At 29.1% G+C, this 42,462-nt stretch carries 41 protein-coding genes and 2 pseudogenes; 16 read left to right on the plus strand and 27 right to left on the minus strand.

What is annotated here, in order from left to right:
- Nucleotides 1-273: 273 nt before the first annotated feature.
- The 8 genes from nadE to H612_RS0103665 all read right to left on the minus strand — a co-directional run bounded on the left by nadE (nucleotide 274) and on the right by H612_RS0103665 (nucleotide 9,625).
- Nucleotides 274-1,098, minus strand: coding sequence for an ammonia-dependent NAD(+) synthetase (gene nadE, locus H612_RS0103630; RefSeq protein ID WP_027130223.1), 825 nt, complete (start codon nucleotides 1,096-1,098; stop codon nucleotides 274-276).
- Between the two features lie 13 nt (nucleotides 1,099-1,111).
- On the minus strand, nucleotides 1,112-2,554 hold the full coding sequence (locus H612_RS0103635; protein WP_027130224.1) for a nicotinate phosphoribosyltransferase: 1,443 nt from the start codon (nucleotides 2,552-2,554) through the stop codon (nucleotides 1,112-1,114).
- A 123-nt stretch (nucleotides 2,555-2,677) separates the two neighbouring features.
- A complete protein-coding gene (locus H612_RS0103640; protein WP_027130225.1) occupies nucleotides 2,678-3,238 on the minus strand; it encodes an FtsB family cell division protein in 561 nt (186 codons plus the stop codon).
- Between the two features lies 1 nt (nucleotide 3,239).
- Complete coding sequence (locus tag H612_RS0103645) at nucleotides 3,240-3,500, minus strand: RNA-binding S4 domain-containing protein (protein WP_027130226.1); 261 nt, start codon at nucleotides 3,498-3,500, stop codon at nucleotides 3,240-3,242.
- A 226-nt stretch (nucleotides 3,501-3,726) separates the two neighbouring features.
- Nucleotides 3,727-4,956: an aminopeptidase gene (locus H612_RS0103650; protein ID WP_027130227.1), complete on the minus strand. Its 1,230-nt coding sequence runs from the start codon at nucleotides 4,954-4,956 to the stop codon at nucleotides 3,727-3,729.
- A gap of 152 nt (nucleotides 4,957-5,108) precedes the next feature.
- Nucleotides 5,109-6,902: an aminopeptidase P family N-terminal domain-containing protein gene (locus H612_RS0103655; RefSeq protein ID WP_027130228.1), complete on the minus strand. Its 1,794-nt coding sequence runs from the start codon at nucleotides 6,900-6,902 to the stop codon at nucleotides 5,109-5,111.
- Between the two features lie 54 nt (nucleotides 6,903-6,956).
- Nucleotides 6,957-7,919 (minus strand): prolyl aminopeptidase, encoded by a 963-nt coding sequence (pip, locus tag H612_RS0103660; RefSeq protein ID WP_027130229.1) that lies wholly within the window; start codon nucleotides 7,917-7,919, stop codon nucleotides 6,957-6,959.
- A 317-nt stretch (nucleotides 7,920-8,236) separates the two neighbouring features.
- On the minus strand, nucleotides 8,237-9,625 hold the full coding sequence (locus H612_RS0103665) for a peptide MFS transporter (RefSeq protein ID WP_027130230.1): 1,389 nt from the start codon (nucleotides 9,623-9,625) through the stop codon (nucleotides 8,237-8,239).
- Between the two features lie 194 nt (nucleotides 9,626-9,819).
- Between H612_RS0103665 and H612_RS0103670 the strand changes: the two genes are divergently transcribed.
- Nucleotides 9,820-10,902 carry a M24 family metallopeptidase gene (locus tag H612_RS0103670; RefSeq protein ID WP_027130231.1) on the plus strand — a complete coding sequence of 361 codons (1,083 nt, stop codon included), beginning with the start codon at nucleotides 9,820-9,822 and terminating at the stop codon, nucleotides 10,900-10,902.
- 120 nt (nucleotides 10,903-11,022) lie between these two features.
- Here H612_RS0103670 and H612_RS0103675 read toward each other — a convergent pair whose 3' ends face one another.
- The 7 genes from H612_RS0103675 to H612_RS0103705 form a co-directional block, all read right to left on the minus strand.
- Entirely contained in the window at nucleotides 11,023-11,952 is a 930-nt protein-coding gene (locus H612_RS0103675) for an alpha/beta hydrolase (RefSeq protein WP_027130232.1), read from the minus strand.
- 119 nt (nucleotides 11,953-12,071) lie between these two features.
- Nucleotides 12,072-12,989 carry an ABC transporter ATP-binding protein gene (locus H612_RS0103680; protein WP_027130233.1) on the minus strand — a complete coding sequence of 306 codons (918 nt, stop codon included), beginning with the start codon at nucleotides 12,987-12,989 and terminating at the stop codon, nucleotides 12,072-12,074.
- A 4-nt stretch (nucleotides 12,990-12,993) separates the two neighbouring features.
- Nucleotides 12,994-14,595: an ABC transporter permease gene (locus tag H612_RS0103685; RefSeq protein WP_027130234.1), complete on the minus strand. Its 1,602-nt coding sequence runs from the start codon at nucleotides 14,593-14,595 to the stop codon at nucleotides 12,994-12,996.
- Nucleotides 14,596-14,684: 89 nt separating this feature from the next.
- Entirely contained in the window at nucleotides 14,685-15,731 is a 1,047-nt protein-coding gene (locus H612_RS0103690) for an ABC transporter substrate-binding protein (RefSeq protein WP_027130235.1), read from the minus strand.
- A gap of 153 nt (nucleotides 15,732-15,884) precedes the next feature.
- Complete coding sequence (locus H612_RS0103695) at nucleotides 15,885-17,027, minus strand: BaiN/RdsA family NAD(P)/FAD-dependent oxidoreductase (protein WP_027130236.1); 1,143 nt, start codon at nucleotides 17,025-17,027, stop codon at nucleotides 15,885-15,887.
- Nucleotides 17,028-17,077: 50 nt separating this feature from the next.
- Entirely contained in the window at nucleotides 17,078-17,401 is a 324-nt protein-coding gene (locus H612_RS09055; protein WP_051210126.1) for an ArsR/SmtB family transcription factor, read from the minus strand.
- Nucleotides 17,402-17,813: 412 nt separating this feature from the next.
- Complete coding sequence (locus H612_RS0103705) at nucleotides 17,814-19,757, minus strand: heavy metal translocating P-type ATPase (protein WP_035500283.1); 1,944 nt, start codon at nucleotides 19,755-19,757, stop codon at nucleotides 17,814-17,816.
- A 337-nt stretch (nucleotides 19,758-20,094) separates the two neighbouring features.
- Here H612_RS0103705 and H612_RS0103710 point away from each other — a divergent pair, with 337 nt between their 5' ends.
- Both H612_RS0103710 and H612_RS0103715 read left to right on the plus strand, forming a co-directional pair.
- Nucleotides 20,095-21,294: a D-alanyl-D-alanine carboxypeptidase family protein gene (locus tag H612_RS0103710; protein WP_027130238.1), complete on the plus strand. Its 1,200-nt coding sequence runs from the start codon at nucleotides 20,095-20,097 to the stop codon at nucleotides 21,292-21,294.
- Between the two features lie 2 nt (nucleotides 21,295-21,296).
- Nucleotides 21,297-21,590 carry a YutD-like domain-containing protein gene (locus H612_RS0103715; RefSeq protein ID WP_245570445.1) on the plus strand — a complete coding sequence of 98 codons (294 nt, stop codon included), beginning with the start codon at nucleotides 21,297-21,299 and terminating at the stop codon, nucleotides 21,588-21,590.
- Nucleotides 21,591-21,658: 68 nt separating this feature from the next.
- Here H612_RS0103715 and H612_RS0103720 read toward each other — a convergent pair whose 3' ends face one another.
- Nucleotides 21,659-22,678 carry a lactonase family protein gene (locus H612_RS0103720; RefSeq protein ID WP_027130240.1) on the minus strand — a complete coding sequence of 340 codons (1,020 nt, stop codon included), beginning with the start codon at nucleotides 22,676-22,678 and terminating at the stop codon, nucleotides 21,659-21,661.
- A gap of 408 nt (nucleotides 22,679-23,086) precedes the next feature.
- Between H612_RS0103720 and guaA the strand changes: the two genes are divergently transcribed.
- The 3 genes from guaA to H612_RS0103735 all read left to right on the plus strand — a co-directional run bounded on the left by guaA (nucleotide 23,087) and on the right by H612_RS0103735 (nucleotide 27,164).
- A complete protein-coding gene (gene guaA, locus H612_RS0103725) occupies nucleotides 23,087-24,631 on the plus strand; it encodes a glutamine-hydrolyzing GMP synthase (protein WP_027130241.1) in 1,545 nt (514 codons plus the stop codon).
- Between the two features lie 335 nt (nucleotides 24,632-24,966).
- Entirely contained in the window at nucleotides 24,967-26,376 is a 1,410-nt protein-coding gene (locus H612_RS0103730; protein ID WP_027130242.1) for an ApeA N-terminal domain 1-containing protein, read from the plus strand.
- Nucleotides 26,377-26,564: 188 nt separating this feature from the next.
- Nucleotides 26,565-27,164 (plus strand): recombinase family protein, encoded by a 600-nt coding sequence (locus H612_RS0103735; RefSeq protein WP_027130243.1) that lies wholly within the window; start codon nucleotides 26,565-26,567, stop codon nucleotides 27,162-27,164.
- Between the two features lie 4 nt (nucleotides 27,165-27,168).
- On the opposite strand, the gene H612_RS09060 is transcribed toward H612_RS0103735, so the two are convergent.
- The 8 genes from H612_RS09060 to H612_RS10250 form a co-directional block, all read right to left on the minus strand.
- Nucleotides 27,169-27,534: a hypothetical protein gene (locus H612_RS09060; protein ID WP_051210129.1), complete on the minus strand. Its 366-nt coding sequence runs from the start codon at nucleotides 27,532-27,534 to the stop codon at nucleotides 27,169-27,171.
- A 547-nt stretch (nucleotides 27,535-28,081) separates the two neighbouring features.
- Entirely contained in the window at nucleotides 28,082-28,930 is an 849-nt protein-coding gene (locus tag H612_RS0103745; RefSeq protein WP_027130244.1) for a DUF4238 domain-containing protein, read from the minus strand.
- Nucleotides 28,931-29,136: 206 nt separating this feature from the next.
- A complete protein-coding gene (locus H612_RS10235) occupies nucleotides 29,137-29,529 on the minus strand; it encodes a tyrosine-type recombinase/integrase (protein WP_342663375.1) in 393 nt (130 codons plus the stop codon).
- Entirely contained in the window at nucleotides 29,490-29,762 is a 273-nt protein-coding gene (locus H612_RS10240) for a tyrosine-type recombinase/integrase (protein ID WP_027130246.1), read from the minus strand. The genes H612_RS10235 and H612_RS10240 overlap by 40 nt, the downstream gene beginning before the upstream one ends.
- 160 nt (nucleotides 29,763-29,922) lie before the next feature.
- Entirely contained in the window at nucleotides 29,923-30,246 is a 324-nt protein-coding gene (locus H612_RS10245) for an Arm DNA-binding domain-containing protein (protein ID WP_027130247.1), read from the minus strand.
- Nucleotides 30,230-30,448 carry a DUF3173 family protein gene (locus tag H612_RS0103765; protein ID WP_027130248.1) on the minus strand — a complete coding sequence of 73 codons (219 nt, stop codon included), beginning with the start codon at nucleotides 30,446-30,448 and terminating at the stop codon, nucleotides 30,230-30,232. The genes H612_RS10245 and H612_RS0103765 overlap by 17 nt, the downstream gene beginning before the upstream one ends.
- Before the next feature lie 328 nt (nucleotides 30,449-30,776).
- On the minus strand, nucleotides 30,777-31,007 hold the full coding sequence (locus H612_RS09880; protein WP_027130249.1) for a rolling circle replication-associated protein: 231 nt from the start codon (nucleotides 31,005-31,007) through the stop codon (nucleotides 30,777-30,779).
- A 545-nt stretch (nucleotides 31,008-31,552) separates the two neighbouring features.
- Nucleotides 31,553-31,732, minus strand: a complete 180-nt coding sequence (locus H612_RS10250; RefSeq protein ID WP_051210131.1) for a hypothetical protein — start codon at nucleotides 31,730-31,732, stop codon at nucleotides 31,553-31,555.
- A 307-nt stretch (nucleotides 31,733-32,039) separates the two neighbouring features.
- Here H612_RS10250 and H612_RS10475 point away from each other — a divergent pair.
- The 9 genes and pseudogenes from H612_RS10475 to H612_RS0103820 form a co-directional block, all read left to right on the plus strand.
- Nucleotides 32,040-32,204: pseudogene (locus tag H612_RS10475) on the plus strand (helix-turn-helix domain-containing protein); the annotation flags it as partial.
- 111 nt (nucleotides 32,205-32,315) lie between these two features.
- Complete coding sequence (locus H612_RS0103785; RefSeq protein ID WP_156882782.1) at nucleotides 32,316-32,528, plus strand: hypothetical protein; 213 nt, start codon at nucleotides 32,316-32,318, stop codon at nucleotides 32,526-32,528.
- 13 nt (nucleotides 32,529-32,541) lie between these two features.
- Nucleotides 32,542-33,036, plus strand: a complete 495-nt coding sequence (locus H612_RS0103790; RefSeq protein WP_156882783.1) for a hypothetical protein — start codon at nucleotides 32,542-32,544, stop codon at nucleotides 33,034-33,036.
- Nucleotides 33,037-33,211: 175 nt separating this feature from the next.
- Nucleotides 33,212-34,636: an AlwI family type II restriction endonuclease gene (locus H612_RS09080; RefSeq protein WP_211223596.1), complete on the plus strand. Its 1,425-nt coding sequence runs from the start codon at nucleotides 33,212-33,214 to the stop codon at nucleotides 34,634-34,636.
- A complete protein-coding gene (locus tag H612_RS10165) occupies nucleotides 34,602-35,051 on the plus strand; it encodes an AlwI family type II restriction endonuclease (protein ID WP_211223597.1) in 450 nt (149 codons plus the stop codon). The genes H612_RS09080 and H612_RS10165 overlap by 35 nt, the downstream gene beginning before the upstream one ends.
- A gap of 47 nt (nucleotides 35,052-35,098) precedes the next feature.
- Complete coding sequence (locus H612_RS09710) at nucleotides 35,099-36,523, plus strand: SEFIR domain-containing protein (RefSeq protein ID WP_156882784.1); 1,425 nt, start codon at nucleotides 35,099-35,101, stop codon at nucleotides 36,521-36,523.
- A gap of 433 nt (nucleotides 36,524-36,956) precedes the next feature.
- Nucleotides 36,957-38,930: an HsdM family class I SAM-dependent methyltransferase gene (locus tag H612_RS0103810; protein ID WP_027130252.1), complete on the plus strand. Its 1,974-nt coding sequence runs from the start codon at nucleotides 36,957-36,959 to the stop codon at nucleotides 38,928-38,930.
- Nucleotides 38,923-40,029 carry a restriction endonuclease subunit S gene (locus H612_RS0103815; RefSeq protein WP_027130253.1) on the plus strand — a complete coding sequence of 369 codons (1,107 nt, stop codon included), beginning with the start codon at nucleotides 38,923-38,925 and terminating at the stop codon, nucleotides 40,027-40,029. The genes H612_RS0103810 and H612_RS0103815 overlap by 8 nt, the downstream gene beginning before the upstream one ends.
- A 29-nt stretch (nucleotides 40,030-40,058) precedes the next feature.
- Nucleotides 40,059-40,562: a restriction endonuclease subunit S gene (locus H612_RS0103820; protein WP_027130254.1), complete on the plus strand. Its 504-nt coding sequence runs from the start codon at nucleotides 40,059-40,061 to the stop codon at nucleotides 40,560-40,562.
- Between the two features lie 113 nt (nucleotides 40,563-40,675).
- On the opposite strand, the gene H612_RS0103825 is transcribed toward H612_RS0103820, so the two are convergent.
- Nucleotides 40,676-40,864: a hypothetical protein gene (locus H612_RS0103825; RefSeq protein WP_027130255.1), complete on the minus strand. Its 189-nt coding sequence runs from the start codon at nucleotides 40,862-40,864 to the stop codon at nucleotides 40,676-40,678.
- A gap of 28 nt (nucleotides 40,865-40,892) precedes the next feature.
- A complete protein-coding gene (locus H612_RS0103830; protein ID WP_027130256.1) occupies nucleotides 40,893-41,201 on the minus strand; it encodes a hypothetical protein in 309 nt (102 codons plus the stop codon).
- A gap of 38 nt (nucleotides 41,202-41,239) precedes the next feature.
- Between H612_RS0103830 and H612_RS0103835 the strand changes: the two are divergent.
- Nucleotides 41,240-41,449 (plus strand): annotated as a pseudogene (locus H612_RS0103835) (tyrosine-type recombinase/integrase); the annotation flags it as partial.
- A gap of 268 nt (nucleotides 41,450-41,717) precedes the next feature.
- Here the strand turns inward: H612_RS0103835 and H612_RS09890 are convergent.
- Nucleotides 41,718-41,825, minus strand: a complete 108-nt coding sequence (locus H612_RS09890) for a putative holin-like toxin (RefSeq protein ID WP_156882785.1) — start codon at nucleotides 41,823-41,825, stop codon at nucleotides 41,718-41,720.
- Nucleotides 41,826-42,462: the final 637 nt, after the last annotated feature.

Below are 42,462 nucleotides of genomic sequence, written 5' to 3' on the forward strand. Positions count from 1 at the left end.
TAACATTTACTTCTCTTTTCTTCTCTATCGTTCGTCTCTTCTCTAAGACTTTTTTATTCTATCATCTTCTTCCCTCTATGTCAAGGCGATTTTTATTATTTTTTAAAAAAAATATTCCAAATTGACATATACTCAGAAAGTTGACTTAGAACTCTTATATTTTATCATATACTTTTCAACTATGTCAAGATGTTTTGAGAGTATAAAGAAAAAATATAGGATATAGAATTATTCTTTATTTTCAAATTCTACTCCTACATTTTTCTACATAATTTACATATTATAAAAATCAAAAATTGTTACTGGCAAATTCCTTTTATGCTCAGATCTTAAATAATGGTTTTCTATTACTTCTTTTATCTCAGTTGAAACTTTACGTCCTTCTAAATAATCATCTATGTCATTATATGTCACACCTAATGCCACCTCATCAGCCAATGCTGGTCTATCTTCTTCTAAATCAGCTGTTGGTTTTTTTAAATATAAATGTTCTGGACAATTTAGGTATTTAAGCAGTGATTTCCCCTGTCTTTTATTAAGTCGATACAATGGCACTATATCTACTCCACCATCTCCATGTTTTGTAAAAAAACCTGTAATCGCTTCTGCTGCATGATCGGTTCCTACTACAATTCCTTTATTCATAGTTGCAATAGAATATTGTACTTTCATTCTCTCACGTGCCTTTTCATTCCCCTTAGCAAAATCTGTAATCACAATTCCTGCTTTTTTTAATGATTCTACACTTGCATCCACTGATTCCTTTATATTAACTGTATATATTTTATCAGGTTTAATGAACTCTAATGCATCTTCACAATCTTTCTCATCAAATTGCTCACCATATGGTAACCGCACTGCAATAAATTTATAATCTTGTCTATTGGTTTCTTCCCTCAGCTCTGTTATTGCTATTTGACAAAGCTTACCACATAATGTTGAATCTTGTCCTCCTGAAATTCCTAGCACCAAACTTTCTATAAAATTATTCTTTTTCAAATAATCTTTTAAAAAATTTATAGTCAATCTGATTTCTTCATCCACATTTATTTCTGGCTTACATCGTAATCTTTTAATTATATCTTGTTGTAAAGTCATATATATCACCTAATTAATTAGTTTTTTTAGTTATGTCTCTCAATATGGTATTTCTATTTTCCCAACACACTGGACTTAAATCTACTGGATAGAACTCCGGATTAAGTAGTCGTTGGTACTCATTCCACAATAATTTTTTGCTATCCTTAAAATATTCTGCACTTTCCCACACACTAGGTATATCATAAACTTGTTTCCCATCTCTAAATGCATCTATATGTAAATCTCTTGCTTCAAAAGTTTTTACTTCTTTTGTTAAATAAGTATGTGTTGGGTGAAATAGCTTAATACTTTCCTCTGAATAGACATCTTCACTCTCTAGTGCAATATAGTCTCCTGCCGCCATTCCAGTGCTTGTATTGATTATTCTATATACATTTTTTACACCAGGAATAGTAAGTTTAGCAGGATTTTCTGATATTTTTAATCTATCAACCATAGCTCCATTCTCATCTTCCAAACATACTAGCTTGTAGACTGCTCCTAAAGCGGGATTATCATATGCTGTTATTAATTTAGTACCTACTCCCCAAGCATCTATTTTTGCTCCTTGTTGTTTTAAGTGAGTAATAGTATCTTCATCCAAATCATTAGAAGCCACCACTTTTGCATTAAAATACCCAGCATTATCCAACATTTTTCTCGCTTCTTTTGATAGATAGGCTATATCCCCTGAATCTAGACGTATCCCTAAAAAATTTATTTTACCTTTCAACTCATTTGCTACCTCTATAGCGTTAGGTATTCCTGAACGTAATGTATCATAAGTATCCACTAAAAAATAACAATCTTTGTGTGCAGCCGCATATTTTTTAAATGCTATTTTTTCATCTTGATATGCCTGAACAAAGGAATGTGCATGGGTTCCGCTGCATGGTATATTAAACAATTTAGCTGCCTTTACATTACTCGTAGAATCAAATCCACCAATTATCGCAGCCCTTGCACCCCAAATTGCTGCTTCAAATTCATGAGCTCTTCTAGTCCCAAATTCCATACACACCTCATCTGGACAAAGATGCTTAATTCTGGCAGCTTTAGTTGCAATTAAAATTTGATAATTTACTATATTTAAAATTGCAGTTTCCATAAGTTGAGCTTGTATAAGTGGGGCCTCCACTCTAATAAGCGGTTCATTACCAAAAATAATTTCACCTTCACGAACCGAACGAATATTTCCTGTAAATTTTATATTTCTTAAATACTCTAAATAGTCTTCTGCATAACCTAACTCCCTTAGATACTCAATATCCGAATCTAAAAATTTAAAAGAATTTACATACTCTATTATTTTAGCGAGCCCTGCAAACACAGCATAACCCCCTCCAAATGGTATCTTTCTAAAATACACATCAAAATAGGATTTTCTTTCATGTATTCCATCTTTAAAATAAGCATACCCCATATTGATTTGATAAAGATCAGTATGCAGTGCATCGCCTTCATATCTATTCATAATTTCCTCCAATAGAATCTTTCTAAAATTAGTTACTTATATATTAACATTTTAACACACTTTTCACAAATATTACTATTTGTGAAAAAAATAAAATAGAAACTAAAAATTTTAGTTTCTATTTTAATTCGTTTTTCTATCATTATTAGCCGATGATATTGCTGAAGATGTAGCATTTTCAGTTTTATTTTCTATTTCTTCATCATCACTTTTTTTATCACTTGATGTTTTAGTATCTTCCTTTTTATTTAAGTCTGGAATTTTGCTATCATCTATTCGTCCATTATTATCCTGAGTTTTTTCTAGATTCCCCTGCATTATAGATTTAATAGCCGTTTGTAAAAAACTCTCCTGTAAAGGCAAATTAAAAATAATCTCACCTTCATAACTCAAACCATATTCTTGTCTCACTAAATCAGTTATAAAGTACGGATCTTTTAATTTATCAATGACAAGTTCGTTAACCTTATTTTCTTTATTAAGATTATCAATAGTTTGATTTTGCTCTTTTAGTTGTGCATTTATTTCTTTTTTTTCACGGGTGTACAAAAAAGTTTGAATTAACGTTACTACTAAAACAAGGCTCATAATACTAAGTATTACAAATTTCCTACGTTTCCTGTACTTTGCTTTTGCCTTTAATACATCTTTACGAAATTGTTTATCTTCATTTTGTCCTATCATGTTAATCTTCTCTCAATTTCTCAGATAAAATTTTAAACATTTTAGTAGCACCCTCTTTCTTTGTGCTATCTCTCAATTCACAAACTTCATAAGTAATCTCCTTTTTTGCAAAGAAAATAGTAATCTCATCACCAACTTTTAAAGTACTAGAAGGTTTTGCTTTTTTTCCATTTATAGCAATATGTCCCTTAGAAGAAATTTCATTAGCTATTGTTCTTCTTTTTATTATTCTTGATACTTTTAAAAATTTATCCAAACGCATTTAATCACCCCTAAATAATATGTACTAACTATTATCACATATTATTTAATTTTTCGCAAATATTTATCTTTAAAATGCACCTTCTTGTTCATTAAGTCTATCTAAAATCCTAAATAAATTCTGCAAAAAATCATATATAATTTTATACTAACCATACTAAAAAGAGATAATTTGATGTATCAAACTATCTCTTCCTTATTATTTATGAAATTTCAATCTATCAATTCTATGCCCAATTCCCATTTTTGAAGATAGCTATTTCTTTACCATCTGCTGTAACACCTACAATATTAGTAGTTGCTTCTCCTATCATAAAGTCCACGTGAACTAGACTATCATTAGCCCCTACATCAGCCAGTTCTTTATCACTCATTTCACTTCCTCCCTTAACACAAGTTGGATACGCTTTTCCTAAAGCAATATGACATGCGGCATTTTCATCAAAAAGTGTTTCTAAAAATAATATTCCTGTATTAGAAATTGGAGAATCATATGGAACTAAGGCCATTTCACCTATTCTTCTTGAACCTTCATCCGTATCTAAAATATTTTTCAAAACATCGTAACCACGTTCTGCACCAAAATCCACTACTCTACCTTCTTCAAATTTTAACCAAAAATTGTCAATTAACACCCCACCATGATTTAATGGCTTAGCATTATACACTATACCGCTAGTTATATCTTTATGGGGCATAGTAAATACTTCTTCTGTTGGAATATTAGCAACAAAACGTTCTGCTTTTTTTGCATAACTTCCTGCACTTTGCCAAATATGCCCTTCAGGAAGTCCTACATATAAATCTGTTCCTAAATCATTGGTAATATGAAGTTTTACTAATTCATTCTCATGTAAAAATTTTGCTTTTTCGTCCAATGTTTTAATGTGTTCTTCCCAATCAGCAACGGGATTCTCCCCTTTAGAACGACATGCACTCAGTATTTCATCCCAAAGTTTTAAGTATGCTTCTTCATCATCCAACTCAGGGAACAAACGTTTTGCCCAACCCACAGTAGCAGCACTAACCACACACCATGGACACTCATCACTCATTATAGCTTTCATATAATTGCGAAGTGCTTTAGAACGCCCTACCATAGATGCCTTTAATTTATTACTATCCGCTTCTGCCAAACCGTCTGGATCTTCACCTATCACAGATAAAAATGCAGTCCCTTCTTCTAATGTTTCTTGATATCTGTCTACATACCACTGACCTATATTACTCAAAGTATCTTCAGTTTGATATCTCAAATGTAATTTTGTTAATTCTTGATCTCTCCACTCAACGTCAACTTTTTTTGCACCAAGCTCATAACAAGCCTCTGCTATTTTAGCAATAAAATCTCGAGTTTCTACACTAGCTCTAATTAATACTGGTTGATTTTCTTGGATATTTAACCCTACTTTTGCAATAAGTTTTGCATAATTTTTTAATTTTATATTTAAATCCATTTTATATCTCCTTATTCTTTAATCCTTATTCTTTAATAGTTATCATCTTAGTTTAAAATTCCTACTAGGTAATCATAACAAATATTATATCACTTTTTACAAAATATTAGTAGGAGGTTTCAAGAAAACTTGAAACCTCAAATACTTTTATTTTAAACTTCTCGAGTAGCTTCTTTTAACCAAGCTAACTCATCACCTTCAAAGTGAGGTGCAAGAATTTCATAGACTTTTTTATGATAATTATTCAACTCAAATATATCTTCACTAGTAAGCATAGATACATCTATAGCTTCCAAATCCCATGGTACAAAAGTCATAACTTCAAATTCCATGAACTGACCGTATTCATTTTTTACACTATTTCTAATAATAAGCTCATTTTCCAAACGAATACCATGTGAGCCTGAAATATATAAACCGGGTTCATTTGTCATAGTCATACCATCTCTGAAAGGCTCTGCTGAACGGTAAATCCCCCAGTGTATACCTGCTGGGCCTTCATGGATATTACCAAGATATCCTACCCCATGCCCTGTTCCATGATTGAAGTTTTCATAGTCATACCATAATGGAGCACGAGCAAACAAATCAACATTAGCTCCACAAATGCCCTCCATAAATTTAAGTCTTGATAAACGAAGATGACATTGAAGCACTTTAGTATAATCACGTTTTAATCTATCACTAACTTCGCCCATTGCCGTTGTTCTTGTAATATCTGTAGAACCTTCTTCGTAGTGTCCACCTGTATCTGTTAAAAAGAATGTTCCTGTGCGTAATGGAATAGAAGTTTCCTCTGATGATGAATAATGTACTATTGCTCCGTTTTCAGCATGACCACAAATTGGTGCAAAACTTGGGCAAATAAATCCACCTTGTTCTTTTCTGAATTCAACAAGTTTATCAGAAGCTGATAATTCATCCTCTTGCTCACTAATTCCATTTTTTACTAGTTGTTTTAACCAATAAATAAACTTAGTATGTGCAATACCATCTTTAATATGTGCTTGAATAGTATTTTTTAATTCTACTTCATTTTTTATTGCTTTCATAAGTACTGTAGGGTTACGTTTTTCTACTAAAGTTATTTCTTTTGGAATATTATTAAATACCGCGTAGTTAAGACGCTCAGGATCTACAAAAACAACATCATTTCCTGAGAATTTTTTAACATCTTCATAAATATTATTATATGGTTTAATATTAACATTGTCTTCTGCTAAATGTTTTTTTATTTCATCAGAAAGTTTTCTTTCATCTACATATAAATCTACGCTATTTTCATATACTACAGCATAACTTAGAAGTAATGGGAAGAAATCCACATCCATCCCTCGGATATTTAATAACCAACCAATATCATCAAGAGTAGTAATCACATGAATATTAGCTCCTGTTTCTTTCATTTCTTTTCGTACTCTTTCTAGCTTGCTAGCAACTGTTTCTCCTGCACGTTCTATTCCTAAATAAAATGCCTTAGCCTCTGATAACGCTGGTCTATCAGTCCAAATTTCATCTACTAAATCTACTTCATATTTTATAGTTGCATTCTTTCTTTTTAGTCTTGTTGCTAAATCTTTCCCCTCTCCAAAAGTTACAACACGACCATCAAATCCCAAAACACCATTTTCTGGAATACTTTCAACTATAAACTCCGCTATCGTAGGAACCCCTGGTTCACGCATTTTTTGTAATTCAATACCTGTTCCTGCTAATTGTTGCTCCCCTTGTAAAAAATATCTTCCATCAGTCCATAAACCTGCAAAATCTTTTGTCACAACTAATGTTCCTGCTGAACCAGTAAACCCACTCATAAAAGCACGTGCTTTAAAATGTTCTCCTACATACTCACTATTGTGAAAATCTGCTGTCGGCACCATATAAACATCAATATTATTTTTTGTCATCAACTCTCTTAATTTAGCAATTCTTTCTTTTACTTCCATTTCCTTATACTCCTTTTATTTTATTTTTTATAAACTTTTCTTTTTCTGTATATCCTATTTTAAAACTTCCTTAAATTTATCAGTAGCTCTTACTAATACATCAACTATTGCTGGTTCTCCTGATGAATGTCCAGAAACAACAATATTTAAATCACAATCATTTAATCTCTTACTTAGTTCATAAGCACCTATAGCACGGCAATCTACATCATATCTTCCATGCGCAATAACTGTCGGAATATCTTTAATAACATCAATATTATTTAAAATCCAATTATCATCATCCCAAAACATATTATTCATCCAAAAATGGCATTCAATAGTTGCCATAGAGATTGCATAATTAATTTCTCCAAAACTTTGCTCAAGATTTGGATCCGGATATAACGTCACTAAGCTGCCTTCCCACATACTCCACTCTTTAGCAGCTAACTCTCTATCTTTTTTATTTTCACTAGTTAAACGTTTATAGTATGCTTCTATTAAATTATTACGTTCGCCTTCAGGAATTATGCTAATATATCTATCAAACGCTTCAGGATGGATGTTACTCGCTCCACCTTTTTCATAAATCCATAAAATATCCTCACGTCGCCCTAAGAAAATTCCACGAAGAATTAATCCTAAAACACGTTCGGGATGCTTAATAGCATAACATAAAGATAAAGTAGAGCCCCAGCTACCCCCAAAGACTAACCATTTATCAATATTTAGCTCTTCTCTTACTTTTTCAATATCTTCAATAATGTGCCATGTATCATTATCTTTCAAGCATGCATGTGGCGTCGATTTTCCACTTCCTCGTTGATCCAACATAATAATTCTATAAGACTTAGGGTCAAAATATCGTCTACAAGTTGGCGAAGTCCCACAACCAGGTCCTCCATGTAAAAATATTACAGGGATCCCACTTGGATTCCCACTTTCTTCATAATATATTGTATGAGTATCATCCACCTTCATCATTTTAGAAAAATTGGCTTCTATTTCTGGATATAAAGTTCTTAATTCTCCCATATTAAAACCTCCTATATATTTTTATTCTACATCTTAATTTTAACACAAAATAAAACGTTTTTCATTACTAACTTTAGATAAAAGTTTTTATTTATTACTCCTAGCGAAAATTTTCTTTATAAATATATTCCTCTGTAAATTATAACAACTTAATTATCATACGTAATGCTAAAAAATTCTCCTTAAATATATTTAAACTTTTACTTTTTGTAAAATATATTTTATTTACTAAAATTATATTTAAATATTAAAAAGGGAGTGACTCAAAATCGTGATTTCTCAGAAATCATTTTTTTAAGTCAACCCCTTTATATTTATTATTCCTCTACTAAAGTTTCACCTTCACGTAGTTCTACTAAACCTGCTAATTTTTTCTCAAATGCAAATACTAAAATAGCAACTACTAAACACACTGCTCCGATACCAATTGATAATGTCACCACTGGTACATCAGCAATAAGTTTATATAATTCTCCATAACCCTTAGCAGCTGCAAATGTTGCAACAATCCAAACAGCCATCATAATTGATAAGATATGTTTAGGAGAATATTTAGATACGAATGAAGCACCAAGTGGAGAAAAGAACATTTCTGCAAAGCTAAGAACTACGAAGAATAAAATTACCCATAAAAGACTAGCTTTTTGAGTCTCAGGTGCTCCAACTCCACGTGAAAGTTCAGTTAATGCTAAAATACCAAATGTTGCTCCTAACAATATTAATGCAATTGATGCTTTTTTGTATAAGCTCCAATCTCCTTGTGGACGACGTGCAAGTTTATACCATAATGCTCCTAAAACTGGCCCTAAAACAATACAACATAAACCATTAATTGAATCTAACCATGAAGTAGGTACTGTAAAACTTCCTATGTTTGCATCAACAAAAGTAGGCATATAATCATACAAAATTACATAGGTTAAGTACCAGAATGTCCAGAAAACAATTGATAACAGTGAAATAATAATAATTGACCAAACACGACGCACTTCATATTTTTCTAATGAACGTTTAACTTTCGGTTTATCTTCATGACGTTCTTCACTTTCAGCGAATGGACGTTTCCCTACTTCACCTAAAGATTTATAACCAAGAACAAACCAAATTGCTCCTATAAAACAAATCAATCCAGCTAATTTAAAACATTGTAAATATCCATTTGAAGTTGCTGTAGCTAATTTAACATACAAAATTCCTACAAATGTAGTTCCGATAAATGAACCAATATTTATAAATGAATACATAGTTGAAAAAGCATCATCTTTACGTTTTTGGTCGTCTTTAAAGATTTGCCCTACTACCGCTTGTAGGTTTCCTTTGAAAAAACCAGTTCCTAAAGAAACTAGAACAATCATTACCCATAGTGCTGAATACGTTCCTACAAAACCTGCATAACCATATCCTAATGCCATTAATAATAATCCCACTGGAATTAAATATCTAGCTCCTATAAATCTATCAGCGATAAACCCAAATAACACAGGAGCAAGATAAGTAAATCCAACTAAGTTCGATTGCATCGCAGCACCTTCTACTTTCCCTAAACCAAGACCACTTTCACCAAAACCGTTTGATACTACAGCTAACGTTACATAAGTAAATAATAGCCAACGAGAAGAATAGTACGCACAACGTTCAAACATGAAAGTCATAGAACTCATATAAAAACTCCACGGTTTACTTTTTTTAACCGCTACTTCTGACATAATAAATCCCTTCTTTCCTTATGTACACATTTGTACACTTCTAATATTTTTATTATATTATATCACAATATATTTTATCATACAATATTTTTTTTGAAAGCGTTGAGAATATTTTTATTTCAACTATTGTATTTAGTTTTTCTAAGTGCTATAATTAAATTAAAGTTCAGAATATTTTAAAGGAGTTGTATAATATGAAACTTTCACGAACTAATAAAATTTTATCTAAAATGAAAGAACAAGGTATCAACCAGGCTATCATTAGCGATCCTTATTCCATCTTTTACTTAACCGGTCACCTTGAACATCCAGGAGAAAGATTTTACGCTGTTCTTCTTGACGAAAATGGAAATCATAAACTTTTTGTCAATGCATTATTCCCAATTGAAAGGGATTTAGGATTAGAAAAAGTTATCTTCACTGATACTGATAATCCTATTGAAACTCTCTCTAAATATGTTCCTAAGGGATCTACTATCGGTATTGATAAAATTCTTCCAGCGAGGTTTTTACTTCCTCTTATGAATTATTTACCAGAAAGCAAATTTGTTGATGTTTCACTTATTGTTGACCGTGTCCGTATGATTAAGGATGAAGAAGAAAAAGATCTTATGAGAAAAGCTTCCTTACTTAATGACGAAGCGTGTAAACGAGTTATCGCTAGTATAACTGCCGAAAAATCTGAAAAAGATATAGTTAAAGATTTGCTAGCTATTCACGAAGAACTTGGGGTTGAGGGATTATCATTTGATCCTATTATTGGGTACGGTGCAAACGGCGCTAATCCTCATGGGACTGTTGGGGATAGATATTTAAAACCTGGAGATTCTATTATTGTTGATATGGGTGGAATTAAAGATAACTACTGTTCTGATATGACACGCACAGTCTTTTGGAAAGAACCTAGCCCTAAGGCACGTGAAGTATTTGAAGTTGTTCTTGAAGCACAAAAACGTGGTGTAGCACTTGTTAAACCTGGTGTAAAATTCTGTGAAATAGATGCAGCTTGTCGTGATTATATTACTGAAAAAGGTTATGGAGAATTCTTTACTCATCGTACTGGTCATCACATTGGTCTTGAATGCCATGAATATGGAGATATATCCAGTATAAATGAAACCAAATGTGAGCCTGGTATGATATTTTCTATTGAACCTGGTATCTACCTTCCGGGAGAACTTGGAGTTCGTATTGAAGATTTGGTACTTGTAACTGAAGATGGTTGTGAAGTACTGAACAAATTAAATAAAGAATTAGTCGTTGTTGGCGAAGACTAATTCTTTTATAATCAAAACTTTTTATATTTAAATAGGATTCCTCTTTCAAAAAAATAGCGGTAAGAAGAAATTTGCACAAACTAAAATGTGTAAATTCTTCCTACCGTTTTTATTTATTATCTATTTCCCAAAATTTTTATTTAGAAATTCTGTTATTATTTTCCAATATTCTTCTCTATATTTTCTTTCAGCTTGAACATGTTTAGCCCCTGGAAAAGTATGCAACTCTTTAGAAGAATTTATTAATTCATATGCTTCTTTTCCATATTCAACAGGAACAAAACCATCATCTTCACCATGAAGTACCAAAGCTGGAAGTTTTGTATTCTTTAATCCATCTGTAGCATTAACATCACCAAATAAATATCCTGCTCTTAATTTCGTTACAGTATTAGCTGCTGGAATCACTGGAAAACTTGGTAAATTAAATAACTTCTTCAGTTGATAAGTAAACTCTTGTTTCAAATTTACATATCCACTATCTTCTATAAACGCTTTTATGTTACTAGGTAAATCTTTGTTTAATGAATTCATTACTGTTGCAGCGCCCATGCTTATTCCAAACAACAAAGTATCAGCATTATTATTTTCTGACGAGATTTTTTTTACCCAATTTACCAAATCATCTGAATCATATCCACCCATTGAAATAAACTTCCCTTCGCTTTTCCCATGAGCTATTAAATCGGGAGCAAAAACATTATATCCCATATCATGAAATTTTTTTATATAATTTACCATTTTTTTTGCACTGCTAGTATATCCATGAACAACAACTATCCACTTATCCGATTGTGAATTTTCAAATTTATATCCTACCAATTTATTTTTTGTTACTGAGTCCATAGTAACTTCTTCTTTGTTATTTTCAAACCATGATTCTAGTACTTTTTTATCTTCTTTTTCTCCATCACTGTCCTGATTGACTATCGCACTTTTATCAACTTTTGGATTCAATGCGAAATTATAAAAATAATTTCCTACTAAACCAAATGCTATTACCAAAAACACTAATACACTAACTAATATTTTTTTTAAATGTTTTTTCACAATTATACTTCCTTTCATTATATCAAAACATAATTTTCATTATACTATTTAACAAAAGAAAAGTAAACTATAAAATATACTAATAGAGATATTTAATATCCCTTTTAATTTGCAATTCACTAAAATTCTACATCTACTCTTTCATTTATACTTAATTCTTCTTCAGATGATAATCTTACACATTTTAATACTCTTCCCTCTTCAGATTTTACAATATATTCAGTATACATTCCCAAAAAGATTTTCCCTATTATCGTATATTTTCCTAGGTTATTCAAGTTTAATTTTATTTGTTCTGGCCGAACATACTCTTTAGCTTTAATTCTATTATTCTCCCCTATAAAATTTGCAACAAATTCAGTTTTAGGATTGAAATAAATCTCTTTAGGTCTTCCTATCTGTTCAACGATCCCATTATTTAATAGAATTATTTTATCTGCAATTCTGAATGCATCATCCTGATCATGCGTAACAACTATAGTTGTAATATTAAACTCCTTTTGAATTTTCTTCAATTCTGTTCTCATGTCCACTCTAAGATTTGCATCGAGATTTGAAAAAGGTTCATCAAGCAATAGTACCTTAGGATTTAGCACTAAACTTCTAGCGATGGCTACTCTCTGTTGCTCTCCGCCAGAAAGCTCATCTATCCTTTTTCTCTCATAACCATACAATCCTACTTTTTCCAAAACTTCTGAACTACGTCTCAAAATTTCTTTTTTAGGTAACTTTAAAAACTTCAACCCATATCCTACATTTTCTATAACATTTTTATGTGGAAATAATCCATATGACTGAAAAACTGTTGCTATTGGTCGTTTTTCAGGAACAACTTTGCTTATATTTTCATTAGACAGCACCACTTCCCCAAAGAAATCATCAATGAATCCTCCAATAATATTAAGTAATGTAGTTTTCCCACACCCAGATGGCCCTAATATACAAAAAAGCTTTCCTTCTTCTACTTCGAAACTTACATTCTTCAATACTTCCTTGTTTTTATATTCTTTTGTAACTTTTTTTATCTTTAAATACATTTTACTACCTCTTTTTACCAATAGTTAAGTAATACACCGCATTCACAATTAAACAAATCATAATAATATAAAACGCTATAACTGAACCTATATCATATTTTCCACTTTCTATTACATCAAACATTACTAATGTTGCAACTTTCTGACTTGGATATACCAAAAAGATTATTGAACCTATAGTCGTCATAGTTGATGTAAAACCGTTTATAAAACTTATGTATAATCCTTTTCTACTTGAAGGAAAAACTAAATCTTTAATTTCATAAAATCTACCTCCCCCCAAGTCACGTACAGATTTCAACTGAGAATGCGAAATTTGACTTATGGAACTATATCCCAATTTACTAGCAAATGGGAGTTGTTTAAATATTAAATTTAAAATAACTATTAATGCTGTTCCTGTTATCTTCATCGGATATGAATTGAATGCAAGAACATACCCCAACCCAAAAAATGTTCCTGGTAATATATAAGGGAGCGTTGCTATAAAATCAAATGCTTTTAAAAATTTAATCTCTCTAATATAAATATAATATTGTAGTAAATATCCCAAAATTGAAGATACAATTCCTGCTATCAACGAATATATTATGGTTCTTATAAACACACCTGATACATGTTCATTGGCTAAAATAAAATTTTCCAATGTGAAAACTAATTTCCCATATTCCATAGTTGTAAATGCTGATAATATTATGGCACCATATAAAAATATTAAAATGAAAACTACTAAAAGGGTCATAATAAACGAAATATAATAAATGATACCTTTATTCGCCATACTAAGATTAACCGATATAAGCCCCTTATTTTCCATTGATATATTTCTAAAATTTTTCGAATATAACAGAAAAATTATTATTGATGGAATTAAAATAATAAAATTTAAAATAACTGCTTTAGGCAAATTACCTTCTGATATAAATGCTAAATACCCTTCTGTTGCTAATACATTATATTTTCCACCAACTATTGCTGGTGTCGAAAAATCAGCCATACTCCTTATAAAAGTTAAAAGAGCAACCACCTTAATTGCAGGTTTCATTATGGGTAATAAAATATCCAAAATTACTCTGTTAGTATCAGCACCTAGTGATCTTGCAGAATTTACCATACTTTTATCTATTCCGTTCATAAATCCTATCAATAGTAATGCATTTATTGCAACATGCATAACACTTTGCATACTGATTATTCCAATATATCCATATGGATTAAAGTTTAATCCTAATATCCCATAAGTTATTAGTCCTCGTCTTCCGAATAAGTTTATGTATGAAAGTGAAGTCACAAAAGGAGGAGAAATCATAGCCACCATAAAAATTAATAGAATTATTTTTTTAAATTTCCCCTCACTAATAAAGTAATATAGTGCCACAAAAACCGAAAACATTACTGTTAAAATTGTTGTACCTACAGATACTTTTAGCGAATTACCTAATAGCTTATAATAATAACCTTTACTTTCATAAAAAATAGTTAATAAATCCCCTTGTCTTCCATAATTAAAGGCAGCAATAAAAGGGTAGAGTATAAATATAAAAAACGATACTATTATTGTTAAAATTAATATCTTATCAATCAATCCAGTTTTTTTAAATTTCATAATTCCTCCATAAATTATGCAAATAATTAAAAAGTGAGATAAAACCTAAAAAATTATTTTCAGTTAAGTATCCCACTTTCTAATTTAAATTATTTTTCGCCTACTAATTCTTTCCATTTTTTCAAAATAGACTCTCTTTCACTACCAAACGTTGCTAAATCCTCTTTTATTAATTTATCTTTCGGTAATCCTAATTCTGCTCCTTTAGCTCCATCTATCACCATTTGGGCTCCATCTTTTCCATCCAACTCTGCAATTAACTGTTGATTTTCTGGTTTTAAAATAAAATCCTCAAATGCTTTCGCAATATCTGTTGCATTAGAATTTTTAAATATTGCAACTCCTTCTGGAATCCAAGGAATACCATCTTCAGGATATACTACCGTCAAATTATTCTTTTTAGCTGCATCAAACGCAGATTTATCAACTGGGATAATTCCGATTCCAAATTCTCCTGCTACAGTTTTTTCTTGAGGGTCTTTCCCTCTTTTACTGTAAAAATCAACATTTTTATTAAAGTCAGTCCAATATTCCCAACCTTTTTCTGCACCTTTTTGATCTAAAATTCCTTTTACAGCTCCATAATTACTTCCCGAAATTGCTGGATTACTCATAATTATTTGGCCTTTATATTTTGGATCAACTAAATCTTCCCATTTTTTTGGAATTTCATATCCTTTTTCTTTAGCTACACTATCATTAACTAGAAATCCAACTACTGTTATACCTTTAGAAATCCAGTAATTATCTTTATCTTTAAATCCTTCCTTTATCTTTTCAGAACCTTTAGCTTCATATTGTTCCAATAATCCGTCATTTTTAGCAGCAATAAAAGCATCTATTCCTCCACCAAACCAAAGATCTGCCATAGGTTTTCCACCCTCTGCTTTAATTCTAGAAATTACTTCTCCGCTTGACATAGATAAAAATTCTACCTTACTATTTGTCTCTTCAGCAAATTTATCAAACAATTTTTTATATTTTTCTGAAGTGGCTACTACATTCATAGTTCTTCCGCCAAAATCAAGTTTTTTCTCCTCTTTTGAAGAATCTTGCTGAGTCTGTTTTTGACCACATCCGAATAAAATTAAAGATATTGCCAATAGAAAAGTTACTAATTTAAATATTTTTTTCATAATAAAAGTTCCTTTCTTTAATATATAACTTTATACAATAGATTATACTACGTCTGCTATTTTGTTTCAACTTTATATCAAAAACTGTTGTATAAAATCATTAATAAAAATAATTTTTTATTAATGCAAGCAATCCTTTCTCTATCTTCAAAGCTACTCTACTCCCATTTTTTCTTTGATTGCATCAGCAACAATCATACCCGTAAACCATGCAACCATTAAATTATACCCTCCTATCTCGCCATGAAGATCTAATATTTCTCCCGCAAAATAAAGGTTCCCTATTTTTTTATGAGAACATGTCTTAGGACTAACTACTTTCAAATCTACTCCTCCTGCTGTTGTAAAAGCATATTCAAGCGGCATAGTTTTTATATTTTCTAATTCGTATCTTTTTATTTTAGCAGCAAATTTTCTAAGTTCTTTTTTACTAACATTTTCCGGGAAATATTTTAACATAAAGTTATAAAAACTTTTAGGAAGTTTGCCATTTAAATATTTATTATTTTGCCAAAGTTTTTCAAACAATTCTTCTTCACTTAATTGTGGATAAAAATCTAAATAAAATTTATCCTCTGGATATTTAGCTACAAACTCACCCATTGAAATAGGTAGTGGTCCACTAAGCCCTTTGTGTGTAAATAGCAAATCACCCGTTCTCTCATTTTTTTTATGAAACATTCTGACACTCTGTAATGCCACTCCTGATAATTCTACAAAATCATCAAAAATTAATGACACCTCACTCGGATATATTTTTGTAAGCTTAACCCCATGTTTTTTTAAAATTCTGTGTAATGAACCATCACTACCACTTTGCGGATAACTCTTTCCTCCTGCACACACTACTATATTTTTCCCATAATAAGTTTCTACATTCGTTTTTACCCCAATTAATTTTTCATCCTCAAAAACCAATTCCTCTACCTTTTCTTTAAAATTAATTTTTATATGATCTATTTTAAATGCATTAACAACATCTCTAGATTTTTCACTAGCAGGATATAATCTTCTATTTTCTTGTTTTAATCTTAAATTATGTTTATCAAAAAATTTTTTAATATTATACTTATGATAAGCACTTCTTAAAAATTTTCCATTATGCACTGCGGTGACAAAATCTTCAGCATTATCGTCACTCATAACATTACATCTACCATTACCTGTCAAAAGCAGTTTTACTCCTGCTCGTCTATTTTGCTCTAAAACCAACACTCTTAACCCACTATCATTAAGTCTATCAGCAACCATTAGTCCAGCACTACCTAAACCTATTATTATTACATCATACTGCACAATAAATCTCCTATTCTTATACTTTTTTATTTGAATATATTATTTAAATTCTAACAATCTTCAGAAATATGGCTTATAGCCGCATCTATAATTGAGGTCACATGATTATCATAAATACTATAGTACCTCATTCTTTTTTCTTGACGATCTTTGACTAGTTTCATTTTTTTCAAAAGTGCCAGTTGATGTGAGATTGCTGATTGCGAACCTCCAGTTTCTCTCTCAAGTTCAGTTACATTTCTTTCCTTTTCTAACAACAAACATAAAATTTTAAATCTAGTCTTATTTCTCAAAACGTGAAAAAGTGCTAATATCTTTTCTAATTTTTCATCTGAAATATTAACCATCATACTTTTAAATTCTAAATTATCCATTTTTACCTCCGTATCTTATCATAGATTATTATAGCCATATTTTAAACTTAACGCAACAAAATACACTACTTCTAAAAGTCGATGATAAATAACTTAAATTAAAAAAGTGCAGACCGATTAAAAATCTTAACAAAATTTCACTAATTATAAATAAGTATGGTGATTTATTGATTTTCAAATTCACTTCAAAAAATTTTTTTAAACCTAGTAAACTCTGTAGAAATTTATCATCCATTTACTCTCAAAGTTGTACAGATTAGAGTTTTCTTAGTAATTTCTCTCTCAATTTTTGTACATATCTTTATTCCTTTATAGTTTAGTTTGATAATGTAAGATCATGCATAGAACCACTTAATGAAATATAATTGCAAGGAATTACGATTTTCAAATTCCCCCTCTTCCTTAATTATTTTTACTCAATTACTTTTAACATTCTTAAGGCGTTTAAAATTACCAGCAAAGTACTTCCTTCATGAAGTATTACACCAAATGACATGCTCATTTTTCCTAAAAAATTTAAAATTACTAAGGTTAAAACTACCAATATTGAAAACAATATATTTTGATATGTTATCTTGATCATTTTTTTACTTAATTTATGTGTATATACTAATTTTGATAAATCATTTTTCATCAAAACTAAATCTGCAATATCTATTGCAACATCAGTTCCGCTACCCATAGCGATACCAACATCTGCTATCGCTAAAGCTGGTGCATCATTAATTCCATCGCCTACCATTCCTACCTGTCCATATTTTTCTTTTTGTTTTTGTATGATTTTCCCTTTATCCTCTGGCATCACATCAGCGACAACTTCATCTATCTTAAGCATTCTACCTATACTTTTTCCAGTTAGCTTTGCATCACCAGTTATCATAGCTACATGTATATTTTTCTTTTTAAAATAATCAATAGCTTCCCTTGCATATTCATTAGGAAGATCCATTAATGCAATAAGTCCTATTACTCTTTTTTCTTCCGCAATAAAAATTACAGTTTTTCCTTCTTTCGTCAATTCCTGTTCTTTTATTTTAAACTCTTTTTTTACATTATCAAATGAGTTCGGTTTACCTATTTGATAATTTTTTCCATTGTAGTTTGTTATAACCCCAACACCTATTTTATTTTCTACTTCTAAATCAATTATTTTTGTTTTATCAAATTTATCAACAATAGCTCTAGCTATTGGATGATTAGATTTTTTCTCCATGGCAACAACTATATCTAATATGTTATTCTTAACTTTTTCTTCAAAAATATAATCAGTGACTTCTGCTTCACCTTTTGTCAATGTTCCTGTTTTATCAAAAGAGATGATTTTTAACTCATTAAATTTCGACAAATATACTCCACCTTTAACTAAAACACCTCTTTTTGCCAAATTAGATATAGTTGCAAGAGTTGTTGGTATCGCACTTACAGCAAACGAACATGGAGATACAGAAATCAAATAAACCATTCCTCTATACAAACTTAAATTCCAACCTAAATCAAAAACATAAAATTGAACTAACAACACTACTGGGAACAAAAATAATACAAATGTTACATATTTAGGTTCTAATTTTTGCAAAATGGTTGCTGTTTTAGTCAAATTTTTTTGTGATTCACTAACTAATCTTAAAATTTTAGAGAATACTGTTTCAGACACTTCCTTTGTAACCTTCATCAAAAAACTCCCTTCAGTATTTATAGTACCTCCAAAAACTTCATCACCTTCGAATTTTTCTTTTAATATACTCTCTCCATTCACAAGAGATTCATCAATCAAAGCACATCCACTCATAATTAGTCCATCTGTTGCTATTTGTTCCCCATTTAACACTTGTATCTTATCGCCAACTTCTATTTCATTGGCAGAAATTATTTTTGTAGAACCATCATCTTGAATAATTCTAGCAAAACTTGGTTTCATATCTAATAAACCCGTGATTTCTTTTCTACTCTTTCCATCAATATACTCTTCTAAAAAATGCACACTAGAAAAAATAATTACTAACATAGCAGCCTCCTCATAATGTTGTATAATTACTGCTCCTAATGTTGCAAATATCATCAAAAAGTGTACATTAGGTTGAAATTTTTTATGGTCAAGAAGATTTTTAAATGTGGTGGTTATACTTTCAAAAATTATATGATATCCAGCTATCAACACAGTAATTAAAAATAGTACATTTGCATAAATAAAATTAAATTTACTCGTAACATACCCTACAAGAAAAACTAATAACCCCAAAAAAAACATTATTATTTCCGTATTTTCATTATGGCTATGTAAACAATCTCTATGACCATCTTTATTCCTGTTGAAATGATTATTTTTTTCTTCAATAGTTCTTTGTGCTAATTTCATAATTTGCTCCTCCCTCTAATATTATGTGTAAAAATATTTATTTTTATTTACAATATAATTACCTTTTAAACATGAACAATCATTCATACTTTAATTATATATGAACATTAAATCATATGTCAAATTATTATTTCTTCTTGTTGGCATTTTTTAACATTTTATAATATACTATAGTATATATTTAGTAGGTTTAAGATAAAGAAAAAATTTTGTGAAATACGTGAAGGTTATTCAAAAATTTTTAACTAATAAAAACCAAGTTGAAAAACTTTAAACTTAACAAAAAATTTTTAAGTTCTACCTATTAAATAACTTTAATGCAAAGGATTTTTTTATAATGAGATTTAAAAAAATTAGTGTTTTAGTTATTCTTCTAGTATTTTTAGTTCCGAATTTTGTAAAAGCTGATAATCTATTTTTAGATAACAATGCAATATCTAATTTTAGCGATGTTAATACTAAACTAGTTATATCTGAATTAAATACTGGAAAAATTATTTCTAAACGTGGAGAAAATGAAAAAGTATCAGTAAGCAAACTGGCAAACTACTTAGCATTGTTTTTATTAACAGAAGATCTTAAAAATAATAAAGTTACTCTTGATACTAAAATAAATATTATTAAAAGCGATGATGTTCTAACTAAATATAATTTAAATTCTTCACTAACTGTTCGTGATGCACTGTTTTTATTGGAAAATGAAAATTCTAACGCCCTGTTAGAATCTATTTTTACTAATTATCAAATCACTTTAGATAAAGCCAAAAATGTTCTTAATTCAATGTCACTTAATGATTCAAATATAGAAACATTGGAAATCAGTGATAACAATATGAGTACAGCAAAAAACATTTCCTTTTTAACTAGTATAATTTTGAAAAATTATCCTGGACTAACAGAAATAACAAAAAATCCTGAATTTACTTTTTCTTCAGGAACTGTCGCAAATAACAATATTTCTTTCTTAGAATCCGAAAAATTTAGAGTTCTTGGACTTGATTATTCAGGAAAAAATAGTGTAACTTATGCTTATAGTGGAAATACAAAGTTAATTATCACCATTTTGAATCAAAATGATGATAAATCTACATTTTTTGATAAATTGCAAAAAACCTATGACTATTTATTCGCTAACTATAGTTATAAACTTGCTCTTAAGGCAGGAAGTTATAAAATAAATAATGAAAACATTACCTTTAACCAAGATATTTACGATTTATTTTATGAAAAACATTCTATCAGAGATGTTACTTACCTTCTTATGAATAAGCGAATTTTGCTTTTCCAAAAATATGAAACTATATCTGCTAATGAAGGGACTGTTTTTTCAGATTTCACATCTAATGATAGTTTTGGAACTTTTACCAAAGTAAAATCAACTTTCATTAATGATATAAATTTTAGCCAAAAAGGTAATTTAGAAAAAATTAATATTATTGTTGATAGAACTAAATATTTCGCAACTGGCATTCTTGCTATATATTCTCTAATTTTTATGGCATTTTATATTATGAAACAAGTTGTTAGAAAGGATTAATTATGGAAATTGAACAAAATAATTTAGTATTTGAAGTTGATGGTTCTATTTACGAACTTATCTACAACTTTAAGGATGCTTTTCAAAAAGAGTTATTCGAAGAGAAGTTGGTTGATGTTCTAAAGAACAAACCTTTTATCGTTGGAGATATTTCTCATGAAAAACTTCGACTAAGTGGTTTTATTCTCACAAAAGATAATAATAATCCGAAAAACATCAACAATCTTGAAGATTATATTTTAGAATATTGTAATTTTGGAGCTCCCTTTTTTGTAGTAAAAAAAAGAAATTCTTAATTCAAAAACTAGCTAGAAATAAAATTTTATTTCTAGCTAGTTTTTTCTAGTTCAAACTCCACTATTTTTTATTTAAACTGTACGCATACTGCTTCTGGCACTTTTATGCCTTTTTCTACTACGCTTAATTTTCCACTAGTTGTATCCACCTTATATACAGTTATTGTTCCACTAGTTTCATTGGTAGCTATTGCCAAATTGCCTTCCCTATCTAAACTAAAATCTCTCGGGTCTTTTCCATAAGTACTAATAGTTTGAGTTTTTATTAATACTCCATTATTATTTTCAAAAACTACTATAGCATCTTGTCCGCGATTTGATATATAAATAAATCTATTATCTTTAGAAATTTTAATTGCACTTCCTTTATTTTCTTCTTTAAAATCTTTTGGCAATGTGGAATAATATTCTGGATTACTCAATTTTCCCTTACCATTATAATCAAACGCTATTATTTCACTTGTAAGTTCAGTCATTACGAAAACTTTTGTTTCATCACTACTAAATACCATATGTCGAACCCCACTTCCCTCTTTTACTTTCACCGTGTAAAGCTTATTTAACACATTCCTTTCTAGTCTATATGTAGTAATTTCGTCAGTCCCTAAATCACATGTGAAGACATACTCACCAGTAGGGCTAAATCCTGAAAAATGAACATGCGGTTTTTCTTGACGCGAGTGAACTCCACTTCCACTATGTTTATCTGTTGAAACAAGTTTTGATAAAGCTCCTACATTATCAATCTCATAACTGTCTACTTCCCCCATGTGATAATTAGCAGAAAGCAAAGTTTTATCATCTTTACTAACTTCAACATAACATGGTGGATTCCCTTCTTTTGAAATAGAACTTAATTCTTTTAATTCTCCACTATCTAAAACTTCAAAACTTGTTACAGCCCCCTTTTCTCCAATTTTTGAAATACTATATAAATTTTTATTATTTTTTGAAAATGCTAAGTAAGTTGGGTTTTCTATTTGTGCTACATTTTTTACTTCTAAAACTTTTCCATTATTATTTAATTCAATTTTGTAAATTCCCAAACTCTCTTTTTTTGTGTACGTTCCAATATATGCTCTTACCATCTTTCTTCTCCTAAATTATTTATTCCTATCTATTATAACATTTAAATAACTATTTTTATAAAATTTATCATGTACGGATATGAAATTTTCAATATTTTGTTTGATAAGTATATACTTTATATCTATATTTAATAATATGATTTTATCATTTATTTAAAAATTAATATTTTAAAATACTATATTTAATATATTCTAAGCTAAAATATTATATGGAAACTATATTTATAAGTGCTAAAGTTCAAACATTTTTTATCAATATAACTAAATAATTCGGTATTAACTTAAAATAAAGTAAAATTCCTTAAAGAAGATAAAAATATTTTTCTATTTTCCGTATTAAAGTTTTACTTCTTTATTATTCCTTGGTATAATAGTATGTAATTAGAAATAAAAATTAGGAGGATAACTGTGAAACACGAATTTATATTAGTTCTTGACTTTGGTAGTCAGTATAATCAACTTATTACTCGTCGTGTACGTGAATTAGGGGTTTATTCTGAGCTTCATGATAATGAAATTTCTATTGAAGAAATAAAAAAAATGAACCCTAATGGGATTATTTTATCTGGAGGTCCAAATTCTGTTTATGAAGAAAATTCTTTAACTATAGATGATGAAATTTTCAATTTAGGAATCCCAGTCTTAGGGATTTGCTATGGAATGCAACTTATGCAGCATAAACTTGGCGGAAAAGTTGAATCTGCTACAAGTAGAGAATATGGAGCACACAATATTAATGTTACAAGTGATGCTAAACTTTTTGAAAATACACCTATCACTCAACAAGTTTTAATGAGCCACTCAGATAAGGTAGTTGCTCTTGCTGATGGTTTCAAGGTAGTCGCTACTAGTGAAAACTGTCCTATTGCTGCAGCTGAAAATACAGAAAAAGATTTTTACTGTTTCCAATTCCATCCAGAAGTTCGCCATTCTGAGTATGGGTATGATTTAATTAAAAATTTTATACGAAATGTATGTAAATGCAAGGATAACTGGACTATCCAGAATTTTATAGATGAAAAAATAACAGAAATTCGTGCTGAAGTTGGTAATAAAAAAGTTCTTTGTGCCTTATCAGGAGGTGTAGATTCTTCCGTTGTTGCAGCATTGTTGGATAAAGCCATTGGTAATCAATTGATATGTATGTTTATTGATCATGGCTTACTTAGAAAAGGTGAAGCTGAAGGCGTTATGTCCACTTTTAGCAAAGAAATCGAAGGTGGTTTCAATATGAACCTTATTAAAGTAGATGCTAAAGAAAGATTCCTTGGAAAACTTAAAGGTGTTAGTGATCCTGAACAAAAACGTAAAATTATTGGAAATGAGTTTGTTTATGTTTTTGATGAAGAATGTGCTAAATTACATGATGTGCCATTTTTAGCCCAAGGAACTCTTTACACAGATGTCATAGAATCTGGAACTAAAAATGCTCAAACTATTAAATCTCATCACAATGTTGGTGGTTTGCCAGAAGATATGCGCTTTTCTTTAATTGAACCGCTTAATACTTTATTCAAAGATGAGGTCCGTGCTTTAGGTGAAGCACTTGGTCTCCCACATGAAATAGTCTGGCGTCAACCTTTCCCTGGTCCAGGATTAGGTATTCGTGTCCTTGGTGAAGTTACTGAGGAAAAACTTCAAATCGTTAGAGATAGTGACTTTATTCTAAGAGACATTATTGCAAAACGTGGATTAGAAAATGAAATTTGGCAATATTTCACATGTCTTCCAGATATTCGCTCAGTAGGTGTTATGGGTGATGTTAGAACTTATGATTACACTGTGGCGGTTCGTGCGGTAACAAGTATCGATGGAATGACTGCAAGCTGGGCTCACATCCCATTTGAAGTGCTTGAAGAAATTTCAGCTAGAATCGTAAATGAAGTAGCACATGTTAACCGTGTAGTCTATGATATTACTAGCAAGCCACCGGCAACCATTGAGTGGGAATAAAAGAATAGCAAAATATATAGATAAAAGCCTTGATTTTTAAGGCTTTTTATTTCAAAAAAATTAACAAAAATAAACTTTTCGACATATTATTCCCTGCCGCAATCCCTGCCGAAGAGTAAAAATTTTAAAAATACATCTTATAATAAATAAAATTTCACGATAAGAACATTTTAATTAAATAATAAAGTTACAAAATATACAACTTTTATTTTGATTAAACCTATAAAAAAATCATATAATTCACAATAATAAAATTGAAGAATCTTTAAAATACCGAATACTATCCAGTATTTTAAAGAAAACTACAGATATAATGAAATAGGGGGGGCTCTAAAATGGAACTGTACTATAAAGGGAATGGAAAAATTTTCTATTCCGAAGAAGAATATGAATGTGATTTATATTGGAACAAAGATGAAGGAGGAATCCTTCTTAATATTATCTCCAAATCAAGGGAAACAGGAAACTTTTTTAAATTCCCATTAGAAGTTCCTTTTCTAATAGGAGAATTATCATCAGGTTTAAAATTCACTCTTCTTAACCTTAAACGAAAAGGTGTTCATGAATATTTTTCAAACGGATATACAGAGTTTAGCTTCTATGCAGATTATATTCTTTATGGCGTTGCTAACAGTAAATCAAATGAACAAACATTTCATAAGATACGATTTACTCTATCCAATATTGTTAATTGGGGAGAAATATCAATTTATGAAATAGGAGAGGATTTCACACTGATTAACAAAACCCAGGAAAAAACAAAGACTATATTTGAAAACAATATGTACACAGTAACTTACTCTGTCACTGGATCTATGCTTCCTACGATAGAATATGATATATTGAAAGAAAATATTTCTTTAGAACAATATGGCTCAATAGAAATTACATTTCAAGAAGAGCAAACTTTCAAGATATTTTTAAAAGTTTTTGAAAAAATTAAACATCTAATAGAAATTGCAATGATTAAAAAAATAAATGTTGAAAAGGTAATAGCATACTCAAGTAAAGTTTTATATAGTATTAATAACTTTAAAGCTGAAAAGTCTATTGAAATCTATGGTAAAAATATTAGAAAAGAAAAAAATAAAGAGATATCTACCATTGAAAAAATTAAATGGATATCATTAACTGATCTAATCAACAACCATTCATTTAATAACTACTTCGAAAAACATGAGAAATTGTCTCCTATTCTTGAACTTTTTTTAGAAATATTATACACTCCGTTTAACTCTCACATACGCATATTTTTAAATATAATTCAAGCCTTAGAAACCTATCACTCTCGTTTTATCGCAAGCAATATGACAGAATTCAAAAAACGAATTTATTTACTTAAAGAAAAAAAAATAATTAATAGTGAAGAATTAAAAAGCTTTTTAATGGCAAATAGTAAAAAATTTATAACGCTTGAAAGTCGTTTAGCTGATTTATTACTTGCAAATAGAAGTATTTTTTTTGATACAGGTGAATTAGAACAAACTAAATTCCCTTCTATTATTGCTCGATCACGAAATTACTATATTCATTATGATGAGGAAATCAAACAAAAGCATAAAGTCTTATCTGAAGAAGAATTACAATTTTATAATCGTTCACTATTAAAGATATTAGAATACTATATTCTATTAGAACTTGGTTTTCCTCTGAATAATATCAATATTACTGAAAAACTCTATAAAAGATGGGGAAATATATCTCAAGATATAGAATTTTATAATTTATTAAAACCTCAAAATTAATAATAATCTAAAAATATATACATAAATAAAAAGATAGTCGTAACCTTAAATTAAAGGTTACGACTATCTTTTTACCAAAATCGACTGATATGGGTATACCCATAACAGACAGAATAAAAACCTATAAAATCAACAAAAAAACTGACTGCTATACATGTCTAAAAACTAAAATCCAGGAGGTATACAAAATGAAAATCGGGTATATCAGAACTTCTACTGCAGACCAAAATCTAGATAGACAAAAGAAAATTATGCAAGACTACAAAGTAGATATGCTCTTTAGTGAACAAGAAAGTGGAAAAGACACCAATAGACCTGCACTTAATAAAATGCTGAAATCTATTCAACCTAACGATGAAATAGTAATCTCATCATTGGATAGACTTAGTAGGAACTATAAAGACTCTAAAGAAATCATTCAAATAATTAAAGATAAAGGAGCAACTCTCACAATAGTTGATGCTCCTTTTCTTAATTTTAATACTGGTAATTCTACACTAGACACCGCTATGTTTGATATTTTTCTTTCGCTACTTGGCTATATTGCTCAAAACGAACGTGAAAAAATACTTGAGAGACAACGTCAAGGTATTGAACAAGCCAAACTTAAAGGAGTCTATAATGGACGACCTATAAAATATCATGCATACGCTAAAAATCCACAAGATAAATTTATTTATGAGTGTGTAATTTCTATGCTGGAGAACAAGAAACCTATCCAATCGATAGCAAGACAAATTGGAATATCAAAATCTACGGTATATGAAATAAAAAAGAGGTCTACCTAAAAATCTACATTATATCAAAATCCGATAATCTAGCTATATCTTTTACTAGCGCTTCAAAATTTTCTCTAGTCCAAAGTATTGGATGAGTATCCCCATGATTAACACTATTTCTATTATCTCCCTTATCAAATATAGTTGAACTCTTAAAATATTTTTTATATTCTTCAAGTAAATCTACCAACTCTTTATTTTTACAATTTTCTTCTATAGCCAAGTTTATCAATCCCATACCAACCGTATATCTTTCATTATCCAGTAGTAGATTCAGTCTAAACTCAGTAGTTAATGAACGTATACATTCTTCTAAATAAGAATACATAAATGGAAATAAAACACCATAAGAATCTGGAATCTCCTTATATATCTTCATTGCTAACTCTACATCAGGCAACCAATAGAACAAAATAACTTATTAGCTTAAAAAAAGTAAAGGGCAAGAGTATTTTTTCGTAACCTCAAAAATCTTCCTTGCTGATCCTTTACTTTTTTTTACAACTTATCATTTTTCGCTTTGTTTTTCTTCTGCGAAGCAGACGGAAAAAATTATTTTATCTCGCACCAATCTTATGATATAATTACCCTGTTACTTTTCACTAAACTTGTAACAGAGGGAGGTGCGTTTATGTTTGATTTGTTTGATTTTATACTTTCTATCACGGCAAGTATAACTGCTTATTATATTTGCAAATGACTAGATAGAATTTTTAAAAAGTAACTAGCCTTGAAATAAAAAAGACAGGACTCGCACTCCTGTCTTTTTTATTTATGCTTAATCTGTTTGATTTTGCTTATGTTTTTATTTTAAACCAATACTTTATTTTTGTCAATTCCCTTGGAAAAAATTACAAAAAATAATCTCAAATCTCCACATAACTTTGAAAATAGCAATAATAAGAACTTATCTTAACTTTTCATTATTATTCAAAATGTCTAGATTTTTTGGACCAGTCAGGATCAGAAAATCTATTTTTTATATAAAACTTTGTGTATGAATCAAATTTGCATTTAGAAATCACGAAATAATTTGCTGTTTCAATTTGTGATTCATTAAGATATTTATTCTTTTCCTTTTCCATATTTATGATAATATTATCTGAGCAACTATACTCATCCGCTTGAAAACCCAAACAATAATCTTGAGAAATAGGCATATACATTTGTTTCCAATCATTCATTCCAATTACAGGATTATCACTTGTAATAAAATTACCTGTAACAATATGAAAATGCATACTTTTAGGTTTTTTAAATATTTTTAAAATTGCTTCTAGTTTACCTTCTTTTTTGAACTCATTATTAAATTCTAAAATTTCATTTTTACTATCCCTTATTTCCTGTAGGTCTATTGGATACTTTCTTGGAATATAATTTATATCTGCTGCCCTAATAAAATTAATTCGCCCTCTATCCGTCCTAAAGAACTGTACAATCATATATTTATATAAAAACTCTATCTCTTCATCATTTATATCTACAGTAGGCCGACAGCACCTAGTAATTTTAATAGTTTTTAGGATATTATCAACAATTGGTCCAAGTTTATCTTCAAGCGAACTCAATTCATCTTCCAATTTATTATCAACATCTAATCCACCATTTTCAGATGTTCCCTCATATGTATATCTAGCTGCACAAACTTTATCATATCTCATATATCCAAATTTATTTTTGCTAGCTAATCTAATATATACATAAAATTTATTGTCGGCGTTTGCAAAGTGCTTAAGCAACGTTCTAGGATAATAATGCTGTTTGTCCGTTCCCATATCAAAATATACCTCCCTCTTTTTTCTAATGAATACAAAAAAAGAATGATATACTGCAATTATATCATTCTTTTCTCAATTTTCCTACAAATTTAAGTATTAATCTACTTCTATTTTTCAAAATAACGCCCTTTAGAATCATTTTAAGATATCTTCACAGCGAGAATGAAATTCGACGTTTAAACACCCTTTATTTTATCTATTATTTAGTTTTCTTCGAATAGTCTATCAATTTTTTTAGCAACTTTTCTATTGTAATTAGGATATAAATGCCCATAAGTTCCCAAAGTCGTTTCAATATCCTCATGTCCCAAACGTTCCTTTATCACTAACGCATTTTCTTGCATAGATATCAACATAGACGCATGCGAGTGCCTTAAAGCATGTACCTTTATTCTATGAACACCAACTGCCCCATAATTATTATCAATGATGTGTTTAGGCATATACTTATTTATTGGTATCCCATTGTATGATAAAACATACTTCGAAGGACAATTTTTACCTTGAACATCTTTCCAATGTTTTAAATTACATATAGTCTTGTTATCTAGAACTATTATCCTGATGCACTTGTTTTTGTTTCTGTAACATAAAATTCTTGTGCATTTTTATAATACATAGACTTATTTATACATAACAAATTATCTGCGAAATCAATATCTCCCCATTCTAAAGCTTGTGCTTCCCCAATCCTCATACCAGTCATAAACAACAGCCAAATAACGATATACGAGTAATGTTCATAATAAAAATTTTTATCAAATTGATTTATAAACTTTTTAAATTCCTCTAATGTCCAAAAATCAACTTTTGTCTTTGCTTTCTTCACATTTCCTACTTGTTTAGCTATATTTTTCTGAAGCAGACCTAAAGTTACAGCTAAATCTAATGTTTTTTTAAAAGAACCGTATATAGAATGAGTATATTCACTTGTATATTCCTTTGTTAGAGTATTTTGCCATTTTTTATCATAGGGGCGTTAATATCTTTTAATTTTCTTTAAAAAAATACTTAAAATGTTTATTCATACTAACAACTCTATTTTCGTAGGTGCTATCTCTTACTTGTTGCTTATAATGTGGTAAATAATAAGTTTTATAAAACTCTTGATAACTCATTGTACTGTTCTTCTTTACAGCTGTTTTTGAGTAATCATTCATATATTCATCATAGGCTATTTTTGCTTCTTTTTGTGAAGAAAATCCTCTTTCCCAATGTCGTACCCTATTACCATTTTCATCATATCCTAAATTAGCAACGAAATACCAACGATTAGTTTTTTTGTCTAAATACACATTAGATATTTTTGGCATGATATTCTTTCAACTGAATTGTTAAATTATCAATCCCTAATATTTTTCCAACTATTTTGACCGGAACACGTCCTAATCGCCTATTATCATAATATCCATAGCCTTGGTTAACCATGTAACGTTTAGCTTTTCGTATAATATCTGATGATTGACTTACTCCATATCCTAAATTTTGTAAATCTTGTCGTGTCATTGTTAACATTCTCTATCATTCCTTTCTCATTTTTAAATATATCACTCTAGATTGCTTAAATTTCTTATTAGCTAATTCTTCATCATTTCTTATTACTTGCTTTTCAGGTATTAATCTTGTATACTCTTTACTGTAAATAACTTTAGGGTCTTTTATATTAACATCTACTACATCTGTTAATATCTTATAGACTTTAGGTTTTTTTTTATAATCTTTTTCGTCTACATTCTTTGAAAAATACTTCGATAGGTATCTCCCTCGGTTTTCCTTGCTATCTACTCAATCTTATTTATTTTTATATATCCATTCCCCAAAATTTTTTCTAACTGTTTCGCTTTTACAAAAGGGAAATCAAAAAAATTATACGATAATGAATGGCTCCACGTTTCTGTTTTTCCCATACTGCAATATACTTTAACATAGTTTTCTTTACCTCACGTAACTTATAATTTAATCGTTTTATGAAATTAGTAAATTCATTATTAGAGAAATCTGTATCCTGTATTTTAAATGTCAAAGTCATAAATTTAGTTTTATCATCGAGATTACAGTCTGTTAACTTTGACATTTCCCATCTCATATTTTCATAGTACCTTTGTACTCTTTTTAATTTTTCATAATGAGTTGAAGTTTTGATATCTTATTTTGAAATATTTTCTTTAGAATTATAATCAAAATTGTCTAATTTATCTTGATTATTTTTTTCTCCATGCTTACACATAATTCCATCATCAATATACAATCACATTTCTACAAAATCTACTGTTTCTATAACCTTGGTATTATAATATTCTTTGCCCAATTTTCAAGCCTGCAGGACAGATTTTTTATCTAATTTTTCGCATTATGTTGTCCTATATATTAAATTAAGTGTAGAAGTATTCGTTACACTCATACTTCTCAAAATCTGTTTTTCGTCTTTACCGCTTAACGCGTTACGACGTAACAGATTTTGACTTCTTAGGACACTATTACTGCACTTTTTGCATTAGCAGAAATACCAATTGTTACAAAACCATTATTAGCAGTAGCATATGGCTTAATTATTAAATTATCAAACGTCATATTTACTGTACCTTTAGTTTCAAGTTCTTCTTGTGTAATTATAGGAAGTTAAGATTCAATTTTAATCGAAAATTTTTCAAATCTTAATTTAGGTAATACTACTTCATATTTCCAACCTTTTTTTATAACCTCTTCTCCATTTCTTTCTGCCCATTCAGATACTTGAACTACTGAATATTGTTTTTCTAAAACTTTATCTGATAAAGATAAATTACTTATTTTAATCATATTTATTTTTCCTTTCTTGGGCAATAATCAAAATTTTATAGATTACCTTATATCACCCCTTTTTAGTATTATTTTATTTGATTATTGTGTATAATGTACTTAAAAGATTATTTAACCTTTTGAACACATTACACAGTGTTTAAATGTGTTCATCAAGTCTTTTCTTTTTATTATTTTTACACATTAAATACATTTAAGAGGTTACTTATGAACAAAAAAAAGAATTTATCGGATTTATATCCAGATTTAAGTTATAACATTAGAGAATTTAAGAAAAGAATTAAATTTAACATAAAAAGAACTTGCTGAAATTGCTAAAATATACTATAGAACTATTCAAAACTATGAAAATAGAATAACCCCTCCTTCATTAAATATAATTGAAAAAATAGCATTAGCACTTGGTGTCTCAGTAGAGAGACTTATCAGTAATTACATATTTGATAACAATACTACTGCAACTAAATTTTAGAAAAAATCAATAATGATAAAGTATATAATCAAAAAATTAATAACTTAATTTTAACTGATATAATTTTTGATATAGTTGACTTAGAAATGAGATATAAACATGAAACTTTAGATGAGAAAACACTTGATAACAGTATTGGAGGAAAAAAATAATACCTCTTATGATACAAAATACTATCTAATAAAATTAATGTTAGAGAAAAGGTTAAATAAAACTATTGAGGATTTAAAAAATGAAATGTCTAAAAATTATTTAGATATTCGAGAAATATATCGTTCAAAAGATAATGCTATGGGATATATTATTGATAAAAAAAGATATTAAAAGGTGTCAAATTATGAAATGTGATTTTATTAATTATGAATTTTTAAAAAGTATGATTGCAGTTATTATAGGAGCTATAATTCCTGTAGTTTCTAGTTACATACTAGAAAAAAAACGATTAACCAATAACAAAAGGAAAATAAGATTCGAACAAAATCTTAATACATTAAGAAAATTAAAAGTCAATCACTTAAATTTAACCCATTTAATTAATGATAATTACGTATTTTGTGAATATATGTCGAATGATAAAAAATCTATTATTGATCAATCTGATAAAATTTATATAAATTACTTAAAAAAGTTATATTACACTTCTCTTAAAAATATAAAATTAAATAATGAGCTATTAAATTTGGAAATAAAAAACATATCTGAATTACATAAGGAAATTATAAGTTTTATTGATAGTAGAAATAATAATACTGAATTCAACACTACTAATTTAGAAAAATACAGTAAATTAGTAGAAAATAATATTCTAAATACTATTAAGAAATATAGATAGATAATTTGCAATCATTTTACAACCAATAAATAAAAATTCTAACAAAATCATTTCTTTTCAATTATCTTAAACTATGCTAAAATAAGGAAAAACAATCAAAACATTATAGTAGTTGAGGCACAGTTATTGCTTCTTGATGAGTTTATAATGAAGTTGTAAAAGACTCAAGTTGGCAATGGAAGAATATATAGCTATACAAGAAAAATATTATGATTTCATGAAAAACAAAGCCTTCTTAACAGGTGATGCGAAAAGGAAGGACAAAGATGCCAGAGAAAAAACATCGGGTTTAGTTGATATTGGTCTAATTACAGAAGATAGATTGATTACAGAAGCAGGAAGAAAACTGCTTAAAATAACAAGCAGTGGGGATTTTGAAACCAATAATGTGTTTAACATTAACAGTGATAGCTTTATCTATCTAAAACAGCTTCTTAAAACAAGTATAGATGTAAGTGGTAGTATAGTTAGATCGTTTGTTGTGGTTATAAAGTATCTAACTGAACTTGAGTTTTTAAGTTATGATGAATTTACTTATTTCGTTCCATTAATTAGAGATGACGAAAGTGCAAAGCAAATTATATCGGATATCAAATTATATAGAGAAGGTAAAATTTCGCCAGAAGAAATAATTTATAAGAGGCTTATGCAAATGGATAACTATAAAGTTTCTAGGGAAGAATTTATAGCCTCTGATGTTGATGAAAATTTAATATGTTTAATCGGAATGAATCGTAAAATCAGAAGCTATGACAAGCCATATTATAAATTGTATCAGTCTATAAAGAATATATTCCTTGATGGCGAAAGTGATTATGAATCACTATTAAATTCTGCAAAGAATATAAATCAAAAAACTGGAATATTGTGGAGAATTTTACTATTTAAAACAACCAATATTGGTATTGTAAGAAAAAATGGGAAGTCTTCAATTCACAAACAATGCCCATTTATAAACTGTAAAAATGAAACAGAACTAAAAGAAGTGTTTTTCAAATATTTACATGTTTTTAAAGCAATGGCGACTTTATCTGATTATTTTGATTTAAATAGAAGATATTTTAATATTACAGATACTCTAATTTTTGAAGATCGTATGATTAAGTTGGATATGATTCCAAAGTATTATTTTAAAGAAATTATTGATGTTCTGTATACAGAAACTTTTAGTAAAGATAATAATCTCAGAGCTGATGCTTCACTTGAAACTATATCAGAAGCATTCAAGTTAGATATTAGCAAAGTATATACAGCTTTAAGTAAAGATTTAGGAATTACAATTAAGAGTCCGGAACAAGCTGCAACTTATGTAAATGATGAACAATACAGAAGATTTAACACTTTGATTGATAAGAAATTTAACGATTCTGTGCTTATAGAGTTACTAAATTGTTTTGAGAAACGTGATGATAAAAGGATTGAAGAACTGGTTACAGATGAGGCTGCAATACCAACTATCTTTGAATATATTTTGGGAATTATATGGTATAAAGTAAGTGAAAGACAAGGGAATATTTTGGACTTCATGAAATTATCACTAGAAGCTAATTTATTGCCTAAGACACATGCAGCCGGAGGTTATGCAGATTATTATATATGAATATGAAGCGTGTACTTCTTATCCTAAGCATTCGCTATTACTTGAAGCAACTCTTGCAGATGGAAATAATCAAAGAAGAATGGAAATGGAGCCTGTTTCAAGACATTTAGGAGATTATAGGATTAGATTTAATAATCCGTTTGATTACAGCCTATTTGTAAGCACATACTTAGATAAAAATGTAATCTCAGATTTTAGATATAGAAAGATAATTCCATATACCAGAGATGAAGAAACCATTACAGGCATGAAGATTATTTCAATGGACACAGATTCTCTTAAGAAGATAATTGAAAATAAAGTTAAGTATAAGCACCTGTATGAAGTATTTGATAAATATCATGAAATGCCATTAGAGACGATAGACTGGCATGATGGGATGATAAAAGAGGCTACTGGGGAGTATAAGTCATAGTGATAAAGAATACTTATTTTGAAAGGAATACATGGGAATTGATACAGATGAAGAATAGAATTGAACATCCTAAGATTTTTATTTCATATGCTTGGGGATCACAGGAACATGATGAGAAGGTTATTGCTTTAGCTGCAAATCTTAAAGGAGATGGTGTAGATGTCATTTTTGATAAATGGCAACTAAAAGAAGGCAATGATACCTTTAAATTCATGGAAAAAAGTGTTTTAGATGAGAGTATTACTAATGTACTGATTCTTATAGATCCTATTTATGCAAAGAAAGCAAATGAAAGAGCCGGTGGCGTAGGTACAGAAACACAGATTATATCATCGGAAGTATACAACAAGGTAGAACAGAGAAAATTTATACCGATTGTATTCGAGAGAGATAATGAAGGCAACGTGTGTAAGCCACAGTACTTAAAGGGGCTTTTGCACTTCGATTTATCGTTGCCAGATACTTATGATACTGAGTATCAGAGAATGGTGCGTACATTATATGGGATAGATACATATAAGGAGCCAGAATTAGGAAAACCGCCAATTTGGTTAGAGGAGATACCTAAAGTGTCATATAAGTCCAGAGTGACAAGCGATTTTTTTCGAGGATCGGCAAGTGAAACCTTAAAGAAAAATAAGTTTGCTGAGAATCTAGAAGAACTTAAAAAACAGATTTTGGAATATGATTATACTAAAAAAGATGTTATTACATGCTATCTTGAGCTAATACCCTTCAGAGACGAATTTCTTATTCTCGTTAAAAGTTCTGAATATGTTCAGGAGGGGTATAAATATATAGCGAAATTCCTAGAAGAATTAATGTATGAAATACGAAGACAGCAAATAAATTATGCCAACTTGAAAGTGACGTTTGTGCATGAGTGTTTCATATATTCGGTAGCGTATTATCTTAAAAAGAATGCAAATGAAGCTTTGAGATATCTTCTGAATAAAACATATTTTGCAGGCACCTCACATTTTAATCAGGACGCTGATAGTTATAACTGCTTTTATTGCTATAACGATGTTTTGGATAACGCAGTATGTAAAAGAGATGATAAGAATTATTATTGTGGAACTGCAGCACTATGGATTGAAAATATTAATGTAGAAATATGCAATAAAGATGAGTTTGTTTCGGGAGATTTGCTTTGTCACAGTGCGTCACTTTTGATTTCAAATTATGATAAAGGCTGGGCATGGTTTCCCTTAACATATGTTTATAATACCGATGAGTATAGGGGACTATTTGCAACTTATTCAAAAAGGTTGGTGTCAAAGGAATATTTGGAAAACATGTTGTTCATTCTTGATTTTGAATCAATTGATGCGTTTAAGAAACAATATAAGAGCGTGGAGGAAAAGTTCCATAATGGAGACTTGAAGGAGTATCGTTATAATAGTTGTTTTGAAACGGCAAAAAATTTCTGGAATTATATGAAGACCGAAGAGTTGGGAACAAGAAATTAGCCTTACTGTGTATAGTATATAGATAATACTAAACAAGACAGGTTATCGGGATGTTAAGTAATAGTTTCGTGCTTGCAATATGCTTGCAAAAAATCGGATAAACATAAATAAAATGGATAATAGAGCTAAAACCGATAACAAAAACATTGATTTTATGCCATTTATACAAAACGATATCAATGGACATATCGAGTGGGAATAGAGTACAAACTAAATTTGAAAGGAAAATCCTAATTTAACTGCGTTTTTAGTTGTTTGAAATGTGTAAAAACTCTATAAATCGATTAGGTTACCCACCAAAAAATAAACTCAAAATAAACCTACAAGAAAATAAAATTTCTTTCTTGTAGGTTTTGCTATATTTTATTAAAATATAGTTCAATTATGATATAATTAAAAAGTAATTATAAACTATAGTAAGGAATATATATTAATGGCAAAGAAAGAAGCAAATACAGACCTTTGGGTATATGACCTATTAAAAGAAGCAAAAATAAATGATAAATTTTCAGCACAAGGAAGTACAATTAAAGAAATTAATGATGCCTTAAAAAGTGCATCAAAAAAAGGAACTGGGAAAACAGGTTATCCAGAATATGTAGGTGTCGTAAAAGATTTTTTAATAGTAATAGAAGATAAAGCTGATACAAAAAAACATATTAAACTAACTGAACAAGAATTAGTTGCAGAAGATATACCTAGTGTAATTGATTATGCAGTTAATGGAGCTATATTTTATGGTAAACATTTATCAGCACATACAAGCTATACAAAAATCATTGCGATAGGTATAAGCGGAAATGAGAAAATACATAGAATAACGCCAGTCTATATAAATGAAAGACAAGAATATACTATTTTAGATACTATTGAAACACTCATATCATTTAGTGAAAATAATATCGATGAATACTATATTAAGGAAATATTAAAAGAGGATACAGATAAAGAAAAAGAAACGGCAGAAATATTAAAAGAAGCGAGTATTTTACATGAAGACTTAAGAAATTACGGTAATTTAGAAGAAAAAAATAAACCTCTAGTTGTTTCTGGAATATTACTAGCACTTAGAGAAATTGATTTTAAAAACTTTAGCATAGATAATTTAAGTGGAGATAGATTGCGAACGGATGGACAAAAAATATATGAGGCAATAAAGTCCAATTTAGATAAAGCAAATGTATCTCCGCAAGTAAAAAAAGATAAACTATTGAGTCAATTTTCTATTATACGAGATGATGTAAAAATAAATGAAGTTAATGACACATTAGGAAAAACGCCTTTAAAACATTTCACAGAATTTTTATACAATAGTATTTATCAAAGCATACGTTACAATAATTCAGCAGAAGATTATTTAGGTAGATTTTATGGTGAATTTATGTCTTATAGTGGAGGTGATGGTCAGAACCTTGGAATAGTTCTTACACCAAAACATATTACAGAGTTCTTCTGTGATTTATTAGAACTAAAAACAGATGATAAGATATTAGACCCTTGTTGTGGAACTGCGGGTTTTCTTATAACATCTATGCATAATATGATTAAGAAAACCGAAGATGAAAGTGAAATAAGAAATATTAAGAAAAATCAACTCTTCGGTATAGAAGAACAATCATATATGTTTACAATAGCTACTACAAATATGATACTTCGTGGAGATGGAAAAAGTAATCTTGAAAATAAAGACTTTTTAAAAGAAAACTCAGCTCAACTACAATTAAAAGGATGTACTGTGGGAATGATGAATCCTCCCTACTCTATGGGATCTAAAGCAAATCCAACTCTTTATGAAATTAATTTTATCAACCATCTATTAAATTCGTTAGTAGAAGATGGAAAAGCTGCAGTTATAGTTCCACAAAGTACTTTTACAGGTAAAACAAAAGACGAACAAAAACTTAAAGAAGAGATTTTAAAAAAACATACTTTAGAAGGTGTAATAACACTTAATAAAAATACATTTTATGGTGTAGGTACTAATCCATGTATAGCAATTTTTACAGCACATAATCCACACCCGAAAAATAAAGTATGTAAGTTTATTAATTTTGAAAATGATGGATATATAGTAAGTAAGCATATTGGACTAATAGATGACGGCTCACATAAAGATAAAAAACAACATTTACTTGATGTTTGGTCTGGGAAAAATGAAGCACCTACTAAATTCTGTGTAGAAACAACAGTCGAAGCAACAGACGAGTGGCTACATTCTTTCTATTATTTTAACGATGAAATACCTAGCGAAGAAGATTTTAAAAAGACAATCGCTGACTACTTAACATTTGAAGTAAACATGATAACTCATGGTAGAGGGTATTTATTTGGACTAGAAGATGATATTGAAGAAATAGAAGAGAAAAAAATATTAAAAGTAGCTGAAAGTGGTGAAAAATATGAGTAAATTAACACTAGATAGCGTGGAGTGGAAAGAGTTCAAATTAATAGATATTTTTGATATAAAAGATGGATACTATAATAAAAAGCCTCCTATAGATATTGACGGGGACATCCCTTTCCTTGGTGCAACCAAATATGATAATGGTATTACAGGATACTATAATTTTCAAACTATAAAAAAATGGGATAAGGTGGGAAATATTAACAGTACAAATTTTGAAAATAGACTATATGATGGAAATTGTTTAGCAATAACAAACAATGGTTCAATAGGTAATATTTACTATCAACTTCATCAATTTACATATAGTCATGATGTGACACCTGTTTATTTGAAAAATAAAAAATTGAATAAATTTTTAGCTCAATTTTTAGCAACTATGCTAAAAAAAACTTCAGAAAGTTTTGAGTATGCAAAAAAATGGAGACCTGAACGAATGAGAAAATCCAAATTATTACTTCCTATAACTTCTGACGGTTCTCCTAACTGGCAATTTATGGAAGATTATATTAAGCAAGAAATGAAAAAGCAAAGTCAAAAGATAGTAAATTACTATGAAGATAAACTTTTAAAACTAGGCTTTGAATTACTTGATTATGAAGTAGAATGGAAAGCATTTAAAGTAAAAGATTTATTTGATGTAAAATCAGTAAAAGGAAAAGCTATATCTCATTATAAGAGTGGGAACACTCCATATATTTCCACTTCTTCACTTGATAATGGATTAAATAATTTTGTTGATACTGAAGAAGGAATAAGTCTAGAAAAATGTATTTCAATAGATCCAATAGGTGGAAAAGCCTTCTTCCATAATTATAAGTTTATAGGACGTGGAGGAGCTGGTTCAGCAATAAACTTGCTTTATAATAAAAATATTAACGAAAACTCGAGTTTATTTATTTGTAAAATGTTAGAAAGTAGTTCTACGAATAAAGCTTCTTATGGTGTTCAATTAAATGGTAATAGATTAAAAAACTTAAAACTTATTCTTCCAATTGATAAAACTGGGAATCCTCATTGGAAATATATGAGTAATTTCGTAAAGAAACTTGAAAAAGAAAATATAGAGAAAACGCTTAAATATATATATATATATATTTAATTGCTAGAAAACTTGAAAATGAATATTTATTGAAAAATATTTCATGGAAAGAATTTTTCATTGAAGATATTTGTGAAATCAAGTCTGGAAAAGATATTTATGAACGTGAACGTATTAATGGAAATACTCCTTATATCACAGCTACAGCATCTAATAACGGCATAGGATATTTTATTTCAAACAGTAATACTACGTTACAAGAAAAATGTATTTCCGTTAATCGTAACGGCTCTGTTGGATATTCTTTTTATCATTCATATCCAGCACTCTTTGGAAATGATACAAGAAAACTTATTCCTAAATATAATAATGACCATGTCGCTAAATTCATTTCATTTATGATTTCTAGCCAAAAGGAAAAATATGGATATGGTTATAAAATGGGAACTGCACGGTTAAAACGTCAAAAAATATTACTTCCTATTAATAACGATGAATCAATAAACTATGAATTCATGAAAAAATATGTAATAATACAAGAAATAATTTCTATAACATCAATTCTTGATTATTATACTAGTAAACTAAGTTAACTATTCAAAACCAAAAAAAGCACTTTTCTAATTTATTAGAATAGTGCTCTTTTAATAATTCTAAACTAACATTAATGAAATTATTATTAGTTTGTTCCTTGCTTTGTTTATCTCTATATTTTTTGTTGTAAATTATTTTTTATTGCCTCTACTATTCTATTACATTCTCCTTGTAATTCATATGATTTTCTTTTGAATTTTTCTAAATTCTCATTATTCCTTATTTGTTTATTATACAGTTTTTTTGATATCCTCTTAACATAATCTTTATTATTTTCTTCTAGTATAGTTTTTATGTTCATTAATATATCATCTGTAGGAGCTTTATATTTAATTTTTTCTTTTACTACTAGCTGTTTTCAACTCTTTGTATCCTTCTAATTTTCTTAAAGTATTATCTTCTCTATATTTTTGTATTCTTTCTATTATACGCTTATTGCTTTCTATCTGGATATTATTATCGCTTATAATATTATTTATTCTCTCTAAATATTGATTTTGATTATCTAATGCTTTTAATATTTCTGATGAATAGTTTATTATTTCTTCATTTGGTAACTTACCTATTTTATCTTCTAATTCACTTAATGGATATTTATAATTTATATGTAGTATTCTACTTTCTAATTCGATTAACAAATTAATAATGATAAAATAAAAATATACAATGATGTGTAGTTGGGAGAATTATCAATAAACATTCTGCATTGGCAAATGTTCACAAAATACAGGCAAAAGGATTAAGACATAGCCACGCAAGTTATTTAATAAATGAACATAATGCAGATATATTAGTAATATCAAAAAGATTAGGACACTCAAGCCCAGAAATTACATTGAAACACTATTCACACTTATGGGGAAATAATGATAGAAGTATTGCTGAAATATAAAAATCAGCTTTAATGATACTATAAAAAGACAAACTTTATCGGTAATCAACACATTTCGAAAAAACTAATTAAAGAAGGTTAATAAAAATAGACTGCTTAAATATCTTCACTTGACATCTAAGTAGTCTATATAAAATTATTGCATTTAAAATCAATATATGCTAAAATGAAAATATGAAAGAGAGAACCGTTTTAAAGACGGTGGCTCTATTATATAGTTATTTTATAACCATCTTACAACAAAGCCAAAGTATAAAGATGGTTATTTTTTATTGTCTTTTAACGCAATGATAGCAACAACTAGAATCAAGATTGAGACAATAAGTGCCGCAAAAGCTATCATCAGTTGAAGTGCTTCAAATACAGACATCTGCTACTCCTTCCCTTAAGATTTTGATGTATGCGAAGGCTATATCGTTAGTATTTTGAGCGAAAAATACGCAAAAAAAATACTTATCGAGATAGCTTTGCAAGGAAACACTAATCTTAGCGAACAGTGTGAGCAACAAGATTAGCATGTTTCTACTGCTCATAGCACCATCCCCTTTCGTATTGAAGTAGCCACCATCTTTATCGAAAGATTTTACTCTCTCTAACTTTTCTCTCCCGACTCAATTATAGCAAATTTCATATTAATAATCAATCGCTAACAACCGTTGATATAATAGTAATTTTTGTTGAAATATTACACAAATCCATCCCTGCCGTTTTCCCTGCCGGCATAAAAAAAATCTTCTCACAAATGCTGTAATATCAATATATCAAGTGAGATTTTGCTACATTTGAATGAGAATAAAAGAATAGTAATATATATAGATAAAAGCCTTGATTTTTAAGGCTTTTTATTTCAAAAAAATTAATAAAAATAAACTTTTCGGCATATTATTCCCTACCACTCGCCTCAAATAAATATATTCAATAAAAAACTTAGATATTTTTATAATCTAAGTTTTTTATTTATTTCTAATATCATTATGCTAAATGTAAAACTTATAGTATAATAAATA

Source organism: Gemella cuniculi DSM 15828, assembly GCF_000425665.1.
GTDB lineage: Bacteria > Bacillota > Bacilli > Staphylococcales > Gemellaceae > Gemella > Gemella cuniculi.

Excerpts from the sequence above, each read along its gene's own strand:
- H612_RS0103745 (WP_027130244.1), bottom strand. The coding sequence starts at position 28,930 with ATGGGAACGGACAAACAGCATTATTATCCTAGAACGTTGCTTAAGCAC.
- H612_RS0103710 (WP_027130238.1), top strand. The coding sequence starts at position 20,095 with ATGAGATTTAAAAAAATTAGTGTTTTAGTTATTCTTCTAGTATTTTTA.
- H612_RS0103765 (WP_027130248.1), bottom strand. The coding sequence starts at position 30,448 with ATGTTAACAATGACACGACAAGATTTACAAAATTTAGGATATGGAGTA.
- H612_RS09710 (WP_156882784.1), top strand. The coding sequence starts at position 35,099 with ATGAAGAATAGAATTGAACATCCTAAGATTTTTATTTCATATGCTTGG.
- H612_RS09880 (WP_027130249.1), bottom strand. The coding sequence starts at position 31,007 with ATGTCAAAGTTAACAGACTGTAATCTCGATGATAAAACTAAATTTATG.
- H612_RS0103665 (WP_027130230.1), bottom strand. The coding sequence starts at position 9,625 with ATGTCAGAAGTAGCGGTTAAAAAAAGTAAACCGTGGAGTTTTTATATG.
- H612_RS0103720 (WP_027130240.1), bottom strand. The coding sequence starts at position 22,678 with ATGGTAAGAGCATATATTGGAACGTACACAAAAAAAGAGAGTTTGGGA.
- H612_RS0103650 (WP_027130227.1), bottom strand. The coding sequence starts at position 4,956 with ATGGATTTAAATATAAAATTAAAAAATTATGCAAAACTTATTGCAAAA.
- H612_RS0103685 (WP_027130234.1), bottom strand. The coding sequence starts at position 14,595 with ATGAAATTTAAAAAAACTGGATTGATTGATAAGATATTAATTTTAACA.
- H612_RS0103640 (WP_027130225.1), bottom strand. The coding sequence starts at position 3,238 with ATGATAGGACAAAATGAAGATAAACAATTTCGTAAAGATGTATTAAAG.
- H612_RS0103635 (WP_027130224.1), bottom strand. The coding sequence starts at position 2,554 with ATGAATAGATATGAAGGCGATGCACTGCATACTGATCTTTATCAAATC.
- H612_RS09890 (WP_156882785.1), bottom strand. The coding sequence starts at position 41,825 with ATGTCTGTATTTGAAGCACTTCAACTGATGATAGCTTTTGCGGCACTT.
- H612_RS0103680 (WP_027130233.1), bottom strand. The coding sequence starts at position 12,989 with ATGTATTTAAAGATAAAAAAAGTTACAAAAGAATATAAAAACAAGGAA.
- H612_RS0103705 (WP_035500283.1), bottom strand. The coding sequence starts at position 19,757 with ATGAAATTAGCACAAAGAACTATTGAAGAAAAAAATAATCATTTCAAC.
- nadE (WP_027130223.1), bottom strand. The coding sequence starts at position 1,098 with ATGACTTTACAACAAGATATAATTAAAAGATTACGATGTAAGCCAGAA.
- pip (WP_027130229.1), bottom strand. The coding sequence starts at position 7,919 with ATGGGAGAATTAAGAACTTTATATCCAGAAATAGAAGCCAATTTTTCT.
- H612_RS0103690 (WP_027130235.1), bottom strand. The coding sequence starts at position 15,731 with ATGAAAAAAATATTTAAATTAGTAACTTTTCTATTGGCAATATCTTTA.
- H612_RS0103645 (WP_027130226.1), bottom strand. The coding sequence starts at position 3,500 with ATGCGTTTGGATAAATTTTTAAAAGTATCAAGAATAATAAAAAGAAGA.
- H612_RS0103730 (WP_027130242.1), top strand. The coding sequence starts at position 24,967 with ATGGAACTGTACTATAAAGGGAATGGAAAAATTTTCTATTCCGAAGAA.
- H612_RS09055 (WP_051210126.1), bottom strand. The coding sequence starts at position 17,401 with ATGGATAATTTAGAATTTAAAAGTATGATGGTTAATATTTCAGATGAA.
- H612_RS0103735 (WP_027130243.1), top strand. The coding sequence starts at position 26,565 with ATGAAAATCGGGTATATCAGAACTTCTACTGCAGACCAAAATCTAGAT.
- H612_RS10165 (WP_211223597.1), top strand. The coding sequence starts at position 34,602 with ATGCAGCCGGAGGTTATGCAGATTATTATATATGAATATGAAGCGTGT.
- H612_RS0103810 (WP_027130252.1), top strand. The coding sequence starts at position 36,957 with ATGGCAAAGAAAGAAGCAAATACAGACCTTTGGGTATATGACCTATTA.
- H612_RS10250 (WP_051210131.1), bottom strand. The coding sequence starts at position 31,732 with ATGATTAAAATAAGTAATTTATCTTTATCAGATAAAGTTTTAGAAAAA.
- H612_RS0103715 (WP_245570445.1), top strand. The coding sequence starts at position 21,297 with ATGGAAATTGAACAAAATAATTTAGTATTTGAAGTTGATGGTTCTATT.
- H612_RS0103825 (WP_027130255.1), bottom strand. The coding sequence starts at position 40,864 with ATGAACATAAAAACTATACTAGAAGAAAATAATAAAGATTATGTTAAG.
- H612_RS0103815 (WP_027130253.1), top strand. The coding sequence starts at position 38,923 with ATGAGTAAATTAACACTAGATAGCGTGGAGTGGAAAGAGTTCAAATTA.
- H612_RS10245 (WP_027130247.1), bottom strand. The coding sequence starts at position 30,246 with ATGCCAAAAATATCTAATGTGTATTTAGACAAAAAAACTAATCGTTGG.
- H612_RS0103655 (WP_027130228.1), bottom strand. The coding sequence starts at position 6,902 with ATGGAAGTAAAAGAAAGAATTGCTAAATTAAGAGAGTTGATGACAAAA.
- H612_RS0103670 (WP_027130231.1), top strand. The coding sequence starts at position 9,820 with ATGAAACTTTCACGAACTAATAAAATTTTATCTAAAATGAAAGAACAA.
- H612_RS09080 (WP_211223596.1), top strand. The coding sequence starts at position 33,212 with ATGGAAGAATATATAGCTATACAAGAAAAATATTATGATTTCATGAAA.
- H612_RS0103785 (WP_156882782.1), top strand. The coding sequence starts at position 32,316 with ATGAGAAAACACTTGATAACAGTATTGGAGGAAAAAAATAATACCTCT.
- H612_RS0103790 (WP_156882783.1), top strand. The coding sequence starts at position 32,542 with ATGAAATGTGATTTTATTAATTATGAATTTTTAAAAAGTATGATTGCA.
- H612_RS09060 (WP_051210129.1), bottom strand. The coding sequence starts at position 27,534 with ATGAAGATATATAAGGAGATTCCAGATTCTTATGGTGTTTTATTTCCA.